We start from the raw sequence: 55062 nt of genomic DNA on the forward strand, positions 1-55062 counted from the left end.
TCGCGTCGATCGCGGAATCCGTTCCCGTGGGGGCCATCGGCACCGCGATCATCGAGGTGCCGTCGCTCGACGACGCCCTCGACTTCCCCCACCCCGAGGGGCTCTCGGTCGAGTGGGTGCTGCGCCCGCACGACGAGCAGCCGGGAGCCCTCGCGCTGCAGCGGGTCGCCGAGATCGACCTGCCGGCCGAGACGTTCCACACCTACGCGGCCGGAGAGCAGTCGCTCGCTTCGGGTGTGCGCAAGCTGCTCGTCGGCGAGCGCGGCGTCGACAAGAACACCGTCAGCTTCTGCGGCTACTGGAAGATCGGTGCCGCCTCCCCGACGTCGAAGGCCGCTCGCGAGGCCGCCGCGGAGCCGCTCGGATGAGCGGGGCGGATGCCGCTTCGTCGACTGCCCGTTCGGGCGCGGATGCGGCGACGGAAGCGGATGCCGTGGCCACGCGGCCCGCGCGCGGACGGGTGCGCTTCCCCACTGCCCTGCTGCTGACCTGTGCGGCGCTCGGCGTCGCCGGGGCGGTTCTGCTCGCGCCGATGAACTGGCTCTCGACCCTGCTCACCGGACCCCTGCCCTTCCTCGGGATGGGCCTCGCCGGGCTGTGGCTGCTGCCCTCGGTGATCGCGCTGCGTTTGCTCAAGCGTCCGCTCGTGGGCTTGCTCGTCGCCCTGATCGCGGGGCTCGTCATGGTGCCGTTCTCGGGGTACGGCTTCGGCAGCGTCGCCACGAACCTCTGGTGGGCGGCGTTCACCGAGCTGCCGTTCCTGTTCGTGCTGTGGCGCTACTGGGGCACCTGGATGCACTACGTCGGAGCGGTCGCCGTCGCGATCGTCTACCCGATCTCGGCATGGGCCTGGTTCGACCTGGGCAGCTTCGGCCTCGGGTACCAGGCGGCGTTCTTCGCCGTCACGATGGCCAGCTGCGTCGCGGCGACGGCCCTCGGCATCCTGATCGCGGATCGCCTACGCCGCGCCGGAGTCGGCGGACGCCGCTGACGCGCGGTGTTAATGCCGGACGACGATCACAGTGCGAGGTGCATGCGAAGGCACTCGTCGACCTCTCCCATCAGTTCAGCAGGCACCCATCCCACCGGCCGAACAATGCGCGAGGTCGCGATCGTGCGGACTTGTTCGATCTGAACCTTCGAATCGACGCTGAGCCCGGTGCCCACCGCAGGCAACAGAACCTGAAAAGGGAGGACTCGCGCGACATTGGACGTGACCGGCGCGACCGTTACCGTCGCACGCGTGCTGCGTACAGCCGCGGTGTTGGCCGTGTTGTTGCTGACGACAACGGCAGGACGGGTCTTCGCGGCCTCGGCCCCGACAACCGGGTCGAAGGCGACCAGCACGATCTGGCCGCGCCGCAGCAGCGTGGTCGACGGCGCACTCACGCTGAGGCGAGTCCGTCGCTGGCAGCCGTGTCCCATTCGTCGTCGTAGCCTTCAGCGAATGCTTCGGCGTAGGCATCTGCCAGGCGGCTCTCGCGCAAGAGCGCCACCGCATCCTGAACCGCCGCCGACCGGGTGGCGTATTTTCCCATCAAGACCTCCGCGTCGAGGAACGCTACGTCACTCGCACTGAGGCTGAGGCTGACCTTGCTGTTCGTCATGCCTCAATGCTACTCGGGTAGCAAGGATATTGCCACCTCCTGACATTCGCGCTTGGGACGTCGCGCGGGGCCCTTCGACAGGCTCAGGGACCCCGCCGAGTAGCGGGGGCGGGAGTCAGCGCTTGCCGGCGATCTGGCGGCCGACGATCTCGCGCATGATCTCGTTCGTGCCTCCGTAGATGCGGTGCACGCGGGCGTCGAGGAACGCGCGGGCGATCGGGTACTCGGTGATGTAGCCGTAGCCACCGTGCAACTGCACGCCCTGATCGAGCACCTCCCACTCGCGCTCGGTGGCCCAGAACTTGACCTTCGCGGCCTCCTCGGCCGACAGCTTGCCCCGCGAGTACGCGAGCAGCGCCCGATCGATGTACGCCCACAGCGCGTCGACGGTCGTGGCCATGTCGGCGATCGCGAAGCGGCTGTTCTGGAAGTCGATGATCCGCTCGCCGAACGCTTCGCGGTCCTTCGTGTAGGCGACGGTCCAGTCGAGGGCGGCCTGCGCGGCCGCGGCACCCGCGACGCCGATCGACAGGCGCTCGAGCGGCAGGTTCATCATGAGCTGCACGAAGCCCTTGCCCTCGACCCCGCCGATGAGGTTCTCGTCGGGAACGAACACGTCGCTGAACGACAGCTCTGCCGTGTCGTGGCCCTGGAAGCCCATCTTGTGCAGCTTCTTGCCGTGGTCGAAGCCCTCCATGCCGTTCTCGATGAGCACGAGGCTGAACGCATCCGGTCGGTTGCCCTCACCGGTCTTCACGAACGTGACGACCAGGTCGGCGGTCGCGCCCGACGAGATGAACGTCTTGGCACCGTTGACGATGTACCCGCCGTCGACCTTCTTGGCAGTGGTCTTGATGCCGCGCAGGTCGCTGCCCGCGCCGGGCTCGGTCATCGCGAGCGCGCCGACGACCTCGCCGGTCGCCATCCGCGGCAGCCATTTCGACTTCTGCTCCTGAGTGCCCATGTGCACGAGGTACGGAACCGCCAGGTCGTCCTGGATGCCGAAGGCCCCGGCGAGCGAGCCCGCGCCGGCGGCGATGACCTCTTCGTTCACGACCGCGCGGAAGCGGTAGTCCTGCAGCATCCCGGCCCCGCCGAACTCCTCGGGAACCGACAGGCCGATGATCCCGGCCTCGCCGGCCGCGCGCATGGTGTCGCGGTCGACCTCGCCCGCGGCATCCCACCGCTCGATGTCCGCACCCGTCACGTGGCGCTTGACGAAGTCCTTGACGAGGTCGCGGAAGGCCTCGTGATCCTCTTCATAGATGTCGCGTTCCATTGCGCGTCCTCCTGAACGTGTCGGCGTCTTTGCTCCCGCGAGTCTAGGGCGATGACGAATGCCGCGACAGGACGTTGTGGGAATGCATCCCGCGTTTCGTGGTACTGGGTACCGCGATTGTGGGATGCCTCCGAGCGTCGTTCAGGGCAGGTAGTCGGGCGCGGCCGGAAGCCCGAAGAACTCCTCGAGCGTGTGGAACCCGCCCGCCTGGTAGGCCGCGGCGAGGTCGCGCCCCACGTAGCGCAGGTGCCACGGCTCGGGAGCGTAGCCGGTGACGCCGGAGCCCCCGTCCTCGTAGCGCACGATGAACCCGTACTCCCACGCGTGGGCGGCGACCCAGTCGCTCTGCGTGGTGCCGCCGAACCCGTCGAGCCCGCCGCACCCCAGACCGCACGCGACGACGTCGACCGCGAGGCCGGTCTGGTGCTCCGAGTGTCCGGGGCGCGCGGATCCGGCATCCGCCCCGGCCTGCCCCTGGTCGCGCACGTGCGACTCGTAGGTCGTGACCTGCAGGCCGTACGAACGGTAGCCGTTGTTCGCACCGAGGCGCCCGACCCCGGCCTCGCTGGCCGCGTTAGCCATGTCGCCGACCGCGGTCGCGACGTCGGTGCGCACCTGCCCGGATGCCGTGGTCATCTGCAGCGGCACGTCGGCGAGGGCGCCGGGCGCGTAGTCGGCGGGGTCGAGCGGTCGCGCCTTGTTGACGACGACCCACACCCGCGCGGGGTCGGAGAGCGAGATGCACGGCGCGTTGCCCGCCACGACGGCGGCGCGGAAAGCCTCGCCCCCGCCGAAGCCGGCGATGGTGGCCGCGTCGTCTCCGGCGGCGAGCGACTCCTGCACGGATGCCTCGGCGCACGGGTCGGCGGCCGGGGTGGAGCCGACGTCGACCGAGGGCACCTGCACGACCGCGACCGGCTCGGGCATCCGCGAGGCTTCGGGCGTCGAGGATGCCGGCGCCGAAGCGAGGGAGAGGAGGATGCCGATGGCGGTCACCGCGACGCCGATCGGCAGGGCAGGACCACGGATCGGGGAGCGCGGAGCCGCATGCTGAGCGTGCGGCGATTCGGGCATGATCTCCATTCTGCCCCGATCGCCGCGCGGTCACCGATATGCATTCACAGGCAGGTGGAGATTCATCATACGTATGAGTAATCTGGAGCTCTGCGAGAAGAGGAGCAATCAGTGCTGACTGTGAATTACGTAGGCGATCGCACGCTGGACGTGCGCACGGCCGATCAGACCGAACCGCGCGACGGAGAGGTGCGGATCCGCGTCGCCTACACCGGTCTCTGCGGCACCGACCTGCACATCCTGCACGGCAACATGGACGCCCGCGTCGAGCGCCCGCTCGTCTTCGGACACGAGATGAGCGGCACGATCGACGCCCTCGGCGCCGGGGTCACCGGTTGGAGCGTCGGCGACAAGGTCACCGTCATGCCCCTCGACTGGGACGGCACCTGCCCCGCCTGCCTCGCCGGCAACGAGCACATCTGCCAGAACCTGAACTTCATCGGCATCGACTCCCCCGGCTCGCTGCAGGGGCTGTGGAACGTGCCGGCCGAGACCCTCCTCGCACTTCCCGCCGACATCCCCCTCGATCACGCCGCGCTCGTCGAGCCGGTCGCCGTCGCGGTGCACGACGTGCGGCGCTCCGACCTCACCGCCGGGCAGAAGGCCGTCGTGATCGGCGGCGGCCCGATCGGCACACTCATCGCCACCGTCGCCCGGCACACCGGTGCCGAGGTCGTCGTGATCGAGATCGACGCGCAGCGACGCACCCACGCCGAAGAGCTCGGATTCACGACGCTCGACCCCTCGGCATCCGACCAGGTCGCCTGGGTCGAGGAATGGACCGCGGGCACCGGCGCCGACGTCGTCTTCGAGGTCTCGGGCGCGGCCTCCGCAGTGCGCGGCATGACGGCGCTCGCGAAGGTGCGCGGCACGATCGTCGTCGTCGCCATCCACCCCACCCCGCGCGAGGTCGACCTGCAGCGCGTGTTCTGGCGCGAGCTGCGGCTGCTCGGCGCACGGGTCTACCAGCGCGCCGACTTCGAGACCGCGATCGAGCTCCTCGCCGACGGCGTGATCCCCACCGACCGAGTCATCACGCGCATCGTGCCGCTCGCCGAGACCGCCGACGCCTTCGCCGAGCTCGAAGCGGGGCGCGCGATGAAGATCCTCGTCGACGTGCAGGCCGGCGCATGAGCGGGCTCTTCGACCTCACCGGTCAGCGCGCCGTCGTCACGGGCGCGAACCGCGGCATCGGCTTCGGAATCGCCGCGGCGCTCGCCGGCGCAGGCGCCGACATCATCGCGGTCAGCACGAGCATCGAGCCCTCCGGCAGCGACATCGAGCAGGCCGTCACCGCACGCGGGCGCGGGTTCCGCGCGATCCGGTGCGATCTGTCGGATGCCGACGCCGTCTCCGAGCTCGGCGCGGAGCTGCGCGCAGCCGAGGTCGACATCCTCGTCAACAACGCCGGCACCATTCTGCGCGCGCCGGCGGCGGAGCATCCGATGGAGTGGTTCGAACGCGTGCTGCGCATCAACCTCACCAGCCAGTTCGCTCTCGCGCAGGCCGTGGGCGGATCGATGCTCGAGCGCGGACGCGGCAAGATCGTGTTCACCGCGTCGCTCCTCAGCTTCCAGGGCGGCATCAACGTCCCCGGATACGCGGCGGCGAAGTCGGGTCTCACGGGCGTCGTCAAGGCGCTGTCGAACGAGTGGGCGGGTCGCGGCGTGAACGTCAACGCGATCGCCCCCGGCTACATCGCCACCGACAACACGCAAGCCCTCCGCGACGACCCCGAGCGCTCGGAGTCGATCCTCGCCCGCATCCCGGCGGGGCGATGGGGCGCGGCATCCGATCTCGGCGGAGCCGCCGTGTTCCTGGCGTCGGCGGCCTCGGACTATGTCGACGGAATCGTGCTGCCGGTCGACGGCGGATGGCTCGGGCGCTGATGCCCCCGGTCACGATGGAGAGCGCGCGCCTGCGCACCGGCACCCCGCTCACCCGCTTCGGACTCGGCGGCGCGCAGCTCGGCAACCTCGGCCGCGTCACCACCGACGAGCAGGCGCGGGGTGCGGTCGAGGAGGCATGGGCGCGCGGATCGCGCCTGTTCGACACGGCCCCGCACTACGGTCTCGGCTACTCCGAGCGGCGACTGGGCGAACTGCTCGCCGAGCATCCGCGCGACGAGTACGTGCTCTCGACCAAGGCGGGGCGCACGCTCGTGCCGCAGGTGTACTCGGCCGGTCAGCTCGACGACGGCGGCTTCGCGGTGCCCGCGGCGTACCGCCGCGAGTTCGACTTCTCGCGCGGCGCGATCCTGCGCGGAGTGGAGCAGAGCCTCGACCGGCTCGGCGTCGACCGGCTCGACATCGTCTACCTGCACGACCCCGACCACCACTGGGAGCAGGCATCGACCGAGGGCATCGGGGCGCTCATCGAGCTGCGCGACCAGGGCGTCGTCACGTCGATCGGTGTGGGCATGAACCAGTCGGCACTGCCGGCGCGGTTCGTGCGCGAGACCGACATCGACGTGGTCATGCTGGCCGGGCGGTTCACCCTGCTCGAACAGGGGCCGCTGGCCGACCTGCTGCCCGCGGCGCTCGAGGCGGGTGTGGGCATCGTGAACGTCGGTGTCTACAACTCCGGCCTGCTGGCACGACCGCGGGTCGCGGCGGACGCGACCTACGACTACGTGCAGGCCCCGGCCACGCTCATCGCCCGGGCGAACGCGATCGCCGAGGTGTGCGAGGAGTTCGGCACCGACCTGCCGACCGCCGCCATGCAGTTCAGCCTGCGGCATCCGGCCGTCACCTCGGTGGTTCTCGGATGCCGCGACGCGCGCCAGGTCGCCGAAGGGGTCGAGCGTATGGATGCCGTGGTCGACGAGGGCCTCTGGGACGCACTGATCTCGCGCGGGTTGCTCCCCGAGGGCGTCTTCGGCTGAGGGCCCTTCGTCTCGTCGCTGCGCTCCTCGCTCAGAGACCGGTTCCTGAGCGAGCGCAGCGAGATGACGGGCACTCGCCCTCACCCAACGGAGGAGAACACACGCTCCGCAGGAGGCATCCGCCGTTTCGATCCTCCCGAACGCGAGAACTCCTCCTCAACGGATGCCGCGGGGCGGGGCCCTTCGTCTCGTCGCTGCGCTCCTCGCTCAGGAACCGGTTCCTGAGCGAGCGCAGCGAGACGGAGGGTCCCGACGAGAAGGTCAGGCGCCGGCCAGCTCCAGCACGCCGTCAACGCGGCGGGGCACATCGACCGCACCGTCGCGCAGCTCGGCGGGGAGGACATCGGCCGGGGCATCCTGCCAGGCGAGCGGGCGCAGGAACCGCCGCAGCGCCGTCACGCCCACCGAGGTGTGCTGCGTGTTGGTCGCGGGCCAGGGGCCGCCGTGGTTCATGGCCCAAGACACCCGCACCCCCGTGGGGTATCCGTCGTAGACGATGCGGCCGACGAGGTCGCGCGCGGCGTCGGTGAGCTCGCCGCGCACCTCGGCCTCCTCGGGCTGCGAGTGGATCGTGGCGGTCAGCGAGTGCGGCACGGCCTGCAGCGCCGCCGTGATCTCGCCCGTCGAGGCGTACCGCACGAGCACCACGAGGGGGCCGAACGCCTCCTCGGCGACCGCCGGAGTCACATCCGTCGCCGCGATCTCGAGCACCGCGGGCGTCAGCGAGAAACCGTCGGCTCCGGCGTGCGGGGCGACGAGGCTGCGCGCCCCGCCCTCGGCGATCAGCCGCTCACGGATCTCGTCGAACGCCCCGTGGATGCGCGAGTTCAGGAGCGTCTGCGCCGCGGCATCCTGAGCCCTCGTCACCACATCGGCGACGAGCGCGTCACCCTCGGCCCCGGCCGGCACGAAGGCGATGCCGGGCTTCGTGCACAGCTGCCCGGCCGATCCCGTGACCGACCCGAACAGACCCTCGCCGAGGGCCGCGGTGCGCGCGGACGCCGCCCCCGGCGTGATGACGAGCGGATTCAGGCTCGACAGCTCGCCGTAGAACGGGATGGGCGCCTCGCGCTCGTCGATGATCGCCTGCAGGATCTTGCCGGTCGACAGCGACCCCGTGAACCCGACGGCCGTGATGACCGGGTCGGCGACGAGAACGGCTCCCGCCTGCTGGCCGTAGACGATCCCGAACGTGCCCTCCGGCGCCCCGTACGCCGCGGCCGCGCGTACGAGCGACTCGAACGATCGCTGCGAGGTGACCGGATGCGAACTGTGCGCCTTGACGACGACCGGGTTGCCCGCGGCGAGCGCCGAGGCGGTGTCGCCGCCGATGACCGAGAACGCGAAGGGGAAGTTGCTGGCGCCGAAGACGGCGACGGGGCCGATCGGCACGAGCATCCGCCGCACATCCGGGCCCGGGCCGAGCGGCGTGTGGCCGGAGTGGTCGATGATCGCCTCGAGGTAGCCGCCCTCGTCGACGGCGTCGGCGAAGAGACGGAACTGGAAGGCGCTGCGCGAGAGCTCGCCGTTCAGGCGCGCCTCGGGCAGCCCGGTCTCGGCGAGAGCGGCGTCGACGAGCGCGGCGCGGTCGGCCTCGAGCCCGTCGGCGAGCGCGCGCAGGAGCCCGGCCCGCCAGGCGCGCGGACGCGAGCGCAGGTCGGCGAAGGCGGATGCCGCAGCGGCGGTGGTCGCAGCGACGCCCGCGGCATCCGTCGCTTCGATGCCGGTGTCGGAGTGCGCGCCGGTGCGGGGATCGGTGGTCGTCAGGGTGGTCATGCGCTGGCCTTTCCGAGCAGTCCCCGCTGAGCGAGGCTGGTGATGAGCGCGCCGATGCCGACGCTCCAGGGGGCGAGATCCTCGCTGTGCTGCACCCGGTTGACGAGCGCGCCGAGGTGCGGCGACGAGATGCGCACGACGTCGCCGAGGTGGTGGGTGAAGCCGTGGCCGGGCTCGTCGCGGTCGTCGGTGGGGGCGAACATCGTTCCCAAGTAGAGCACGAAGCCGTCGGGGTAGGCGTGGTGGTCGCCCGACGCCTGCCGCACGAGATCGGCGGGGTCGCGGCTGATCTGCGCCATGTGCGATTCGGCCCGCATACCGAAGCCGTCGTCGCCCTCGACCGAGAGCGTGACCGATTCGGCGCGCACGTCGTCGAGCGAGAACCCTCCATCGAAGAGGCGGATGAACGGGCCGACGGATGCCGAGGCGTTGTTGTCCTTCGCGCGTCCGAGCAGCAGGGCCGAGCGCCCTTCGATGTCGCGCAGGTTGACGTCGTTGCCGAGCGTCGCCCCGACGATGTCGCCGCGCGAGGAGACGACGAGCACGACCTCGGGCTCGGGGTTGTTCCATCGGGATTCGGCGAGCACGCCGACGTCGGATCCACCGCCGACCGTGGCGAGCACGGGCGCCTTCGTGAAGATCTCGGCGTCGGGGCCGATGCCGACCTCGAGGTACTGGCTCCACAGTCCCGCGGTGATGAGCACCTGCTTGAGGCGGGCGGCCTCGGGCGATCCGGGCACGAGGTCGCGCACGTCACCGCCCAGCGCGTCGAGGATCGTGGCGCGGATGCCGTCGGCGGACTCGGCCTCGCCGCGCGCCTTCTCCTCGATGATGCGCTCGAGCATCGATACGGGGAAGGTCACGCCCGAGGCCTTGACGACCTGCAGGTCGATCGGCGAGAGCAGCCACGGGTGGGCATCGTCGCGGGTGTCCGGGGCGGTGTTCGCCCAGACGTCGGCGAACGCACCGAGTGACGGCCCGTCGGCGGCACGCGCGGCGGCTGCCGGGTCGGCGCTCTCGGTGAGCGCGGTCATCGTCGGGAAGGTGGCCGACAGGTCACGCAGGATGCCGTCGCGCAGCACCACCACGCTCGGGCCTGCCGGCGTCTGCACACGCCCGACGAGCAGGGCGTCGCTCGCATCGGCGGGAAGGATGCCGGCTGCGTCTCCGGTCCAGGTGTCGCTCATGTCTCTCCTCGGGAGGTCGGTCGGGAGCTCGGTCGATATCGGCGGGATCACCGGGCGTCAGCGCCGGTGGAAGACGCCGGGGCGCTTCTCGGCGAAGGCGGCGCGCCCCTCGGCGGCATCCTCGGTGGCGAAGGTGATGCCCTGCATCTCGCGCTCGTAGGCGATGGCCTGGTCCTGGGGCAGGTTGAACGCGGCGCGCAGATTGGCCTTCGCGGTCTCGGCCGCGATCGGAGGACGCGCGGCGATCGTCGCAGCGAGCTCCTGCGCCCGGGCGAGCAGATCATCGGCGGGCACGACCTCGCTGACGAGACCCCAGGCGAGGGCGCGTTGCGCGTCGATCGGGTCGCCGCTGAGCAGCATGAGGGCGGCGTTGCTCGCCCCGATGGAGTTCGCCAGCAGCACCGACATCCCTCCCCCGCCGATCCAGCCGAGCTTGATCTCGGGAGCGGCGAAGCTCGCGGTCTCGGCGGCGATGCGGATGTCGCACGTCAGCGACGCCTCGAGCCCTCCCCCGAACGCGTACCCGTTGATCGCGGCGATCACGGGCTTGCGCAGGTCGCGCAGTGCGTCGCAGTAGTCACGGCGGTTGCGGAACTCCCACGGCGTCTCGTACCGGTCGAGGGTCGAGATGTCACTGCCGGCGCTGAACGCGCGACCCGTGCCGGTGTAGACCACGGCCCGCACCTCAGGGTCGTCGTTGAGGCGGCGCACGATGCCCACGAGCTCGTCGCTCATGGCCTGGGTGACGGCGTTGAGCTTGGCCGGGCGGTTCAGGCGCACGGTCGCGACGTGCCCCTCTCGTGTGACGACGATCAACGGCTCGTCGGTGATGGCCGAGTCGGTCATGCGGTCTCCTTCTGCAGGCGGTCGTCGGCGGTCGCGGCATCGGGAGAAAGAGCGGCGAACCGCGCTTCGATCTCGTCGAGCACGTCGTCGGCATGTCGGGGCCCGGCGACGACATCGCGCACGAGAGCGGATGCCGCGGACTGGAACGGGATGTACCCGGCGATCCGGGGTCGCACCCACGACGCCTCGATGCTCGAGAGGGTGCGCGAGTAGAAGCCGTACGCGGCCTCATCGACCGCGGCATCCGTCCACGCCGCGCGCAGGCCGGGCTGACCGTCGTGCGCGGGGATGAACCCGCGCTGCGCGTCGTCGCTGAGCAGGTGCTCCAGGTGCGCGAGCAGGGCGGGCGAGGGCGCGGAGCGACGGGTGACCGCGATGCCGGTGCCGCCGATCGTCGATCCGAGGCGTCCCGCGTGCGCCGGTGCGCGGTCGAAGGCGACGACCGGCGAGCTGTAGTTCACGTAGCCGTAGACGAGCGGGATGTATCCGATGTCGCCGCGGTCGCGCATCCGGTCGAGCAGACCGATCGGGTTGAGCAGTTCGGTGCCCGCGGGGGCGTGCACCGAGAGGCGGGCGAGCAGATCGAGCGCCCGCCGCGCGACGGCGCGGTCGAACAGTCCCTCTCCGCGTCCCGGGTCGTCGCCGAGCGACACCGCGATCGAGCAGAGCGACAGGAACGCGTGGGGGCCGGCCAGGCTCGTCGCGACGAGCCCGCGCTCGGCGAGAGCGAGAGCGTCGTCCCAGGTCTCGGGCGCCTCGGCGACGAGATCGCGGCGGCGCACCGACACCTGCGTCGCGGCATCCAGCGGCAGAGCCCACAGCCGCCCGTCGAGCGTGTACGAGGCGATGCTCGGCCCCACCGCGGCATCCGCCCATGCCGCGATCCGTGCGGTGTCGAACAGCTCGTCGAGAGGGCGGATGCCGCCGCTCACGAGCGCGTCGCCGAGGTGCGGATGATCGAGCACGAGCAGGTCGTAGCGGCGGGCGAGCTCGTCGATCGGCGCGGACTCGAACCCCTCGAGCGACTGCACCTCCCAGCGCAGGGTGTCGCCGTCGCCGAGGTCGCCGGCCGCTGCCTCCAGAGCGTGACGGCCGCGCGGGTGATCCCAGGTCAGGCCGACGTAGTCGGTCACGACGGCACCGCACTCGAACCCACGGGCACCGGCACGGCGGTCTGCGCCACCGCCCCGGCGTCGAGCAGCTCCTGCGTGCGCTCGGGCGAGACGCCCAGCTCGGCGAGGATCTCGGCCGTGTGCTCACCGGTCAGCGGGGCGCCGCGGTCGATGCGGGCGGGCGTCTTCGCGAACCGGTACGGGAACCCGGGTGTCTTGATGCGCCCCTCAGTGGGGTGGTCGTACTCGACGAACGTGCCGTTGTGGATGATCTGCGGGTCGGCCACGAGGTCTTCGTAACCGTAGACCGGACCCACCCACATGCCGGCGGGCAGCAGCGTGTCGAGCCAGTGCTGCGTGGAGCGCTCACGCAGGTGACGGGCCACCGTCGCATACAGCTCGTCGCGGTGCGTCCAGCCGTGCACCTCGGGGTCGAGACCAGCGAACGAGGGCTCGTCGAGCACCTCGCCGAGCTTCTCGAGGTCGGCGAACCCGAGCGCGAGGTAGCCGTCGCTCGTCGCGAAGACGCCGTAGGGGGCGCGGATGTAGACGTGCGCGTTCGGCTCGCTGCCGCGCTTCTGCGGCACCCCGCCAACCGTGTAGACGCTCAGCTCCTGCATCTGCAGGGTGGTGAGCGCGTCGAGCATGTTCACGGTCACGAGCTGCCCCTCACCGGTGCGCTCGCGGTGCAGCAGCGCCGCGAGCACGGCTTCGAACGCGGTCGATGCGGTGACGGCGTCCGCCAGGTACTGACCCGCCGGAGTCGGCGGCTCGCCCGCGCGCCCGGCCGACAGCATCGCGCCGCTCATGGCCTGCAGGATGAGGTCCTGGCCCGGACGGTCCTTGTAGGGCCCGTCCTCGCCGTAGCCCGACATCGAGACGTACACGAGCGAGGGGTTGATCGCCGCCAGACTCGCGTAGTCGAGGCCGAGACGCGCGGCGACCCCCGGGCGGTAGTTCTGCAGGAACACGTCGGCCCCGGCGATGAGGTCGCGCACGACCTCGCGCCCGGCATCCGACTTCAGGTCCACGGCCAGCGAACGCTTGTTGCGGTTGAGGGAGAGGAACGAGACGTTGATCTCGTTGCCCTGCGCGCCACCGGCCGAGGCGAAGCGCTGCCATTCACCGGCGGTCGGCTCGACCTTGATGACGTCGGCGCCCAGGTCGCCGAGGCGCTGCGCGGCGAAGGGCCCGGCCATGGCGATCGAGCAGTCGATGACGCGGTATCCGTCGAGGATTCCGCGGGTGGGGGTGTCGGACATGTCGTTCCTCTGGTTGTCAGACGGGCGTGATCAGACGGCCGTGTCGGCGCCGCCGGCGGCCGACGAGCGCAGGAGCGCATCGATCAGCTCGACCGAGCGGGCGGCGACGGTCACGTCGGAGTTGTTCTCGCGGCTCGCACCGGTGATCAGCTCGATGAAGCGGGCCGGCGGCACGAGGCATTCGTACTCGCCCTCCCCCTCGGGGATCACGACCTCCTCGCGGCGGCCGTCGTAGCGGCTGAGGGTCACGCGCTCGCGCTCGACGTCGATCATGAGCACGCCCTCGGTGCCGAACAGGCGGATGTCGACCTGGTACTTGTCGCCGTCGGCGAGCGTCGCGGCCCCCGATAGCGACCCCAGCGCCCCGCCCTCGAAGCGGATCACTCCCGCGTCGAACAGGTCGACCGGCGCCCCGGCGGTGATCGCACGACCGGCGACGGATGCCGCGCGCAGCCCCGTGAGCCAGAACAGCAGCGCCGAGGAGTGGGTGATCTGGCCGTGCGCATACCCGCCGCCGTGCTCGGGGCTCGACCACGTGGTCGGGTCGGGAGCGGTGTCGGAGTTCCAGCGCTCGAGCATGTGCGTCGGGTCGGTGCCGAACAGTCCGCGCGTGGGGGACGCCATATGGCACAGGGCGTACTGGATCTCGCCGATCGCCCCGGCGTCGAGCATCCGCTTGGCCGCCACCGTGAACGGCTTGTAGTTCCAGCCGTAGGGCACGAGGAAGACGGTGCCGGCGCGCTCGGCGCGGGCGGCGAGATCCCACGCCTCGTCGGCGTGCAGGGTCATCGGCTTCTCGCACAGCACGTGCAGTCCACGGTCGAGCGCTTGAGCGGCGAGCGGGTGGTGCAGATCGTGCGGGGTGGAGATCACCACGGCGTCGATGTCGGCATCCAGCAGTTCCGTCGCGTCCTCCGTCGCGAACCCGAAGCCGAACTTCTCGCGCACGGCCTCGAGCCCGTCGCCCTTGCCGCAGACGCCCACGAGCTCGACGTCGTCGCGCGCCGCGAACAGCGGGAAGTGGTTGCTCGTCGCCCACCAGCCGGCACCGATCGCGCCGAGGCGCACCGTCGCGGCGGTCATGCGACCCACCGCCAGGTGCGGATGCCGTCGCGATCGCCCTCGACGACGCGGCCCTGCTGCACGAGGCGCTCGAGGTTGCCGGTCATCGGGAAGATCAGGTACTCGGCCGCAGCTGCGGGCCACGGCCCCAGATCGGCTGCCGCGCGCCGGATGAGTTCGAGCGAAGTGAGCTCCTCCCCGCCGGCGAGAACCTGTTCGATCACCCGGTCGACGCGCTCGACGTACGCGAGCGAGTCGTCGAGGAACCCGGCCACCGCCGCGCCCTCGTACACCGGGTAGTGGGCCGTGAGCAGCAGCTCGGCGTCGAGGGCGCGCAACCGACGGATGCTGTCGACGTACCGGGCCGTGTCGCGATAGGTGGGCGGGAACGCGGCCCGACCGTCGGCCGTCGGCACCGTCTCGCCGAGCACGGCATCCGAGATGAGGAGGGTGCCGTTCGCGGCATCCCACAGTGCCAGGTGCCCCGGGGAGTGCCCCGGCACCGCGAGCACCTCGATCGTGCGGTCGCCGAGATCGAACGTCTCGCCGCCGTCGAGGGCTCGCGCCACCGGCACGAGACCGGTCGAACGCCGCACCTCGGCGGTCGTCTCGGGCGGGTCGTCGAAGCCGTCGCGGACGGCGAACTCGCCGTAGCGCCCGGCGATGAGCGCCTCGACGTCCTCGGTCATGGCGACATCGGCGCGCCCGGCCAGGAACTCGGCATGCGGAGCGGCCGCGGCGAGCGCCGCGTTGCCGCCCGTGTGGTCGAAGTCGCAGTGCGAGCTGACCACCCAGCGCAGGTCGGCGAGATCGAACCCGATCTCCTCCAGCGTCGGCAGCAGGGTGCCGGGCACGGAGTCGGCGACACCGGTGTCGAACAGCAGGGCGCCCTCAGGGCCGGTGAGCAGGTACATCGCGATGAAGCGCTCGCCGAGCGGCGCCTGGATGCGGTGGATGCCGTGACGCACCTGCATCATTCGCTCCAGGTGCCGTGGTCGATCAGGCGGAGTCCGGCGCGCTTCGAGCGCACATGGGGCCCGGCCGGCTCCTGCCAGGTGGCCTCGCTGCGGGCCTTGAGGATGAGCGCCTCGTCGACCTCGATGCCCACGCCCGGACGGTCGCCGAGCACGACGCCGCCGTCGGCGAACTCCTGATCGAGCACGAGACCGAACGGCGACCCGAGATCCTGCACCTCGGCCGACAGGTGATTCGGCACGGCCGCCGCGGCCGCCGTCACGGTGTGGTTCGCGGTGAGCCCGACGGGACTGACGGGCAGATCGCGGGCGTGCGCGGCGATCGCCACGCGCAGGAAGTGCGTGACGCCCCACACCGCCCCCGCCTGCACGATGTCGGCACCGCCGGCGTCGAGAAGGGGACGGTACTGCTCGAGTCCGGTGAGGTTCTCGCCGGTGGCGACGGAGGCCTTGATCGCCGCGCTCAGGCGCGCATGCCCCGCGGCATCCCACCGCCGCAGCGGCTCCTCGACCCAGGTGAGGTCGATGCGCTCCTCGAGCGCGCTGACGTGCCGGACGGCCTGCTTGAGGTTCCACGACTCGTTGGCGTCGAGCATGAGCGCAGGCGCCGCGCCGCCGGCCTGGAGCACGTCGGTGAGGATGCCGAAGCGGCGCAGATCCGCCTCGACGTTTCGCCCGCCCTTGAGCTTGGCGGCGGTGTAGCCGCGCTCGCCGAAGCGGCGGTAGAGGGCGGCGAGCTGCTCGTCGTCGAGGGCGGCGTCGAGGCCCGAGGCGTAGCCGGGCACGAAGCGGTCGCCCGCTCCGAGCAGACGCCACAGCGGCTCACCCGCGAGCTTGGCCTTGATGTCCCACAGCGCGGTGTCGAAGGCGCCGATGCCACCGAAGGTCGCGCCCCCGTGCGACGACTTGAACACCCGCGCGAGCATGGCGTCGTAGAGGGTGGTGACGGTGCGGGGGTCCTGCCCCTCGAGGGCGGGGAACAGGCGCTCGAGGTCGGCGTGCGACCCCATGCCGACACCCTCGATGCCCTCGTCGGTCTCGAGGATCACGAGCGGCACGTCGGTGACGCCGGATGCGATGAACCCGTTGACGTCGCCGACGGGGCGCCCCCAGTCGTGGACGGTGCGCAGCGTGCGGTAGCCGGTGATCTTCATGTCGCCCTTGAGTGTGAGAGATCGAATGTGAAAACAACATACATCATATGTCTGTCGTTTCGCGAGTGTCTCCTGCCGCCCCATTCCGGAGGTCAATAGAGTGTCAGGCATGACCCCGCCCGCAGACGCCACCACCGCCGGTCGCGCACGCACCCCCATCGATCGCATCGGCGCGACCGTGCTGAACGAGCTCGTCCAGTCGATCGTCACCGGGGAGTACGCACCGGGCGACCTGCTGCCGCCCGAGAGCGTCATCAGCGTGCAGTTCGGTGTGAGCCGCACCGTCATCCGCGAGACGATGAAGCGCCTGCAGGAGAAGGGCATGGTCACGGTCGCCCAGGGGCGCGGCACCCACGTAAATCCCTCCACGAGCTGGAACGTGCTCGACCCCTCGGTGCTCACCGCCATGATCGAGAACGACTCGACCCTCGGCGTGCTCGACGACCTCAGCGTGGTGCGCGGCGCGCTCGAAGCCGCGATGGCCGCGTCCGCCGCCCGCACCGTCGACGACGACGCCCGCACCCGCCTGCGCGAGAACCTCGAGGCGATGCACGCCCACGTCGACGACTCGGCCGCGTTCCGCGAGGCCGACGTGCAGTTCCACCTCGCCGTGATGGAGCTCGCCGACAACGGCCTCGCCGAGAACATCGCGCGCGTGCTCATCGCTCACGCCGTGGGCAGCGACCGCTTCACCGGCGTCGACCCCGCGCACGCGTTCGAGCTGACCCTCGCCGAGCACACCGCGATCCTCGAGGCGATCTCGGCCGGCGACGCCGAGGCCGCGCGCCTCGCGATGAGCGAGCACATCCTCGGCTCGTGGTCGCGCCGGCGCCTGCCGTCGAAGAAGCGTTCCTGACGGAACCTCGACCGTTCAGCGCGCGAGGTTGGCGATCGCGCGTCGATAGGCGTCGAGATTCGCTCGTCGCCCGACCGCGACGGCCTCGACGGCAACGGCTCTGACCTCATCGGGCGTGTATCGATAGACGAGGCGATATCGAGGCTTCCCGGAACCGTCCGGGTCGAAATACAGCTTGTAGCAGTCACCCAGATCGCCGGTCGCGACGCGAGAGTCGAGCTTCACGCCGGCCACCTTCCCGTCGCGGACGAGCACCAGCATGTCGAGTGCCATCTTCTTCGTCGCCTGGCCCGGAAGCGCGTCGACGTCGTGCTGGAATCCGGGGAGAAGCGCTGTCAGCCGCAGCGGCACCGCCATCAGCGGTAGTCGTCGGGGTCGAGACCCAGATCGGACGCGATGTCGGCCAGCTCGCCGGTCTCGCCGGCCTCCGACCTCTGACGAACCAGGTACGCGATCTCGAGATCCTCGATCGCCGGGATCAGATCGACGTAGAGGTCGAACGGGATGACGACGCCTTCGGCGCGACGGTGACCCCCGAACACCAGCGGGCGCGAGAGGGCGCCCTCCTTGCGGAATCGTCGCAGCGCGTCCGGCAACTGCGCCCGAGCTTCAGACGTCGGCAGTACGGGGATCGGCAGTGCGGACGAGTTCACCATACGTAAATAGTACCTCTTTATCGTCCAGAAAGTCGTACGAGTTTTCGACCGGTTATGCATCGAATGTTGGCTATCGTATTCACCGAGCCCACCTTCGCACCGATGCTGAACGTCAGTCATGTGATGTTTGCTTGATCGTTTTCGTAAGACGTAGTATGTTTCGACGCAAGGCCTGCACCCTCGGGTCCCTGCAGCAACTTCCCTATCAATGTTGAGAGGATCGCAATGAAGCGAAGGATCGCCATCCCCGCCGCCATCGGCGTGGCGGCACTGGCACTCACCGGATGCGGTGGAGCATCGCCGAACGGATCGACCGGCGGAGACTCGGGCACGAGCGACAAGCTCGTCGTCTGGAACTGGGGCGACGCCGACGAGGCCGCGGCCGCGTACACCGAAGACGTCAAGGCGGCATTCGCCGAGAAGCACCCCGACGTCGAGGTCGAGATCGTCAACCAGCCGTTCGACCAGTACTACACGCTGCTCGGCAGCGCGATCGAGGCCGGCACCGGCCCCGACGTCGCCCTGTTCAACGGCGGCACGCAGCTCAAGAGCCGCGCCGACTCCCTCATCCCCGTCACCGACGAGCTCGCCGACCTCGAGGACACCCTCGCCGGCTGGCCCGCTTTCCAGGCCGACGGCGAGACCTATTCCGCCCCGATGTTCCTCCAGGGCTTCCCGATCTACTACAACAAGGCCCTCTTCACCGAGGCCGGCCTCGACGCCGACAACCCGCCCCAGACCTGGGACGAGCTGGCGGCCGCCTGCACCTCGATCACCGAGAAGACGGATGCCTCGTGCTTCGCGCTCGGCAACAAGGAGGGCCTCGGCATCGAGTTCTTCCTCTCGGGCTTCGGCTCGGGCGTCTTCACCCCCGAGGAGTACGACGCCTGGATCGACGGCGACCGCGACTGGACGAGCGAGCACGCGGTGCAGGCCCTGCAGATGTGGGCCGACACCGCTGCCGACGGCTGGTACAACGAGGGCGCGAACTCCACCGCGATGTTCAACGACTCGTTCGACCTGTTCTCGGGCGGTAAGTCGGCCATGGTCATCGGACTCATGAGCGGCACGGCGCACTGGAAGCAGTTCGACGAGTTCCTCGGCGAGGATCTCGGGTTCATGATGCCGGTCACCGTCAACGACGGCACCACCCTGGCCCTCCCGGCCGAGGGCGGCATCGGATACGGCGTGCTCAACGAGGACAAGAAGGAGCTCGGCGTCGACTGGATCAAGGCCACGGTCGACCACGACGCCCTCGCCGCCTACTCGCTCGCGGGCGGTCAGATCACGTCCGACACGACCATCGAGCTCGACACCGACATCGTGTCGGCGAACGACATCGTCGCGGAGTCGGCGGGCAGCAAGCCGCTGCTCCACACCGCCCTCGAGGCCGAGACGCTCGACCTGCTGCACCGCCTCGGCCAGCAGCTGCTCGGCGGCGAGGTCACCGTGCAGGACGCCGCAGCCCAGCTGGCAGCGTCGGAGGGCTGATCCCTTGGCGATCGACACCACCTCGACCCGGACCCTCGTTCTCGCGAACAAGGGTCCGGGCCGCGGCCGCCGGGAACGCGGCGCACGCCGCGATCTCGGCCAGCCGCTGCGCAAGAAGCCGTGGACGTCCGAACGGCTCGCGCCCTACCTCATGGTGCTGCCGGTCATCCTCATCCTCGCGGTCTTCCGCCTCTACCCCCTCCTGCTCGGCGTGAACTTCTCGTTCACGGGAGACAAAGAGCTCAACGGGCAGTTCGTCGGCCTCGACAACTACCTCACGCTCCTCGGCGACGCCCGGTTCCAGGCATCCGCCCGCAATGTGCTGGTCGTGCTGCTGTTCGTGCCGATCCAGGTCTTCGTCGCCGGCATCCTCGCCACCTTCGTCTTCCTGAAGATCCCGGGCCACCGCTTCTACCGCAGCGTGTACTTCCTGCCGGTGGTGCTCTCGCCGATCATCATCGGCGCGATCTTCAACATCCTGCTCGCCGCGAACGGTCCGATCAACGGCGCCCTGAACACCATCAACATCCCGGGCGTCGACTGGCTCGGCCTCCCCACCACGGCGCTGCCCTCGGTGCTCGTCGTGCACATCTGGGCGACGTTCGGCATGGCGTTCACGATCTTCCTCGCCGGTTTCGCGACCCTCGACGCCGAGCTGCTCGACGCCGCGAAGATCGACGGCGCCAACCTCTGGCAACAGATCGTGCACGTCATCATCCCGAGTCTCAGCCAGACCATCCAGTTCGTGTTCGTCACGACCACGATCGGCATGCTCACCGGCCTCTTCGGCCTGCTGTACACGATGACCGCCGGCGGTCCGGGGGCGGCGAGCTACCTGCCCGAGTTCCTCATCTGGAAGCTCAACGGCGAGGCCCGCCCGGCGCTCGCGTCCGCGGCATCCGTCTTCCTGCTGCTGATCGTGCTCGTCATCGGCCTGATCCAGATCCGCGTGCTGCGTCGCGCCACGAAGGAGGCATGATGCGCCGCGAACGCCTGGGCAAGTGGATCATCGCCGTACCGATGATGCTGCTCGCGATCGCCACGATCGCACCGATGCTCTACGGCCTGAACATCTCGCTCAAGACGCGCAAGGACTACGTCCTCGATCGTCTCGGGGTCACGCAGACCTTCAACGTGCAGAACTTCTTCGACGCGTGGAACAACGCCGACATGGGCCGCTACTTCGCGAACACGATCATCGTCACCGTGTTCTCGGTCGCGATTCTGCTCGTGCTCGCGTCGATGTGCGGCTACGCGCTCAGCCACCTCACCTTCCGCGGCAGCAAGGTCGCGTTCCTCATCATCCTCGCGATGATGATGATCCCGTTCCAGGTGATCATGGTGCCGACGATCAAGGTGCTCAGCGACATGGGACTGATCAACACCTTCCCCGGTCTGATCGCCGCGTACGTGGCGCAGTTCCTGCCGTTCACCGTGTTCTTCATGACCTCCTACTACTCGGGCATCCCGAAGGAGCTCACCGAGGCGGCGCGCGTCGACGGCAACGGCCTGTTCGGCGTGTGGGCGCGCATCATGATCCCGGTCGGCAAGCCGGCGCTGATCTCGATGGGCATCCTGAACGCGCTGTTCGTGTGGAACGACATCCTCATCGCGCTGCTGATCATGCAGTCGCCGCAGAACCGCACCGTCATGGTCGGCGTGAGCGCGCTGCGCGGCCAGTACCCCGATAACGTGCCGACGTACATCGCCGGCGTGCTGCTGGCGGTGCTGCCGATCATCATCGTGTACCTGATCTTCCAGCGGCAGATCTCGGCCGGCGTCACGGCCGGAGCCACGAAGGGCTGATCCCATGAGCACCGACCGGATCGAGGTGTACGTCGACCCGGAGGGGTCGCCCTACGCCGACGGCTCGCACGGCTACCCCGCGAACGACCTGGCGCACGGCCTCGCCCTCGTGCGGGCACGGCGCGAGCCGGGTCAGCGGGCCGTGATCTGGATGGCCGGAGGCGAGTACCGGCATCACGAGCCCGTCTCGTTCACGGCATCCGACTCCTTCACCGCGGTGGTGGCGACGGATGCCGCGAACCCGCCGGTGCTGCGCGGATCCGTGCGCCTGACGGGCTGGCGTCCGGTGACGGTGAACGGGGTCGCGGCCTACGCCGCGCCTTCGCCGCGGGCGGCGGCTCGGCGGCTCTACGTCGACGGTGTCGCGGCGGAGCGCCCCCGGCATCCGCGCGAGGGATTCCTGCGCGTCGAGCAGCAGGAGGGCCTCGACCCGGCGGGCAGCTTCGTCGGCACGCTGTTCGACGGGGCGGCGTCGTTCCGCTTCGCCGAGGGCGACATCCCCGAGCTCACGCAGCAGCTCGCGGTCGAGGTCGTCGTGCCGCACTACTGGGTGCAGGAGCGGATGCCGATCACCGCGATCGACCGCGGCACCCGCACCCTCACGAGCTCGCTGCGCAGCATCTTCGCGCTGCGCGATGACGCCGCGAAGCTCTTCGCGCGCTACTGGCTCGACAACGTCGCCGAGCGCTTCGGCGAGGTCGCCGGCGAGTGGTACCTCGACGCGACCGGCGAGCTGGTCGGCGCGTCGGGTCCGCACGTGCTCTACCTGCCGGAGCCCGGCGTCGACATCGACGCGCTCGACGTGCGGATGCCGGTGACCGAGGCCTTCGTGACGCTCGACGGCACCGCCGACGCGCCCGTGCGCGAGGTGCGGTTCGAAGGTGTGCACTTCGCGGAGGCGGACTTCGAGGTCGTGCCGCCCGCGGTGCCGCCGTTCGGGGTACGCGAAGACCCGCAGTTGCCGTCGGCTGGCCGGTACGCGGCCGACGTGCAGGCGGCGAGCACCGTCCCCGCCGCCGTGCGATTCGACTTCGCCCGCTCGTGCGCGCTCATCGGCGGCGGCATCGCACGCGTCGGCGGCTACGGCGTGAGCCTCGGCCCCGGCACGCGCGGGGCGCTCATCAGCGGTGTCTCGTTCAGCGATCTCGGGGCCGGGGCCGTGCGCTCGGGCGGAGGGATCGATGCCCTGGCGGCGGAGTACAACCGCGCGAACGAGATCTCCGACTGCACGATCGCGCGCGGCGGTCAGGTCTATCCCAACGCCGTCGCCGTGCTCTTCCAGCACGGATCGCACAACGTGATCGCGCACAACGAGATCAGCGATCTCCTCTACTCCGGCATCTCGGTCGGCTGGATGTGGGACTACCTGCACAGCCCGTCCGAGGGCAACCTCATCGAGGGCAACCACATCCACCACCTCGGGCAGGGGCTGCTCAACGACATGGGCGGCGTCTACCTGCTCGGCATCGCGCCGGGCACGGTCGTGCGCGGCAATCACATCCACGACATCGAGTGCGCGAACTACGGCGGCTGGGGGATCTACCTCGACGAGGGCTCGTCGCACGTGGTGATCGAGCAGAACGTGGTGCACGACGTGTCGAGCCAGGCCTACCACCAGCACTACGGGCGCGAGGTGATCATCCGCGACAACGTGTGGGCGTTCGGTCGCAACGGGCAGGTGTCGATCACCCGCCCCGAGGAGCACGTGTCGTTCACGTTCCACCGCAACATCGTGGTGGGCGAGGGCATGCCCGCGTTCGTCGGCTACCCCGACCACCGCGACCTGCGGCACTTCGGGGTCGACAGCGACCTGAACCTCTTCTGGGATGCGGCGCCGCTCGACGGCGCGGTGCGGGCGGCGAACGCGGATCGCTCGACGGGAGCGGATGGGCGGGTGGGATTCGAGATCGTCGAGCGCCTCGACGACGAGTGGGCGGCACTCGGTCACGACCGGCACTCGATCACCGCCGATCCGCTGTTCGTGGATGCCGCGGCGCGCGACCTGCGCGTGCGGGAGGGGTCGCCGGCGGAGGGTCTCGGCATCCGGGTGCCGGATGTGCGCGGCGCCGGGCCGCGACCGGTGTCGGAGCGACGGCATCCCCTGGGTGCACTGACCGGCGTCGACCCGTTCCTGCCGACCCGGGGGTAGATGTTCGTCCGTAGGCTGAGGGGATGAACGCGCACGCGCCGAACCCCCTGGTCTGCCCGACCTGCGGTGGAGCACTGACGTTCGAGATCCTCGACGACGAGCGCTTCCTCGTCGTGTGGTCGTGCGTCGAGTGCGGGTTGATCCGGGCGACCGAACCGACGGGATAGCCTCTTCGTCATTTTCTTCGAATCTTGCTTGCGTTAACTTCGGATGCATGTTCGAATGAACATATGCGATGGCAGGGACAAACGGTCGGAGAGACGGATGCCGCGGCGCTCCCCGGTCTCGAAGACCGGTCGAGCGTGCTGCGGTCGGTGACGACCCCCGAGTTCGCCGGGATGACCTTCCACGAGGTGCTCTCGAAGTCGGCGCTCAACCATGTTCCCGGCGCATCGCGCATGCCGTTCGCCTGGACGATCAACCCCTATCGGGGATGCAGTCATGCGTGCGTCTACTGCGTCTCGCCGGACACGTTGATCCTCTGCGCCGACGGGCGCCAGCGCCCCCTGCGCGACCTGGAGATCGGCGACCAGATCATCGGCACCGAGCGCGAGGGCGCGTACCGCCGCTATGTGCCTACCGAAATCCGCGCCAAGTGGTCGAACCGCAAGGCGGCGTATCGGGTGACGCTGGCCGACGGCACCGAGATCATCGCGAGCGGGGATCACCGATTCCTGACCGAGCGCGGATGGAAGCACGTCACCGACGCAGAGTCCGGGCAGAGACCACACCTCACCACGAACAACCGGTTGTTGGGGTTCGGCATCGGGCCGGCGGGGGCAGACATCGATCAGACGAGCACCGATTATCGACGCGGTTACCTGGCCGGGATGATTCGCGGAGACGGAATGATCTTCCACGGCACCTATCCCAGCCCGGAGCGGGTGCGGAAGGTACACATGTTCCGCCTGGCGCTGGTCGATCCGGAGGCTCTCGACCGGACTCGGGAGTTCCTCGAAGCTGAGGATGTGCCGACGAGGACCAGACCATTCGCCGCTCAGACCGAGACCCGGAGCGCGGCGAACGCGATTCACACGGCGGCTCGCGCGGGAGTCGAGCGGATCGAGCAACTCATCCTCTCGCCCGAGGAACCGAACGAGAGCTGGTTCGCTGGATTCCTCGGCGGCATCTTTGATGCGGAAGGGAGTTGTTCGCGCGGAGTGCTCCGCATCTCGAATGGGGATCCCGAACTCATCCGCCTGATCGAGCAGGGCATGCGCGCCTTCGACGTTCCCCACATCGTCGAAGGCGCGCGCGCTAACGGAGTCCGCGACGTGCGCGTGACGGGCGGGCTACCCAGCCGCCAGAGGTTCTTCGCGATCGCCTCACCTGCCATCACGCGAAAACTCGACATCATCGGAACCGCTGTGAAAACGGCATCCGATCTCCGGGTCGTGTCGATCGAACCCCTCGGTGAAGAGCAGGACCTCCTCGACATCACGACCGGGACCGGCGATTTCGTCGCCAACGGAGTCATCAGCCACAACTGCTTCGCCCGCGGGACGCACGAGTACCTCGACCTCGACGGCGGGTCGGACTTCGACTCTCAGATCGTGGTCAAGGTGAATGTCGTCGAGGTGCTCGAGCGCGAACTGCGCAAGGGCAGCTGGCAGCACGAGACCGTGGCTCTCGGCACGAACACCGATCCCTACCAGCGGGCCGAGGGGCGCTACAAGCTCATGCCCGGGATCATCGAGACGCTCGCGGCATCCGGCACCCCGATCTCGATCCTCACGAAGGGCACGCTGATCCGCCGTGACATCCCTCTGCTCGTGAAAGCCGCGCAGCGCGTGCCGATCGACGTGCAGATGTCGATCGCGATGTACGACGACGAGCTGCAGAAGGCGATCGAACCGGGAACCCCGAGCACGCAGGCGAGGCTCGACACGGTGAAGGCCCTGTCGGATGCCGGTTTCCCCGTCACCGTCTTCCTGATGCCGATCCTGCCGCACATGACCGACTCGGTCGACGCGATCGCGCATGCGCTCGAACGCATCAAGATGGCGGGCGCGCGCACGGTGATCTACGGAGCGCTGCACCTGCGGCCGGGTGTGAAGCCGTGGTTCTTCCAGTGGCTCGGAGAGCACCGGCCCGACCTCGTCTCGTCGTACCGCGGCCTCTACCCGGGAGCGTCCGCCGAGGCGCCGAAGCCCTATCGGCAGTGGCTCGCGAAGCGGGTCAAACCGCTGATCCGGCTGCACGGCCTCGACGCGCGCCACGAAGACGACTACCCCCGGCGCGGATTCCGTCCGGGACAGGGGCATGTCGACTCGATCTGGCGCCAGGACGGAGCGCCGACGACGGGGCGGGCACCGGGCCGTCCGAGCCCGGCCGTCACCTTCCGGACCACCGGTTCGGCGACCTCGACCCCCGCGCAGCCCATGCTGTTCTGAGCGTGGGCTGCGGCATCCGCTGGTCGGGGCGGAGGGCCGCAGGCCCGTAGGCTCGGTGACTATGGCTACCGGCTCCACCATCCACACGTTCGACGTGCAACTCGCAGACACCGATCGCGGGGTCTACGAGGACTATTCGCTGCGCGTGGCGAGGCATCCGTCCGAGACCGACGCCTACATGATCACCCGCATCCTCGCCTACGGCCTCGAGTTCGCCGAGGGCATCGGGTTCAGCGAGGGCATCTCGAAGACCGATGAGCCGGCCGTGCTCATCCGCGACCTCACCGGCGCGATCACCGCCTGGATCGAAGTCGGCGCCCCCGATGCCGAGCGCCTGCACTACGGCAGCCGCCTCGCCGAGCGCACCGTGGTCTACACGCACCGCGACCCCGAGAAGGTCATGCTCCCCTGGGCCGGCAAGCGCATCCACCGCTCCGAGGACCTGCGCGTGTTCAGCTTCGACCCCGGCTTCATCGACCAGGTCACGCCGCACATCGAGCGCCGCAACACGCTCACCCTCACGGTGACCGAACAGGTGCTCTACCTCGACCTCAACGGCGCCAACCTCACCACCGCGATCCACGAGCACGAGCTCGGGTAGCCCCCTGAGGGGTCAAGACACGCCGCACCCCCGGCATCCGATACGGCGTGCCTCGACCCCTCGCGGTGCCGCACCGTCCGCGCTCTGGGGAGGAGATCTCTCGTTCCGCAGGAGGCTCTCGCGCATCCGCTCCTGCGCATCGTGCGATCTCCTCCGTCACGTGCGTGCACCCGCCCGGCCGGCCCGCACAACTTCGGAGATCGGGCGAGACACGCCGCGCCGACTGCCCTGCACTCCGGCGTGTCGCCTCAGAACTCCGAAGTTGTGCCGCGGCTCATGCGCGAGGGGTCGAAAAAGGCCGGGTCGGATGCTTCCGACCCGGCCTTTCGTGACCGCTCAGCCCACGCGACCCTCAGCCCGCGCGCGCCTCAGCCCGCGCGCGCCTCAGGCCGCGCGACCCTCTGGCTCAGCGGGTGAGCGCCTCCGCCGTGGGGGTGCGACCGGTGATCTCGTCGATGATGTCGTCGTCGATGCGCGCGTTCTCGAACGGCGCGTCGATCTCGGCCCGGTCGAGCAGCTCGGTCATACGACGCTGACGCTGACGTGTGATGAGCGTGACGACGCGGCCCGAGCGACCGGCGCGGCCGGTACGGCCCGAACGGTGCAGGTACGTCTTGTACTCGTCGGGAGCGTCGGCCTGCACGACGAGATCGATGTCGTCGACGTGGATGCCGCGGGCGGCGACATCGGTGGCGACGAGCACGTTCACACGGCCCGAGGTCAGACGCTCGAGGTTGCGCGTGCGCTTGGCCTGGTTCAGGTCCCCGTGCAGCGAGACCGCGGGGATGCCGGCGTCGTCGAACTGCTCGGCGAGCATGTCGGCGTAAGCGCGGGTGCGGGCGAAGACCAGCGTCTTGCCCTCCCGGTCGACGAGCGAGGTGAGGATCTCGGCCTTGTCGCGGTGCTCGATCACGAGCACGCGGTGCTCGATCGTGCTGGACTCCTGGTCTTCACCGGCGACCTCGTAGACGGCCGGGTCGACGAGGAACTCGTCGACGAGAGCCGCGACCTCGCGGTCGAGCGTCGCCGAGAACAGCAGCTTCTGGCTGCCGTCGGCGGTGTGACGCAGGATGCGCTGCACGGGCTCGACGAATCCGAGCTCGCACATGTGGTCGGCCTCGTCGAGCACCGCGATGCGGCAGTCCGAGAGGTCGAGCTTGCCCTGGTTGATGAGGTCCTCGACGCGGCCGGGGGTGCCGATCACGATGTCGACGCCCTTCTTGAGCGCGCCCACCTGGCGACCCTGCGGCACGCCGCCGTAGATCTGGGTGGTGAAGAGACCCACGCTGCGGGCGATCGGCTGGATCGTGCGGTCGATCTGCAGGGCGAGCTCACGAGTCGGAGCGAGGATGATCGCGCGCGGCGAACGACCGAACTCACGACGCTTGCCGGCCTGCGACTGCAGCACGCGCTCGACGAGCGGGGCGCCGAAGGCGATGGTCTTGCCGGAGCCGGTGCGTCCACGGGCGAGCACGTCGCGCCCGCCGAGCACGGCCGGGATGCTGGCCGCCTGGATCGGGAACGGCGTCGCCGCGCCCATGCCGGCGAGGGTCTCGACGATGTTCGAGCCGAGGCCCAGGTCGCCGAAGCTCACCCCGTCGACCTCGACGGCTGCGACGGACTTCGCCTCGAGGCGCTCGTGCACGACGTCGTCGGTCGGCTCGAAGGCCGCCTTCGGCTTGGCGTTCCAGTCGTTGCGGCCGGGGCGCGCGTCACGGCTCGGACGCTCGTCGCGGCGCGGGCGGTCGGTGCGGTACGCGCCACCGGTCGAGGGACGACTGCGTTCGCCCGGCGCGTCGTAGGAGCGCTGCGTGCGGTCGCGGTCGAAGGCGCGGCGGGCACGGTCGGCATCATACGAACGCTCGGGGCGATCGGATGCCGCACGGTCGTTGTACCGAGGGCGCTCGGCGCCGCCACGGTCGTCACGACGCGGACGCTCGTCACGGTCGAAACGGGGACGGTCGGCACCGCGGTCGTTGAACCGGGGACGCTCGGCGCCACGGTCGTTGTACCGAGGGCGCTCCGCGCCGCCACGATCGTCACGACGCGGACGCTCGTCACGGTCGAAACGAGGACGGTCGGCACCGCGGTCGTTGAACCGGGGACGCTCGGCACCCCCACGGTCGTCACGACGCGGACGCTCGCCACGGTCGAAACGAGGACGGTCAGCACCACGATCGTTGAACCGCGGACGCTCGGCGCCACCACGGTCGTCGCGACGCGGACGGTCGTCGAAGCGGCGGCCGGCCGACGGGCGGTCGTTGTAGCGGGGGCGCTCGGAGCCGCCCTCGAAACGGGGACGCTCGTCGCGACGGTGCGGCGCCTCACGGCGGCCCGACTCGGCGCGGTTGCGGATGCTGCGGGCCTCGTCACGACCGGCGCGCTCCTGCGCACCCCAGCGCTGCTTCGGGGCGCCCGACTCGGCCTCGACCGGACGGTAGCCGCGGTGGCCGGCGCTACGGCTTCCGGGACGACGGTCGTACCCACCTGCGGCGGGAGCGGAGCGGCGGTCGCCGGCATCCGATCGTGCGCCGCGCTCGTCGCGGCTGCCGTCACGCGACGATGCGCCGTGGTGACGGTCGTGGAAGGAGGTCTTGTTCGCGCCGTAGCGCGGCTCGAAGTTGCGAGCGGCTCGGCCGCCCTGGGGCTTCTTGTTCTTCGGCATGTGTGTCTTTCGTTCTCGCACGAGAACAGCACGGCGCACGCGGAGAAGCACCCGTGGATCAGGGGTGCCGGACGCTCAAGGGCCGGGGCCATTCATGTGATGGTTGAATGCGCGTCGATGGACGCTCACCATCGGCCCCTGGACTCACACTTCAAACAGGTAAAACGTCCGCGCGCTGCGCGGGTGTCCGAAGCCGACTTCCCCAGTGTACCCGCCGCACCTGAAAGACTCCCCCGCGGCCATACGATGGCGAGGTGAATCCCACCGGCATCCAGGTCTCCCTCCGTCGCGGCGACGTCACCGCGCAGATCGCCCAGGTCGGCGCCTCGCTGCGCGCGCTGCGCATCGGCGACGTCGACCTGATCTCCCCGTATCCGCTCGATCAGCCGACTCCGGGGTGCTCGGGCGTCGTCCTCGCACCCTGGCCCAACCGCATCCGCGACGGGCGATGGAACGACGAGGGCACCGACCGTCAGCTCGCGATCACCGAACCGAAGTTCGGCAACGCCAGCCACGGACTCCTGCGGTTCACCGCCTACGAGATCGAGCAGACGGATGCCGCTGCCACCCTGCTCGCGACGATCGTGCCGCAGACCGGCTACCCGTACCTCATCGAGACCTCGGTCACCTATGCCCTCACCGACGACGGCGTCGCGGTGACGCACACCCTCACGAACCGATCGGAAACCGCGGCCCCCGTCGCCCTCGGAACGCACCCGTACGTGACCATCGGCGATGTCGACGCGCACGACCTCGTGCTGCGAGTGCCGGCGTCGACCGCTTTCGAGACCGACGAGCGGATGCTGCCCACCGGCACCCGTCCGGTCGAGGCGGCCCTGCGCGACGGCATCCGCCTGGGCGATGCGAAGCTCGACACCGGTTTCACCGATCTCGCGCGCGACCCCGACGGACGCGTGCGGCACTCGCTGACCGCGCCCGATGGCCGCCGCCTCACGCTCTGGCAGGGTGAGGGTTTCGATTTCGTGCAGGTCTACACGGCGACGAACTACCCCGGCCACGATCTGGCCGTCGCGATCGAACCGATGACCGCACCCGCCGACGCGTTCAACAGCGGCCTCGGCGTCCGTCGCCTCGCTCCGGGCGAGACCTGGACCCTCGACTGGGGCATCTCGCTGGGCTGAGTCTCCGGCAGACGCGTGCAATAACTCAGGACGATCGACCAGAAAGGCCCCGGATCCGACGCTTTCGCGTGGATTCGGGGCCTTTCGTCCTGAGTTAGGGACAGCGCATCACTGCGACAGCCACGGGCGCTCGCGCAGTTCCCGGCGGCTGAGCGTCGCTCCGTGCGCAACGACCGACACCTCGGCCTCGGTGAGCTCCAGCTCGTCCACCGCCACCGCGGACCCCGCCGAACCCGCATCCGGACCCTCCGGCGCATCCGGGGCGGAGTCCGTCGGCGCGGCATCCGCTCCCCCGCCCTTGCGGGCCTGGCGCCGCTCCTTCGCACCCTCGACGAGGTTGTAGAGCGTCGGCAGCACGATCAGCGTGAGCACGGTCGACGAGATGAGTCCACCGATCACGACGATCGCCAGCGGCTGCGAGATGAACCCTCCGTGCCCGGTGATGCCGAGCGCCATCGGAGTGAGGGCGAGGATCGTCGCGAGCGCGGTCATGAGGATCGGCCGCAGACGCTTCTCCGATCCGGCCTGCACGGCGGCGACCGTCGACAGACCCTTCTCCCGATACTGGTTGACGAGGTCGACGAGCACGATCGCATTCGTCACCACGATGCCGATGAGCATCAGCACACCGATCAGCGAGGCGACACCGAGCGGCACGCCCGTGACGATCTGCAGCAGGATCGCACCGGTGGCCGCGAACGGCACCGACACGAGCAGCAGCAGCGGCTGGCGCAGCGACTTGAAGGTCGCGACCATCACCACGTAGACGATGAGGATCGCGGCGAGCATCGCCAGACCCAGCTGCGAGAACGAGTCGGCCTGCTGCGAGGCGACGCCGCCGATCTCGGCGGACGCGCCCGCGGGCAGGTCGACCGCGGCGAGCGCAGCGGAGACGGATGCCGTCGCCACCGCGAGATCGTCGGATGCCGGGGGCACGGTGATCGTGGCGGTGCGCTGCCCCTGCTCGGTGGTGATCGAGGTGGGGCCGTTGCGCTGCTCGACCGTGGCGATGTCGCTGAGCGCGACCGGGCCGAGCGGCGTCGGGATCGTCAGTTCGCGCAGCGCCTCGACCGTGGCCGGCGGCTCGGAGGTGACGAGGTACACGGTGAGTGCGGTGTCGTCGATCTCGACCGAGCCGAGCTGCTGCGGGCGCATCGTGTTCGACACGATCGCTCCGACGGCGACCTCCGAGAGCCCGCGCTGGGCGGCGGCCTCACGGTCGACGACCACGGCGATGTAGGGCAGGGCGGCGGCGAGGTTGTCGCTCACCTGATCGATGCCGTCACGCCCGTCGAGCTCGTCCATCACGGCGGTGGTCGCCGTGGAGAGGTCGTCGCCGTTCGAGGCCGAGACCGTGATCTCGATGTCGCTCGAGCCGAACCCGGCCGACGAGGCCACCGACACGTCGCCCACGTCGGAGAGACCGTCGATCGCGTCCTGCACATCGGCGCGCAGCTTCTCCTGGTCGGCGCTCTCATCGGTGAGCACCGAGTAGGTCACGCCCGAGGATCCGCCCGAGAACGCGTCGCGCACCGAGGAGCCGCTCGACCCGATCGAGGCCTGCACATGCTCGATCCCGTCGATGCCGCTGAGTGCGTCCTCGACCTTGATCGCGGCATCGGACTTGGTCTCGAGGCTGGCCGTCGGGCCGAGGTCCTGCGTGATCGTCATGGTGTTCTGACCGGAGTCGCCGAGGAAGTTCTGCTTCATGAAGGGGGCCGCGGCGAGGGTCGCACCGAGCACGACGACGGCCAGCACGACGGTGACGCCCGAGTGCTTGAGCGTCCAGCCGAGGATCGGGCGGTACGCCTTCTGCAGGCGGGTGGGCGGAGCATCCTGGTGCTCGGGGTCGATGGCTGCGCCGTTCTCGTCGAGCAGCGGCTTGCCGGGCTTGAGGAACCAGTACGCGAGCACCGGCACGATCGTCAGCGAGACGAGGAGCGACGCGATCATCGCGATCGACACGGTCATCGCGAACGGCCGGAAGAGCTCGCCGACCATGTCGCCGACGAACACGATCGGCAGGAAGACGGCGACCGTGGTGATGGTGGATGCCGTGATCGCCATAGCGACCTCGCGCACCGCGAGCCGGATCGCATCGCCCTTGTCGGCGTCGCCGACGTAGTGCCTCTTGATGTTCTCGATCACCACGATGGAGTCGTCGACCACGCGGCCGATCGCGATCGTGAGCGCGCCCAGGGTGAGGATGTTCAGCGAGTACCCGAAGGCCTGCAGACCGATGAAGGTGACGAGCACCGAGGTCGGGATCGAGATCGCGGTGACGAGCGTCGAGCGCACCGACATCAGGAACAGCAGGATGACGAGCACGGCCATCACGAGTCCGAGCAGGCCCTCGACCGCGAGCGTCTCGATGGACTGCTCGATGAACGGCGCCTGGTCGAAGATCACGGTGAACGTGGCGTCGGGGAACGCCTCGCCGATCTCGTCGAGCGCGGCGATGACCCCGGCCGACACCTCGACGGTGTTCGCGGCGGGGAGCTTCGTGATCGAGATCGACAGCGCATCCTGGCCGTCGACGCGCGAGATCGAGCTGATCGGGTCGGACTCCTGGACGACGGTCGCGACGTCGCCGACGGTGAGGTCGGTGCCGACGAGCGGCAGGGCGGCGATCTCGTCGACCGAGGCGATCTTCGCGCCGGTCTGCACGGTGAGCGTCTCGCCGTTCTCGGTGATGTCACCGCCGGGGAACAGCGTGCCGTTCTGTTCGAGCGCGTCGCTGATCGCCTGGGTGCTCTGACCTGCGGCGGCGAGCGCCGCGACGTCCGGGGTGATGGTGATGCGCTGGCCGACCCCGCCGACGATCTCGGCGGCGTTCACGCCATCGACGTCTTCGAGCTCGGGGATCGCGACGGTCTCGAGCTCGGCCTGCGCGTTGTCGGCGTCGTCGAAGCCCGACACGGCGACCTGGATCACCGGGAGGTCGTTGATCGAGATCGCGAGCACCTGCGGGTCGATGTCTTCGGGCAGCGTCGACGAGATGCGGTTGATCGCCTGCTGCATCTTCTGCTCGGCGGTCGCGAGGTTCGTGCCGTACGTGAAGCTCGCCTGGATGATCGAGGCGTTGGTGGTGCTCGTGGCGGTGGTCGACTCGAGGTCGGGCACGCCCTGGATCGCCGCCTCGATCGGCGTCGAGACGTCGTTCTCGACGACCTCCGGCGAGGCGCCGGGGTAGGTGGTCATCACGACGAGCGCGGGCAGCTCGAGCGAGGGGATGAGTTCCTGCTTGAGGTTCGTGAGCGCGAGCCCACCGAAGACCGCGGCGACGATCGTGATCAGGGCGATGAGCGCGCGGTTCTTCAGGCTCAGGACGGCGAGTTTCGACAAGGTTGTTCCTCAGGGTGCTGTCTGTGCGGGTGCGAGGGAAGGTGCTGCGGGTGCGGATGCTGCGGGTGCGGTGCTGCCCGGGGTGAGTATCCCGGCGAGGCCGTCTCGGATGAGGCGCTCCTCGAGGGGGTCGTCGCTGATCTGGGCGTGCCAGAGTACGCCGTCGATGAAGACGGCTGCGGCCTTGGCCCTGTCCAGTCCGTGAACGGGGGCGATGAATTCGACGACCTGGTCGGACCAGCGCCGAGCCAGTTCGCGCACGCGCGGATCGTGCACGGCGGCGGTCACGACGGCCCGATCGGTCTCGAGGGCGCGGGCGTCGGCGAGGCTCTCGGTGATGAGTCGGGCCAGCGCCTCGGGCGTCACGCCGGCCGATTCGACGACCTGACGGGTGGCCTCGATGCGCAATTCGATCTCGCGCACGAGGAAGCCGAGCGCGGCATCGCGCAGGTCGTCGAGAGTATCGAAGTACTGGGTCGTCGCTCCGAGCGGAACGCACGCCCGGGCGGCGACCTTGCGGTGGGTGAGGGCGTCGACGCCGATCTCGACGATCAGCTCGGCGGCCGCTTCGACGATCTCGCGGCGGCGCGCTTCAGGGTCGCGTCTGCGCCGCGCTTTCGTCACCATCGGAGTCCTCCCGTACGTCCGTACATGTACATTTGTACATTTTTGGGGTGGGAGGAACCTGGGAGCGGATGCCGTCTACCGCAGCACCGCGCCGAGCGCGAGCCCCGCGCCGGCGGCGAGGAGCCCCAGGACGAGCATCCCGACGGCGTTGAAGACCGCCGCCCGACGTGCACCGCCCCGCTGCAGGGCGACGGTGTCGAGCATCGCCGTACTGAAGGTCGTGTAGCCGCCGATCAACCCGGCCCCGATGAGGAAGAGCTGGTCCGGAAGCGCCGTCGTCACGAGCCCGAGCGCGAACGATCCGGTGAGGTTGATGAGCAGGATGCCCCACGGGTACCGACGGCCCGCGAAGCGGGCGACGCCCTGATCGACGACGTACCGCAGCACGCTGCCCGCACCTCCCGCGAGCGCGGCCGCGACGAACAGCAGCGGGCTCATGACGGGGCTCCCGCATCACGCACTCCCGCATCACGCCGGGGACGGCCGACGCGCAGCCCGGCCGCCGCGGCGACGAGGCCGAACACGAGCGACCCCACGGCGTACGCGGCACCCACGAGCGGAGCATCCGCCCACAGCGCCAGCGTGCCCGTCATGAAGGTGCTGTACGTCGTGAAACCACCCAGGATGCCGGTGGCGAGGAACACGCGCAGATCCCTCGACGCGGGCAACCGCGCCGCGACCACGCCGATGAGGAACGCCCCGACGATGTTGGCGATGAGGATCGCGAAGGGGAATCCGCCGTGATCGGGGACCAGCAGCATCAGAGCCAACCGTGCCGCCGTACCGATCGTGCCGCCGGCCAGCACGAGGAGCAGGCGGCGGAGGGTCACGGCATCACGCTACTCCTCGCGAGGGCGTGCCGAGCACTTGTCAAGGGCGTGGGCGGTGCGGTGCGGGCCGCGTTGACTGGCCCGCATGAAGCCCCTGTGGAAGTCCGACGCCCCCACTCCCCTCGGCACTCCCTTCGAGCCGGGCGCGCGTCACGACGTGGTGATCGTCGGCGCCGGGATCACGGGTCTCTCGACCGCCGTGATGCTCAGCCGCGCCGGCCTCGACGTCGCCGTCATCGAATCGGGCGATGTCGCCGAGCTCGCGACCGGCGGCAACACCGGCAAGCTCTCCCTCCTGCAGGGCAAGCGGCTGGCCGAGATCCGGGAGCACCATCCGGCCGCGCTCGTGCGCGCGTACGTCGAGTCGAACCGGGCGGGGATGGACTGGCTCACCGCCTTCGCCGACGGCGCCGACGTCTCGTACCTCCGTCGCACCGACCACTCGTACGCCCAGGGCCGCAGCGGACTCGAGACCCTCGAGGCGCAGCACGCCGCCGCGCAGGAAGCCGGCCTGCCGACGCGGATGCTCGCGGCCGGCGACCTCGGCGCACTTCCGTTCGCCGTCGCCGGGGCGGTGGCCCTCGACGATCAGGTGACGATCGATCCCGTCGAGGTCGCGGATGCTCTGGCCCGCGTCTTCCTCGCCGCCGGCGGCACGCTGCACACCGGCATCCGCGCCACCGGGGTGCGGGTGATCCCCGAGACGCACGTGAAGACCGCCGCCGGACCCATCTTCGCCAAGGACGTCGTGCTGGCGACCGGCAGCGCCATCCTCGACCGCGGGCTGTATTTCACGAAGACGAGCGGCATGCGGTCGTACTGCGTCTCGTTCCGCGTGCCGGGCGAGGTGCCCGCCGAGACGTTCCTCTCGGTGGACTCGCCCAGCCGATCGATCCGTCCGGTGGCGGATGCCGACGGCCCGGGCGGGATCGCCCAGCTCGTGGTGGGCGGGAACGGGCATCCGGTCGGACGATCCGACAGCGAAGAGGCGGCGGTCGAAGACCTCGTGCGGTGGACGCAGGAGCACTTCCCCGGCGCCGAAGAGACGCACCGCTGGTCGGCGCAGGACTACCAATCGCACAACCGGATCCCCTTCGTCGGCGCGATGCCGCGCGGCCTCGGCCGCATCCGCTTCGCGACCGGCTACGCGAAGTGGGGTCTGTCGAACGGCCCGGCGGCGGCGATCCGCCTGTCGTCCGAGATCCTCGGCACGCCGTGGCGCGAGCGGCCGCACTGGATGACGACGATCGCCACGCGCATGACGGTTCCCGCCGATCTCGCCCAGGGTGCGCAGGAGGGCCTCGAGGTCGGCAAGGAGGCGGTGAAGGGATGGACGGATGCCGAGACCCATCCCGTGCCGGTACCGCGCCCCGCCGAGGGCGAGGGGGTCATCGCGAACCGCGCCGGTCTCCCGGTCGGCGTCTCGACCGTCGACGGCGTCACGCGCGCGGTCGACGCCGTCTGCACGCACCTGGGCGGCGTGCTCGCCTGGAACGACGCCGAGTGCACGTGGGACTGCCCGCTGCACGCCTCGCGCTTCGCCGCCGACGGCACGCGCATCGAGGGCCCGGCACTGAAGGACCTCCGCGAACTCCCCCGCACCGGCCGGCGCTGACGCGCCCCCTGCATCCGCTGAGGGGTCAGTCCACGTGCGGGGGCGCGGCATCCCACCCCTGTTGCGGTGTCTCGCAGTCCTCGCGGAAGACGTACTGCGAGGCGAGCTTTCGCTGACTGCTCGACCAGTCGATCGCCGGGCGGCGTTGCTCGGGCGGCAGGTAGCCGAGCCGGTACACGGCCATGAGCTCGAGCTCGTCGGGTACGCGCAGCAGCCGCACGATCTCGTCCCACCGCCCCGGAACCTCCATCGGGAACGAGATGAACTGGATACCCATCCCCAGCTCGACCGTCGTGAGCCAGATGTTCTCCATCGCGGCGCCCATGCTGAACACCGAGTAGAACGACGAGAGCTGCCCGGGTCGGTACTCGCTGCGGTCGAGCATCACGCCCAGCAGCAGCGGCGACCCGGCGACGAGCTTGCGGTTCTCCTCGCCCAGCGTCTTGGGCACGCCGAACGTGTTCATGAGTTTCTGCCCGCGCTTGGTGAACACCTGGCTCGTGAAGGGGCGCAGCGCCGCGGGCAGCTTGTCGAACAGCATCCCGCTGCGCTTCTCGTCCATCTCGGTCTGGCTGAAACGGAAGTACGGCTTGTAGCGCTCGAAGAACGTGCCGTTCGACATCGCCTCGGTCATGCTCTCGCCCGAGATGCGCGAGATCTGCGCGATCGTGTCGGGGTTCTCGATCACGACGAACCGCCACGGCTGGCTGTTCAGCTGCGAGGGCGCACGCCCGGCGGCCTCGAGCAGGATGCGCTGGTGCTCCTCGCTCACCGGATCGGGCAGGAATCCGCCGTTGGTGGTCTTGCGGCGGCGGATGGCGTCGAGCAGTTCCATGGGGTCACTTCCGGTCGGCGGACGGCACGCGCGAGCACACGACGCCCGCGACGATGAAGGGGGCGGCGGCCAGCGCGACGAGCGGATGCCGCGCGCTGTGCGTGCCGAGGTAGGGGATCGCCGCGAGCGGCGCGGCAGCGGGGAGCAGGGCGAGGGCGGCGCGACGGCTCGCACGGCGCGGGCGCGCCCACAGACCGGCGGCGATGGCTCCGCCGGTGGTGACGCACGTCGCGATGTAGAGGGCGTGGTGCACCCAGCGGAAGTTCCGCGTGTCGATGACCTTCGCGGCCACGGCGGTGCCGAGCGCGGCATTGGCCCCGTAAGCGGATGCTGCGACGACGAACAGCGGTGCGGCCATGCTCCGCCGCCGCCTTCGCCTCCACGTCATGCCCCGACCTTACGCCCGCGCCCCCTCCGCCGAACCACCCCTTGCGCGCGAAACACCCCTGTGGGTACGGCACCCGGAGGGGTGGGTCGTCCGCACAGGGGTGGTTCGGTGCGCGGCATGGCCTACAGATTCGCCTCCGCGTACACGCGGAGCGCGTCGCAGACGAACTCCGCGCCGTGGGCGCCACCCGATGAGGTGGCGTAGTTCGCGCCGAAGCGCGGGTCGGCGACGTACATCTCGCCGAGTCCGAGCACGTACGCCTTCGCGTCACCGTCGGGGGCGGATGCCGGAGTCCCCGGCACTTGCGTCAGCCACTCGACGTGGCGGCGGGCGAGGGCCTGCGCCTCATCGGATGCCGGGTCGATGCCGCTCTCGGCGGCGGCGATCCAGTCGCGACCGAGGTCGGCGACCCTCTGCTTCCAATCGGTGCGCTCGGCATCCGTCATGCTCCGCCACCAGCGGTCGCCGTCGGCGTAGGCCTTCGTGCCCCAGCGCTGCTCGACCTCGTCCCTGTACTGCGTGTGGTCGAAGCCGTCGAACATGTTCTCTGCCATGAGTTCTTCACCTCCTCTCAGAGCGTCGATGGTGGATTCGACCGACGCGATCTGTCGCGCCAGCCGGGTCTGCTCCTCGCGCAGCAGCGCGAGGTGGGTTTCGAGAGCGGATGCCTCGGCGCGCTCGCGAGCGAGCACCTCCGCGATCTGCGGCAGCCCGAGTCCGAGCTCGCGCAGCAGCAGGATGCGCTGGAGGCGCACGAGGGCGGTCTCGTCGTAGTGGCGGTAGCCGTTCGCCGCGATGCGCGTCGGTGCCAGCAGTCCGATGTCGTCGTAGTGACGCAGGGTTCTGCTGGTCGTGCCGGCGAGGCGGGCGATCTCCTGGATCGACCAGTCCCGACTGCTCATGCGCTTCTCCTTCCGTGTGGATGTCTCCACCGTAGAAGTTGACGTTGCGTCAATGTCAAGCGGCGCGAACCCGAGAGTTTCCCGACCTCTTGACAATGTCGAGATATATCGTGTTATGTTTCTCGCACACGATATATCTCGATCCTCGACCCAGGAGAAGCAGACATGACCGAGAAGTGGCTCATCGCCCCCGGCGAAGAACGCGTCATCGACATCGAATCCGTGACGCGCCTCAAGGTCGGCCTCGTCGGCGGACAGGTCGACGTGATCGCGCACGACGAACCCGGCATCCGCATCGAGGTCCACGGCGTCACCACCAAGGACCTCCGCATCGAATCCCACGACGGCGAGGTCGAGATCGACCACCCGCAGCTCGGCTGGGACAACTTCCTCGAGGTGTTCCGCAACTTCGGCAGCGGCGGGCCTCGCGCCGAGGTGAGCGTGGCCGTGCCCCGCTCGATCGCGCTGAACCTCGGCGTCGTCAGCGCCGGCGCCCTCGTCTCCGGCATCCGCAACGATGCTCGCCTCAGCACCGTCTCGGGCGACCTCATCGTCGACACCCTGATCGGCGACCTCACCGTCAACACCGTCTCGGGCGACGTGCAGGTGCGCGGTCTCACCGGCTCGATCAACGCGAACAGCGTGTCGGGCGACGTGGCCGTCACCGGCGTCGTGCGCAAGGCGACCGTCGACATCGTCTCGGGCTCGACGACCGTCGACGCCGCCGGCGACGTGAACACCATCTCGGTGAACTCGGTCTCGGGCGGCACCACGGTGCGCCTCGACGAGTCGCTCGCCGCGAACTACGTCATCCGTTCGCTCAGCGGCCGCCTGCTCATCGACGGCATCGAGCGCAGCTCCTCGGGGCCGAGCAACTACACCGGCACCAAGGGCGAGCTCGCCGGGCGCTTCGTCGATCTGCGGGTGAACTCCGTCTCGGGCGGCGTCACGGTTCTGCGCCGCACCCCCGAGTCGATCACGAACGACGCGGAATGGGAGGAAGAGGCATGACCCCCGCCGTCTTCTCGCACGGCGACCTGCGCCTGTACCTGCTGTCGCTGCTCGCCGAGTCGCCCCAGCACGGCTACGGCATCATCCAGGCGCTCACCGATCGCACCGGCGGCACCTACACCCCGAGCGCCGGCACCATCTACCCGCGCCTCGCGAAGCTCGAGGAAGAGGGGCTCGTCACCAAGACGGTCGACGGGCGCACCACGATCTACGCGATCACCGACGAGGGCCGCGCCGAACTCGCCTCCCGCGAGAACGACCTGGCCGGGATCGAATCCGGGCTCGCCGACTCGGTGCGCCTCATCGCGAACGAGGTGCGTCAGAGCGTGCAGGACGCGATGAAGACCCTCCGGGCCGACCTCGCCTCCGCTGCGCACGACGAACGCCAGTCGGCGAAGAGCCGCCCGCGCTCGGCATCCGATGACACCCGGGTGACGAGCCGCGAGGAGATGCACCGGGCGGATGCCGTGATCAACGCGTTCCGTGCACGCATCCGCACCGATCTGCGCACGCACGTGGCGCAGGGCGGCGCGCTCCCCGCGAACGTGGTGACCGATCTCGAGAACGCCCTCGACGCCGCCGCCCGCGCGGTGACGGTCGGCATCTCGACGACCCGCTAGGCCGCCGCCGACGGAACGGGGTCGCTGAGCCTGTCGAAGCACTCCGCCCCGCATCACCCGCCACGAGAAGGTCCCGGTACCGCCCGCCGATATCGGGACCTTCTGCGCTACTGTCACCCCATGAGCATCGCTCGTCCGCTGCGCCGCAGCATCGCCGTCGCCGCTGCGGTGGCACTCTCGGTCATCGCCCTCACCGCATGCGTTCCCAGCATCACAGACATCCTTCAGCGCTCGACCGCCTCGTCCGTCGAGCAGATTCAGGACGACCTCTGGCCCTACCGTGCGGACATCGTCACTGATCCTGAACAAGCGATCGTCGCGCTCGGATTCATCGCGGACGCCCGTCACGGTGTGCCACTGGAGGACAACCGCGGAGGAACGCTCCTTCTGAACATCAGCGATGGCGAGGACGGCCCGGCTCTCACTCTGCTCGCATCGGGTGGGGCGCAGACGGGAGGCGGGTGGACGTATGACCAGCAATCCGCCGCGGTCTGTGTCACGTTGACCTTCCCGCAGACTCGGGATCGCATCGTCACCACGCCCGCGAGGTGCCCTGACATCCCTCAGCTCGAGCACTTCGACCGCGTCTACTCCCTCGACGATCTCGACGTGCGCCGCGAAGTCACTGACGCTGATTACCCGGCGCCCGTGTGCCAGTGCTACAGCGGCAGCCCGTGCGACTGCCCGGGAGGCTAGGAGTACCGGCCGAAGCCTTCGACTGCAGCGCTGAGTCTCACGATGGAATCGGACCAGTCAGGCCCCTCGCTCACCGCGGGGACCGATGAGAGGATGACGGCGTGAGCACCCTCCGACCGATCGATGTCGATTCGTGGCCGCGCGCCGAGCACTTCCGGCACTACTCGACCGACGTCCCGTGCACGTATGCCGTCACGGTCGAGCTCGATGCGACGCGGCTCGCGGCGGCGATCCGCGACGCCGGGCGCAAGACGTATCCGACCCAGATCTGGGCCCTTGCCGAGGTCGTCAACCGCCACGAGCCGTTCCGGATGGGATTGACGGGCGACGGCGCACCCGGCGTGTGGGATGTGGCGCATCCCTCGTTCACCGTCTTCAACCCCGAACGCGAGACGTTCGCGAGCGTGTGGACGCCGTACGATCCCGACTTCGCGACCTTCCACGAGCACGCCATCGACCTCCTGAGCACGCACCGCTCGGCGACGGAGATGTTCCCGCAGTCCGATACGCCGCCCAACACCTTCGACGTCTCGAGCCTGCCGTGGACGACGTTCACCGCGTTCTCACTGCAGATCAAGGATGCCTGGACACATCTGCCGCCGATCTTCACTCTCGGCCGCCACGTCGAGCGCGACGGCCGGGTGATCCAGCCCCTCGCGATCCAGATCCACCACGCGGCGGCGGACGGCTTCCACACCGGCCGCCTCGTCGATGATCTCCAGCGACTGTTCGACGACCCGAGCTGGGCCTGCTGAGACGACCCCGGAGACCTACTCCGCCGCCTCCGGCCAGATCTCCTTCTGGGAGTCGGGCACGAGGTCGCCGAGCGGCACGACGAGGATCGACCGGTGCTGGCGATGCGCCAGGCGAGCGGCGACCGATCCGGTGAAGAATTCTCGGATGCTCTCGCCGATGCCCCGCTTGCGGGTGCCGATCACGATCAACTGAGCGTCGAGCTTGTGCGCCAGCTGCTTGATCGCGAGCGCCGGGTCGCCGACGAGCTGACGGGCGGTCCAGGTGATGCCCGAGGCGTCGAGGGCCGGGGCGACCGCCGCCTGCACGGCCTCGAATTCGGCCGCACCGGCGTCGAAGTTGATGTCGATGGGAGCCGAGTGCACGTAGCCGTCGGGGTCCTCGTACGTGACGAAACGCGTCACGTCGACGTGGGCGACCACGAGGGGCACACCGAGCAGTCGGGCGTAGCGCACGGCCTCGTCGACCACGCGGCCATCCTGGTGCGGCTGCACTCCGACGATCACGGCCTTCTGCAGAGCCTGGTTCTGCGCCGCTTCGTCGGAAGGCGTCGAGGTGTGGTCGGCCATGAGATCGCTCCGTTCACCAGCCCGGCTGAGGCCAGGGGGTCTGACCCGCGTGCTATTCTGAATGCTACTCTTACCGGCTTCGAACCGGTGTCGTGAATGCCGCGGGACCTGACCACCCGCCGCTTAACTCGTGAGGGGGTCTCGCGCATGGGCCGTGGCCGTCAGAAGGCGAAACACACAAAGATCGCCCGCGAACTCAAGGCGTACAGTCCGTCGGTGAACTACTCCGCGCTCGAGCGCGAGTTGGCTCACCCGACCGACGAAGATGCCTACGTCGACAAGTGGGCAGATGACTACGCCGACGAAGACGAGGACGAACTAGAGAAGGCCTGACCGCCCCTCTGTTCGACTTCTCCCCCGTATGACCTACGGGGTTTTCGTCGTACCCGGGCGACACGATCTGCGAGGATCGACGCATGCCCCATGTCGTCGCTCTCTACCGTCACCCGATCAAGGGCTTCACTCCGGAGTCGGTCGACTCCCTGACCGTGCAGGCCGACGGACGGGCCGCGGGAGACCGCGTGCTCGCGTTCCGTTTCGCGGATGCCGCGACACCGGAAGAGCGCGACGGCCTCGAGCACTGGCCGAAGGCGAAGGGTCTCGCCCTGCAGGACTTCCCGGCGCTGGCCGCCCTGCGCACGCACTACGACGACGCCCGTGCACGAGTGCGGATCGAGCACGACGGCGCGGTGCTCGCGGAGGCGGGTCTCGACGACGACGGACGCGCAGAGCTGACGGATGCCGTCACCGCGTTCGTGCGCGCGACGCGGGAGGGTCGTCGCCTCGAGCGTCCCGGGCGACTCCCCCTCGTGCTGGTCGGTGACGGCGAGACCTCGCGCTTCCAGGACCGAGCCCGAGGCTACGTTTCTCTGCACAGCCGCGGCAGCGCGGAGGCATTGGGCGAGGCCGTGGGAACGGGGATCGACGATCGACGCTTCCGCTCGAACATCGTCATCGACGGGGTCGATGCGTGGGCCGAGCTGGACTGGGACGGCGAGGTGCGGATCGGCGACGTCACGCTGACCACGGAGGGACCGATCGTGCGCTGCCTCGCGACCCACGCGAACCCCGACACCGGCGAACGCGACGTCAAGGTGCTCACGACCCTCACCGGTGCGCTCGGACAGGACGAGCCGACGCTCGGACGCCTGTTCCTCCCGGTCACCCCTCAGAGCGATGAGAACGCGCCGACGGGAGTCATCCGCGTCGGCGACGAGGTGCACGTGCCCTGAGCGTCGAGCTCACCAGCGGCCGTGCCGCGCCTCCCACTCGTCTTCGATCGTGCGGCGGCGCCCGGCGACGAGACCCGCGGGGATCGACACGACGAGCACGCCGATGACGACCATCAACGGCACCTGCCAGCTTCCGGTGGTCTCGTGCAGCAGGCCGATCAGCAGCGGGAAGACCGCGGCGATGCCGTAGCCGATGCTCTGCACGAAGCCGCTCAGCGCGACGGCGCTCTCGGGCGTGCGCGCACGGATGCTCAGCAGCACGAGGCTGAGCGGGAACAGGATCGCCGTGAGCCCGTAGATGATCGCCCACAGCGCCGGGGCGACCGTCGGCACGAGCAGCAGACCGCCGAGACCCACGACGCCGCAGGCGACCGCGAACAGGAAAAGCGGCCGCGTCGCCTGGAAGCGCACGATGAGGATCGGCACCAGCAGCCCGCACGGGAGACCGGCGAGTGCGAAGAGCGAGAGCAGGAATCCGGCCGTCGCGGGGGTGACGCCGGCGATGTCGACGAGCATGGTCGGCAGCCAGGCGAAGGCGACGTAGGCCATGGTCGACGACGTGCCGAACACCAGCGCCAGTGCCCACGGCAACGGCATCCGCCACAGCCGGCCGAACACGCGCGGGCTGGCCGGCACCGTGGCGATGGGTCCGGTGGCGACGGCCGCGGCATCCGTCAGGTCGTCGACCCCGTCGGTCGGGTCGAGCACGACGTCGGCGGCACGAGCGGATGTCGTCGACGCGCGCCCGCGTTCACCGATCAGCAGCGCGATCCACGGCAGCAGCGCGAGCACCGCGAACCCGCCCCAGAGCCCGAGCGACACCCGCCAGCCGAGCGAGTCGGCGACCGGCACGGCGACGAGCGGCGGCACGAAGGTCGAGACCGCCATCATGGTGGAGTACAGCGTCATCATGACGCCGAGACGGTCGGGGAAGTACTTCTTCACCAGCGGCGGCAGCAGCACGTTGCCCGCGCCGACACCGGCGAACACGACCACGGTCGCGGCGAGCAGGCTCGTCGAGTCGCCCGCGAAGCCGCGCAGCAGGAGTCCGAGAGACATCAGGGCGAGGGCGCCGACCGCGACACGCTCGAGCCCGAAGCGTCGTTCGACGAGCGGGGTGACCAGCCCGAACACGGCGAAGCACACCGGCGGCGCGGCGCCGATGAGGCCGACGATCACCGGCGACACCGGGAAGTCACGGGAGATGTGGTCGATCACCGGTGACAGCGAGGCGACCGCCGAACGCAGCGAGAACGCCACGAGCACGATCCCGATCAGCGCGAGAGCCCGCCCCTGCCAGAGCGGGCGGCCCTCCGCGATCATGAGGTCTGCGAGCTCTCCACCCAGGCCAGGTACTCGTCGCTCACGGTTCCGGTGACGTACCGGCCGTCGAAGCAGCTCATGTCGAGGTCGTCGACGACCGAGCCCTCGGTGATCGCGGCCTTCAGGTCGTCGACCTCCTGGTAGACGAGGTGGTCGCAGCCCAGTACCTCGGCGATCTCGGGGATCGTGCGACCGTGCGCGATGAGCTCGTGACGCGACGGCATGTTGATGCCGTAGACGTGCGGGTGCCGCACGGGCGGCGCCGCCGAGGCGAAGGTCACCGAGACCGCGCCGGCATCCCGCGCCATCTGGATGATCTCCTTCGACGTCGTGCCGCGCACGATCGAGTCGTCGATGAGCAGCACGTTCTTGCCCTGGAACTCGGTCGACATCGCGTTGAGCTTCTGGCGCACGCTCTTCTTGCGCACCGCCTGCCCCGGCATGATGAAGGTGCGGCCGACGTAGCGGTTCTTGTAGAAGCCCTCGCGGTACTCGATGCCGAGCTTGCGGGCGACCTCCATCGCGGCGGGGCGCGACGAGTCGGGGATGGGCATGACGACGTCGATCTTGTTCATCGGCACGTGCTTCGCGATGGTGTCGGCGAGACGGTCGCCCATGCGCAGACGCGACTCGTAGACCGAGATGCCGTTCATGACCGAGTCGGGACGCGCGAGGTAGACGTACTCGAACGCGCACGGCGAGAGCTGCGTCTCGGCGGCGCACTGCTTGGTGTGCAGCTCGCCCTCGGTCGTGATGAAGACGGCCTCACCGGGCTCGACCTCGCGCACGACCTCGTAGTCGCCGTTCTCGAGCACCAGCGACTCGCTCGCGACGACCCACTCGTCCTTGCCCTCGTTGCCGGGCACGGTCGACGGGCGACGCCCCAGGATCAGCGGGCGGATGCCGAAGGGGTCGCGGAAGGCGAGCAGACCGTAGCCGGCGATCACGGCGATGACGGCGTACGCGCCCTCGATGCGCTCGTGCGTGCGCTCGACGGCCTCGAAGACCCGCTCGGGGTCGAGGTCGACCGTCGAGGTGGTGTTCTGCAGCTCGCCTGCGAGCACGTTGAGCAGCAGCTCGGTGTCGCTCGACGAGTTGAGGTGGCGGCGATCGCGCTTCGCCATCTCGGCGGTGAGCTCACGCGTGTTGGTGAGGTTGCCGTTGTGGATGAGGATGATGCCGTACGGCGCGTTCACGTAGAACGGCTGCATCTCCTCTTCGTTCGATGCCGTGCCCTTGGTCGCGTAGCGCACGTGACCGAGACCGACGTTGCCGAGCAGCGCACGCATGTCGCGGGTGCGGAACGCCTCGCGCACCATCCCCTGCGCCTTGGCGTTGTGCATGACGCCGTTCGCCTCTGCCGTGGCGATGCCCGTCGCATCCTGGCCGCGATGCTGCAGCAGGAGGAGAGCGTCGTAGATGTCCTGGTTGACCGGGGCCGTCCCCACCATTCCGACGATGCCGCACATGGGGTTTTACTTCGCTCCGTCCGCGTAGGCGCCCACGAGGCGCACCGCTCCACCGTCGACGCCCTTGGCGCCCTGTTCGAACTCTCCTGCCGGACGCCCGTCGAAACGCACCGTGCCGACCTGCCACGCGGGCATGCCCTCGGCCTGGAGCGCCGCGATCGCGGCATCCTTCGCGCTGTCGGAGACCACCGCGAGGAACCCGATACCCAGGTTCCAGGTGCCCTCCGCCGACTCGAGCGACGAACCGGCGATGTCGCTGAGCACGCGGAAGACCGGGCTCGGCGACCACGTGCTGCGGTCGACCTCGGCCCAGCTCCCCTGCGGGAGCACGCGGGCGAGGTTCGCCGCGATGCCGCCGCCGGTGACGTGGCTGAGCGCGTGCACCGCGCCCGGGATGGCGTCGATGAGACGCAGCAGGGGAAGCGTGTAGAGGCGGGTCGGCTCGAGCAGGGCCTCGCCCCACGTGCCGCCGAGGTCGGCCGAGTTGTCGCCGTACGAGATGCCGGCGCCCGTGATGATGTGACGCACGAGCGAGTAGCCGTTGGAGTGCAGACCGCTCGAGGCGATCGCGAGCACCGCGTCGCCGTCGGTCACGCGGTCGGCGCCGAGGATCGCATCGGCCTCGACGACTCCGGTCGCGGCACCCGCGACGTCGTAGTCGCGCGGACCCAGCAGACCCGGGTGCTCGGCCGTCTCGCCACCCACCAGCGCGGTGCCCGTCGCGGCGCACGCCTCGGCGATGCCGCGCACGATGTCGGCGATGCGCTGGGGGAAGACCTTGCCGCAGGCGATGTAGTCGGTCATGAAGAGCGGCTTGGCTCCCACCACGACGATGTCGTCGACGACCATGCCGACCAGGTCCTGGCCGATCGTGTCGTGCTTGTCGATCGCCTGGGCGATCGCGACCTTCGTGCCGACGCCGTCGGTGCTGGTCGCGAGCAGCGGGCGGCGGAAGTCGCGCAGCGCGCTCGCGTCGAAGAGACCGGCGAATCCGCCGACGCCTCCGAGCACTTCGGGGCCGTGCGTCGCCCGCACGGACGACTTCATCAGCTCGACGGCGAGGTCGCCGGCAGCGGTATCGACGCCGGCTTCGGAATAGGGATTGGTGGGGGAGGCAGCCACGCGTCCAGCCTACCGCCCGCCGGGCGTGCCGAGATGCGATCGGCTCCTGCGGAGGGAGGCGATCGCATCGGCGTCACCGTCAGCGCTGAGCGTCGTCAGCCCCGTCGACATCGTCGGCCGTGTCGCGTTCTCCTCCGGCATCCGCGGCGTCACCGTGCCGCGCGTCGCCTTCGCCGGTCACGCCCCAGGGCGCGGTCCCCGTCTCCATCCCGCTCATCGCTCCGGACTCTCCGTCGGCGCCGTCGGCTGCCGGGCCCTCGCCCGTGCGTTCGTTCTCCTGATTGCGCATCATCTCTTCCTCTCGTCCGCGGGCAGCGGATGGCCCACTTCCCCCGGTCTACGCCTCGACGGTCGAAAGGGCGCGCGGGTTGACGCGGCGCGCGGCAGCGGTTAGCACTGCTTCCCGGATTCTCACCCCGAGCGCGGCCACAGCCCTACGATGGGGCCATGGCCGACAAGCCGCAGTGGCTCATCCGCGAAGACGCGAGCGTTCCGGTGCTCGTCGCGCTCGCGCTGCGCCAGGCCCTCGGCATCCGCGTTCCCGACGATCTGCCGACTCTGCGCGACCTGCCGGTGCGCGCGCCGGATGCCGCCGACGCCACGTCGGCCATCGAGAAGCAGTGGCGCGACTACTGGGACATGACGGTCGAGCCGCGCGCACACCCCTCCGGTGTTCCCCTCGAACTGATCGACGGTTTCGACACGCTCGTGGCGCTGCCCGCATCCGGCGCGGAAGAACTCGGGGCGGGGATCGCCGCGCACGCGGCATCCGCTCTGCGCTACGCGCGCGCCGCGCACGACCGCTACGTGAAGTCGATGAAGAGCCACACCGGCGGCGACGCCTACCGGGCGTACGCCAGCGCGATCGCCGAGTTCGAGCGCGACATCGGCCGGCGGGCCCATTCGTTCGAGCTGAACGTGCAGGTGCTGCCGTTCTCGCAGCGTGGGATCTGGTGGATCGGTGATCTGACCGTCGCGGTGACCGACGGCCTGCGCCGAGACATCGTGGCGTTCGACTCGGCCATCCGGCCGGTCATCGCCGAGCTGGCCTGAGGGTCAGTCGCGCTCGGGGGCCGGTGCGTCGGATGCCGCGGCCTCGGGTGCCGCCTGCGCCTCGGGTGCCGTCTGTGCTTCGGGCGCCTCGTCGTGGATCTCGATGATCGTCTCGCGGTCGACGCGCACGACCCGGTCGTGCCGGCGGCCGGTGCGCTCCAGGATCAACGCGACGACACCGCCGAGGGCGATCCCGATCGGCACCGTCCACAGCAGCAGGAATCCGAAGACCTGGCCGGGCGGGTAGACGACGTCGAGGGCCTGCGACTCCTCGAAGCTGCCGGTGAAGGTGAGGATGCCGGCGGCGATCACACCCAGCACCACACCGATACCCATGAACACGCCGTACCGCGGCACGTGGCGCACGGTCGCTTCGACGGTCTGCGGGGTCTCGGAGGAGGACATGCCCCCATTCTCCCACCGTTCCCTGCGGGCCGCGGCACGTCCTTCATCTCGTCGCTCCGCTCCTCGCTCAGGAGCCGGGTGTCTGCGGCCCCTGAGACCCGGCTCCTGAGCGAGCGGAGCGCGACGAAGGGCCGCATGCAACGGAGGAGAACTCGCGCTCCGCAGGAAGCATCCGCCGTTCTGATCCTGCGGAAGGCGAGTTCTCCTCCGTCGGGAAGACGAGATCTCCTCCGTCACGGGAGGAGAACTCCGCGTCGGGCGGATGCTTCGCCCAAAAACCTCCGCCCATCACCGAGAACTCCGCCCATCACTGCGTCGCTCCCCGGAACACGGAGACCTCCGCCCGACCCACCCACGACGAACCGCCCTCCCGCGCGATGCGGAAGGGCGGTTCGATCGGGTGTCAGACCTCGGTGGTCGTGACGGACGACTCGGCCGTCGAGCGGCTGCGGCGTCCGATGAGCACACCGCCCGTGCCGACGAGGGCCACGACGACGAGTCCGCCGACGATCCAGACCCAGACCGGCACGCCGCTCTGCTCGTCGGCGACCTCGGTGACGGCGGTGACCGCGGTGGTCGCCTCCGACTCGGTCTCCTCGTCGTCGGCCGGGGCCGCGACTCCGCAGTCCGCACCGACGGGGATGACGGCGCTGACCGGGTCGAGCTCCTCGCCCGCGGCATAGGTGCCGAAGGCGGCGGCACCGGCCTCGGTGAGCGTCGACGGGATGCCGTCGAGCGTGATCACTCCGTCGACCGCGGTGACGTCGGCCAGCGAGAACTCGGCGAACCGCACGTCCTTCAGGTCGATGGCCTCGCCGGACTGCGTGGTGCCGGTGACGTCGACCACGATGTAGCCGGTGTCGCCCGCGAGCTCGAGGCGGAAGTTCGCCAGCGTCGTGTTCAGCGCGCCGTCGTGGCCCGTGAAGTTGATGCTGCCGCCGTAGGTCACGAGGCCCGCGCCGCTCTCGTCGTCGTACGAGCCGGAGCCGTTCGACCACACGAAGTCGGGGTACTGGTAAACCACGTCGGTGAGCGTCCAGCCGCCCTTCGCGATGCCCTCGATGTAGGTGCGGAACGACTCCTTGTATCCCCAGTTCAGGCTCGCGCCCTCGACGGTGCAGGCGCCGATCACGACGGTCTCACGAGCCAGCGTGAAGACGAGTCCGCGGGTCACCGAGCCCTGGAGGGTGAGCGTGTGCTCACCGTTCTCGAGCGTGGCGGGCAGCGTGCCGGTCCACGTGGCGACACCGTTGGTGTCGGCATCCACCGTGCCGAGCAGGACGGGCGTCGAATACACGACGACCTGGATGCCCTTCTCGTTCGGCTCGAAACCGGATGCCGTGATCGTCGCCGTCTTGCCCGACTGCAGGGCGGTGAGGTTCTCGTCGTCGATCTCGATACCGGTGGTCGCCGGAGGCGTGGCCGGGAGGGCCGCCTTCTTGACGACCGCCGCGGCCGCGGCGACGGTGCCGGTCGATCCGCTCGGAGCCGCGGCTGCGGAACCGATCGTGAACGTGACCGGGCTCAGAGTCGTCGAGTACCCCTGGAACACCTGGTTGACGCCGGCGGAGGTGATGGATGCCGGGGCCGAGGTGTAGGTGACCGCGCCGTTCGCCGTGGTCTTGCCCGCACGCGACAGGTCGAGCGTCGCGAACGGCACCTGGCTTCCGCCGTTGGTCACGTAGAGCGTCGCCGCATTCGCCGAGGTGAAGCGGATCTGCGGGTTGGCGACCGTGACATCGAGGATGCCGCCGTGACCGGTGAACCGGACCGCGCCCACGTACGAGACCGCGCCGAGGCCGGTCGCGGGGTCGTAGGTGCTGCCGGTCGCCTGTCCGAACTGGAACAGTCCGTCGGCGCGCGTGGCACCACCGGTGACCTCGATCGCGCCCTTGGCGATGTTGCCCGTGATGTAGCTCAGGAACGAGCTCGACACGTCCCAGCGCAGCGATCCACCGGGGACGGTCGCGACCGGAGCGGTCGGGGTGACCGGGGGCTTCGGGGGCTTCGGGGGCTGCGGCGGCTTCGGGCCGAAGATCTTGTCCCACTGCGCCTCGGTGACCGTCACCGTGCTGCGGGCGTAGATCGTCGATGCGGTCGGCATCGTGTGCTGCTGCCAGCTGATGACCTCGTACGTCTTGGTGCGGTCGAGCGCGCTCGCCGCCGCCGTGAGGTCGACCGAGTAGCCGCCGCCCGAGACGCTGCGCACGAACTGCATCGCGATGAAGCCGCCCTCGGCGGTGACGTCCGCCTCGGTGCCCTTCTCGATGAGCGCGACGTACGCACCCGTGATCGAGCCGTGCTTCGAACCGGTCGCCGTGACGGTCAGGCCGTTCTGGGCGGTCGCGGACGTCACCGCGGTCGTCACCTTCGGGCCGTCCAGGGGACCGAACACCGCATCCCACTGCGCATCCGTCACGTTCACGGCCTGACGCGCGTAGATCGTCGACGCGGTCGGGAGGGTGTGCTGCTGCCAGACGATGACCTCGTACGACTTCGACCGGTCAAGACCCGCCTTCGCCGCCACCAGATCAACGCTGAACGCACCACCGGACACGTTGCGCACGAACTGCATCGCCGCGAACCCACCACCGGCGGTCACATCCGCCTCGGTGCCCGCCTCGATCAGCGCCACATACGCACCCGTGATCGACCCCAGGTTCGACCCAGACGCAGCGACCGTCAGACCCTCGGTCGACGCCACCGTCACCGAACCCGACACCGTCGGGCTGCTCGGCGGGAACACCGTGTTCCACTGCGCATCCGACACCGTCACGGCCTGACGCGCGTAGATCGTCGACGCGGTCGGGAGGGTGTGCTGCTGCCAGACGATCACCTCATACGACTTCGACCGGTCAAGACCCGCCTTCGCCGCCACCAGATCGACACTGAACGCACCACCGGACACGTTGCGCACGAACTGCATCGCCACGAACCCACCACCGGCGGTCACATCCGCCTCGGTACCCGCCTCGATCAGCGCCACATACGCACCCGTGATCGACCCGAGCTTGGAGCCTCCGGCCGTGACGGTCAGACCGTCCTCGGTCGCCGTCTTCACGGTCGCGGTCGCGACGGGTGCCTCGGCGTAGTTCAGGGCGACGCTACGCTCCTGCTCGGCGTTCACGACGCCGCCGGCGGCATAGGTGTAGACACCGTACGCACCGGGCTTGGCCGCGGAGTCCTTCAGCGTGAGCGTCGCGGTGAACGTGCCGTCCGCCGCGATGTCGACCCACTGGCTGCGGATGGTCGGCTGGAATGCGTCCGGAACCTGGTTCAGCACGGTCTCGGAGAGCGCCCAGAGCTGAGAGCCGATCGAGCGGTTCGCAGACGGAGCGGATGCCGACGGCTTCCAGTTCTCGGCGAAGTTGCCGAACACGACGTACGTGCCCTGGGGCAGGTTCGCGGGGATCGGCACGCCTCGTCCGCCGACGTTCGCGGTCGGGCTGTATCCCGAGCCCTTCACGACGACCTTGTCACCGGTCTTGAGAGCGGTACCCTCAGCCGGGGTCACGCCGTCGGCCAGGAAGACCGAGATCGACGGGGCAGCCGGAACCGGCTTGACGATGTCCCACTGCGCCGTCGAGATCGTGACGGGCGTGCGCGCGAGCATGGTCTGCGCGTTCGGCATCGTGTGCTGCGTCCAGACGATGACCTCGTAGGTCTTCGTGCGGTCGAGAGCGGAGGCCGGAGCCGCGAGCGCGACCGAGAAGACTCCGCCCGAGACGTTGCGCACGAACTGCATCGCCGCGAATCCGCCGCCGGCGGTGACGTTCGCCTCGGTGCCGGTCTCGATGATCGCGGCGTAGACGCCGGTCGCGGCGCCGAACAGCGTGCCGGTGACATTCGCCGTGATGCCCGCATCGCTGACGGCGAGGTCGGAGACGGCGACCTTCGGGGCCGGCGCGTAGTTGAGGGCGACGCTGCGTTCCTGGTCGGCGTTGCTCACGCCACCGGCACCGTAGGTGTAGACGCCGTACGAGCCGGGGGTCGCCGTGGTGTCCTTGAGCGTCAGGGTCGCCGTGAACGAACCGTCGGCCGCGAGGGGCACCCACTGGCCGCGCACGGCGGCCTGGTACTGCGAGGGAACCTGGTCGAGCACGCTCTCGGCGAGCGCCCACGCCTGCACCGAACCCGAGCGGGCCGCGGCTGCGGCACCGGCGGACGGCTTCCAGTTCTCGGCGAAGTTGCCGAACACGACGTAGGTGCCCTGGGGCAGGTTCGCGGGGATCGGAGCGCCACGGCCGCCGACGTTGGCGGTCGGGTCGTAGCCCGTGCCCTTCACGACGACCTTGTCGCCGGCCTTGAGCGCGGTGCCGGCCGCGGGCGTGGTGCCGTCGGCGAGGAAGACGGAGATCGCGGCGGAAGCCGGAACCTCGGGCTCGGTCGGCGTCTCGGGCTCAGCGGGGGTCTCCGGCTCAGCGGGCGTCTCCGGCTCGGCGGGGGTCTCCGGCTCGGCGGGCGTCTCCGGCTCAGCGGGAGTCTCCGGCTCAGCGGGGGTCTCCGGCTCAGCGGGGGTCTCCGGCTCGGTCGCGGGCGGGAAGACGGCATCCCACTGCTCCGCGCTGATGGCGACATCGGCGCGGGCATAGATGTTGATGGCGTCCGGGATCGTGTGCTGCTGCCAGACGATGACCTCGTACACCTTGGTGCGGTCGAAGGCGGATGCCGCCCCCGCGAGGTCGACCGTGAAGCCGCCGTCGGTGACGGTGCGCACGAACTGCATGGCCGCGAATCCGCCACCCGCGGTCACGCCGCTCTCGCTGCCCTTCTCGATGACGGCGGCATAGGCGCCGGCCGTTCCCTCGGGAAGAGCGGATGCCGTGGCCCGCACCGTCACACCGGACGTATCGGCCACGGTGACGCTGGTGGTGACGACGGTATCGGCCGCGAGCGCGGGCTGAGCGACCGTGAGGCCGGTCACGACGAGGAAGAGCGATATCAGGGCAGCTATCGCCGCGCGGACGCGGCCTGTCGCTGTGGTGCTGGGTGCTGTGGAGTTCACGGTTTCTCTCCGGGCCCCGGGGTGCGCGGGCACGCACGCCGGCGGTGCCGCTATGCAGTCGGGCGAAGGGATTAGGTTAGGCTGCACTAAGCAGCTACCGTTTCTGAGCGTAGGCTGTGCGCGAGGCTCGCGTCAAGTTTTAGGATAGCCTTGCCTTATGCGCCGCGTCTTTGCCGTCTTCCTCGCTGCCTCGCTCGCGATCGGACTCGCCGGTTGCGCACAGCCCGGCGCGGATGCCGCAACCCCCGACGCCTCGGCAACGCCCGCGGACGATTGCCCCCAGGCATCCATCGCTCTCGCCGATCTCGACCTCGTCGATGACGTCCGCGCCGTCAAGGGCGGATCGACCGCCTGCCTGTCGAGCCATGCCATCACCCCCATCGACGACGACACCGTGCCCGAGCTGCCGGTCACGGTGACCGACAGCGAAGACCGTGAGGTCACGATCACCTCGGCCGACCGCATCCTGCCGATCGACATCTCGGGCACCATCGCCTCGACCGTCTTCGCCCTGGGCCTCGGCGACCAGGTCGTCGGGCGGGATGCCTCGACCCAGTTCGCCGGCACGGAAGACCTCCCCGTCGTCACGCAGAGCGGGCACAGCCTGAACGCCGAGGCGATCCTCGAGCTCGCCCCCACCGTCGTGCTCACCGACACGACCATCGGTCCCAAGGAGGTGCGCCAGCAGTTGCGCGACGCGGGCATCGCGGTCGTCGTCATCTCGAGCGACCGCCGCATCGACACCACCGACGAACTCGTCACCGAGATCGCCGGCGCCCTGGGAGTGCCCACCCGCGGAGCTGCCCTCATCGAACGCCTCGCGGGCGAGCTCGACGACGCCGAGGCCGAGATCGCCGAGATCGTGCCCGCCGACGAGGCCGATCGCGCCCGCATGCTCTTCCTCTACGTGCGCGGCAGCGCGAACGTCTATTACATCTTCGGCGAGGACTCCGGCGCCGATTCCCTCATCGACGCGGTCGGCGGCGTCGACGTCGCCGAGGAGATCGGCTGGGAGGGCATGAAGCCCATGACCGCCGAAGCCCTCGTCGCCGCGAAGCCCGACGTGCTCGTGATGATGACCGACGGACTCGAATCGGTCGGGGGCATCGACGGTCTGATCGAACGCGTACCCGCCGTCGCCCAGACGCCCGCCGGAACCAACCGCCGCGTGATCGACATGGCCGACAGCGAGATCCTGAGCTTCGGGCCGCGCTCGGCCGAGATCATCAGCGCCCTCGCCCGCGCCCTCTACGCGCCCGAGCCCGCGAAATGACCTCGGAGGTCGT

The 55062-nt window shown here is 69.7% G+C and carries 53 protein-coding genes (2 of these 53 only partly in view); 24 read left to right on the plus strand and 29 right to left on the minus strand.

Annotation, left to right across the window (positions count from 1 at the left end):
• Both ACI2JZ_RS12780 and ACI2JZ_RS12785 read left to right on the plus strand, forming a co-directional pair.
• Nucleotides 1-368 carry the final stretch of a siderophore-interacting protein gene (locus ACI2JZ_RS12780; protein ID WP_404597863.1) on the plus strand. Its footprint begins 508 nt before the window's first position, so 368 of the gene's 876 nt are visible here — the last part of the coding sequence; the start codon falls outside the window, past its left edge; the stop codon is at nucleotides 366-368.
• Nucleotides 365-991, plus strand: coding sequence for an ECF transporter S component (locus ACI2JZ_RS12785; RefSeq protein ID WP_404597864.1), 627 nt, complete (start codon nucleotides 365-367; stop codon nucleotides 989-991). The genes ACI2JZ_RS12780 and ACI2JZ_RS12785 overlap by 4 nt, the downstream gene beginning before the upstream one ends.
• Before the next feature lie 26 nt (nucleotides 992-1017).
• Here ACI2JZ_RS12785 and ACI2JZ_RS12790 read toward each other — a convergent pair whose 3' ends face one another.
• The 4 genes from ACI2JZ_RS12790 to ACI2JZ_RS12805 all read right to left on the minus strand — a co-directional run bounded on the left by ACI2JZ_RS12790 (nucleotide 1018) and on the right by ACI2JZ_RS12805 (nucleotide 3960).
• Nucleotides 1018-1389, minus strand: coding sequence for a type II toxin-antitoxin system PemK/MazF family toxin (locus ACI2JZ_RS12790; protein ID WP_404597865.1), 372 nt, complete (start codon nucleotides 1387-1389; stop codon nucleotides 1018-1020).
• Nucleotides 1386-1607 (minus strand): antitoxin, encoded by a 222-nt coding sequence (locus tag ACI2JZ_RS12795; protein WP_336641076.1) that lies wholly within the window; start codon nucleotides 1605-1607, stop codon nucleotides 1386-1388. Before ACI2JZ_RS12795 ends, ACI2JZ_RS12790 begins: the two co-directional genes overlap by 4 nt.
• Nucleotides 1608-1722: 115 nt before the next feature.
• Nucleotides 1723-2886, minus strand: coding sequence for an acyl-CoA dehydrogenase family protein (locus ACI2JZ_RS12800; RefSeq protein WP_404597867.1), 1164 nt, complete (start codon nucleotides 2884-2886; stop codon nucleotides 1723-1725).
• Between the two features lie 141 nt (nucleotides 2887-3027).
• On the minus strand, nucleotides 3028-3960 hold the full coding sequence (locus tag ACI2JZ_RS12805) for a M15 family metallopeptidase (protein WP_404597868.1): 933 nt from the start codon (nucleotides 3958-3960) through the stop codon (nucleotides 3028-3030).
• A gap of 111 nt (nucleotides 3961-4071) precedes the next feature.
• Here ACI2JZ_RS12805 and ACI2JZ_RS12810 point away from each other — a divergent pair, with 111 nt between their 5' ends.
• From ACI2JZ_RS12810 to ACI2JZ_RS12820, 3 genes are read left to right on the plus strand one after another with little or no spacing between them, the layout of a single operon-like run.
• On the plus strand, nucleotides 4072-5094 hold the full coding sequence (locus tag ACI2JZ_RS12810; RefSeq protein ID WP_404597870.1) for a zinc-binding dehydrogenase: 1023 nt from the start codon (nucleotides 4072-4074) through the stop codon (nucleotides 5092-5094).
• A complete protein-coding gene (locus ACI2JZ_RS12815) occupies nucleotides 5091-5849 on the plus strand; it encodes an SDR family oxidoreductase (protein ID WP_404597872.1) in 759 nt (252 codons plus the stop codon). Before ACI2JZ_RS12810 ends, ACI2JZ_RS12815 begins: the two co-directional genes overlap by 4 nt.
• Nucleotides 5849-6844 (plus strand): aldo/keto reductase, encoded by a 996-nt coding sequence (locus ACI2JZ_RS12820; RefSeq protein WP_404597874.1) that lies wholly within the window; start codon nucleotides 5849-5851, stop codon nucleotides 6842-6844. Before ACI2JZ_RS12815 ends, ACI2JZ_RS12820 begins: the two co-directional genes overlap by 1 nt.
• A 261-nt stretch (nucleotides 6845-7105) precedes the next feature.
• Here ACI2JZ_RS12820 and ACI2JZ_RS12825 read toward each other — a convergent pair whose 3' ends face one another.
• Genes ACI2JZ_RS12825 through ACI2JZ_RS12860 form a run of 8 tightly spaced genes read right to left on the minus strand, consistent with a single transcriptional unit; the run spans nucleotide 7106 to nucleotide 16217 of the window.
• Complete coding sequence (locus ACI2JZ_RS12825; RefSeq protein WP_404597875.1) at nucleotides 7106-8620, minus strand: aldehyde dehydrogenase (NADP(+)); 1515 nt, start codon at nucleotides 8618-8620, stop codon at nucleotides 7106-7108.
• Nucleotides 8617-9807 carry a fumarylacetoacetate hydrolase family protein gene (locus ACI2JZ_RS12830; RefSeq protein ID WP_404597877.1) on the minus strand — a complete coding sequence of 397 codons (1191 nt, stop codon included), beginning with the start codon at nucleotides 9805-9807 and terminating at the stop codon, nucleotides 8617-8619. Before ACI2JZ_RS12830 ends, ACI2JZ_RS12825 begins: the two co-directional genes overlap by 4 nt.
• Nucleotides 9808-9864: 57 nt before the next feature.
• Nucleotides 9865-10653: an enoyl-CoA hydratase/isomerase family protein gene (locus ACI2JZ_RS12835; protein ID WP_247623583.1), complete on the minus strand. Its 789-nt coding sequence runs from the start codon at nucleotides 10651-10653 to the stop codon at nucleotides 9865-9867.
• Nucleotides 10650-11786: a hypothetical protein gene (locus tag ACI2JZ_RS12840; RefSeq protein WP_404597878.1), complete on the minus strand. Its 1137-nt coding sequence runs from the start codon at nucleotides 11784-11786 to the stop codon at nucleotides 10650-10652. Before ACI2JZ_RS12840 ends, ACI2JZ_RS12835 begins: the two co-directional genes overlap by 4 nt.
• Nucleotides 11783-13027 (minus strand): CaiB/BaiF CoA transferase family protein, encoded by a 1245-nt coding sequence (locus tag ACI2JZ_RS12845; protein WP_404597879.1) that lies wholly within the window; start codon nucleotides 13025-13027, stop codon nucleotides 11783-11785. Before ACI2JZ_RS12845 ends, ACI2JZ_RS12840 begins: the two co-directional genes overlap by 4 nt.
• A 30-nt stretch (nucleotides 13028-13057) precedes the next feature.
• Nucleotides 13058-14110, minus strand: coding sequence for a Gfo/Idh/MocA family protein (locus ACI2JZ_RS12850; RefSeq protein ID WP_404597881.1), 1053 nt, complete (start codon nucleotides 14108-14110; stop codon nucleotides 13058-13060).
• Nucleotides 14107-15066, minus strand: a complete 960-nt coding sequence (locus tag ACI2JZ_RS12855) for an MBL fold metallo-hydrolase (RefSeq protein WP_404597882.1) — start codon at nucleotides 15064-15066, stop codon at nucleotides 14107-14109. Before ACI2JZ_RS12855 ends, ACI2JZ_RS12850 begins: the two co-directional genes overlap by 4 nt.
• Entirely contained in the window at nucleotides 15063-16217 is a 1155-nt protein-coding gene (locus ACI2JZ_RS12860; RefSeq protein ID WP_404597884.1) for a mandelate racemase/muconate lactonizing enzyme family protein, read from the minus strand. Before ACI2JZ_RS12860 ends, ACI2JZ_RS12855 begins: the two co-directional genes overlap by 4 nt.
• 109 nt (nucleotides 16218-16326) lie before the next feature.
• Here ACI2JZ_RS12860 and ACI2JZ_RS12865 point away from each other — a divergent pair, with 109 nt between their 5' ends.
• On the plus strand, nucleotides 16327-17073 hold the full coding sequence (locus ACI2JZ_RS12865) for a FadR/GntR family transcriptional regulator (protein WP_404597886.1): 747 nt from the start codon (nucleotides 16327-16329) through the stop codon (nucleotides 17071-17073).
• A gap of 15 nt (nucleotides 17074-17088) precedes the next feature.
• On the opposite strand, the gene ACI2JZ_RS12870 is transcribed toward ACI2JZ_RS12865, so the two are convergent.
• Complete coding sequence (locus ACI2JZ_RS12870) at nucleotides 17089-17430, minus strand: hypothetical protein (protein ID WP_404597888.1); 342 nt, start codon at nucleotides 17428-17430, stop codon at nucleotides 17089-17091.
• Nucleotides 17430-17729: a hypothetical protein gene (locus tag ACI2JZ_RS12875; RefSeq protein WP_247633037.1), complete on the minus strand. Its 300-nt coding sequence runs from the start codon at nucleotides 17727-17729 to the stop codon at nucleotides 17430-17432. Before ACI2JZ_RS12875 ends, ACI2JZ_RS12870 begins: the two co-directional genes overlap by 1 nt.
• Before the next feature lie 225 nt (nucleotides 17730-17954).
• Between ACI2JZ_RS12875 and ACI2JZ_RS12880 the strand changes: the two genes are divergently transcribed.
• From ACI2JZ_RS12880 to ACI2JZ_RS12910, 7 genes are all read left to right on the plus strand, one after another.
• The gene (locus tag ACI2JZ_RS12880) at nucleotides 17955-19220 is read left to right on the plus strand and encodes an ABC transporter substrate-binding protein (RefSeq protein WP_404597890.1); all 1266 of its coding nucleotides are present in this window, start codon (nucleotides 17955-17957) and stop codon (nucleotides 19218-19220) included.
• Between the two features lie 4 nt (nucleotides 19221-19224).
• Entirely contained in the window at nucleotides 19225-20199 is a 975-nt protein-coding gene (locus ACI2JZ_RS12885; protein WP_247623591.1) for a carbohydrate ABC transporter permease, read from the plus strand.
• Nucleotides 20199-21026: a carbohydrate ABC transporter permease gene (locus ACI2JZ_RS12890; protein WP_247955468.1), complete on the plus strand. Its 828-nt coding sequence runs from the start codon at nucleotides 20199-20201 to the stop codon at nucleotides 21024-21026. The genes ACI2JZ_RS12885 and ACI2JZ_RS12890 overlap by 1 nt, the downstream gene beginning before the upstream one ends.
• Before the next feature lie 4 nt (nucleotides 21027-21030).
• A complete protein-coding gene (locus tag ACI2JZ_RS12895) occupies nucleotides 21031-23175 on the plus strand; it encodes a right-handed parallel beta-helix repeat-containing protein (protein WP_404597892.1) in 2145 nt (714 codons plus the stop codon).
• A 23-nt stretch (nucleotides 23176-23198) separates the two neighbouring features.
• Complete coding sequence (locus ACI2JZ_RS12900; protein WP_404597894.1) at nucleotides 23199-23342, plus strand: hypothetical protein; 144 nt, start codon at nucleotides 23199-23201, stop codon at nucleotides 23340-23342.
• Between the two features lie 63 nt (nucleotides 23343-23405).
• Entirely contained in the window at nucleotides 23406-25568 is a 2163-nt protein-coding gene (locus ACI2JZ_RS12905) for an intein-containing Rv2578c family radical SAM protein (protein ID WP_404597896.1), read from the plus strand.
• Nucleotides 25569-25629: 61 nt separating this feature from the next.
• Nucleotides 25630-26169, plus strand: a complete 540-nt coding sequence (locus ACI2JZ_RS12910) for a YaeQ family protein (protein WP_404597897.1) — start codon at nucleotides 25630-25632, stop codon at nucleotides 26167-26169.
• A 406-nt stretch (nucleotides 26170-26575) separates the two neighbouring features.
• On the opposite strand, the gene ACI2JZ_RS12915 is transcribed toward ACI2JZ_RS12910, so the two are convergent.
• On the minus strand, nucleotides 26576-28834 hold the full coding sequence (locus ACI2JZ_RS12915; RefSeq protein WP_404597898.1) for a DEAD/DEAH box helicase: 2259 nt from the start codon (nucleotides 28832-28834) through the stop codon (nucleotides 26576-26578).
• Between the two features lie 254 nt (nucleotides 28835-29088).
• On the opposite strand from ACI2JZ_RS12915, the gene ACI2JZ_RS12920 reads away from it, so the two are divergent.
• Nucleotides 29089-29976 carry an aldose 1-epimerase family protein gene (locus ACI2JZ_RS12920; RefSeq protein WP_404597899.1) on the plus strand — a complete coding sequence of 296 codons (888 nt, stop codon included), beginning with the start codon at nucleotides 29089-29091 and terminating at the stop codon, nucleotides 29974-29976.
• Between the two features lie 108 nt (nucleotides 29977-30084).
• Here ACI2JZ_RS12920 and ACI2JZ_RS12925 read toward each other — a convergent pair whose 3' ends face one another.
• The 4 genes from ACI2JZ_RS12925 to ACI2JZ_RS12940 all read right to left on the minus strand — a co-directional run bounded on the left by ACI2JZ_RS12925 (nucleotide 30085) and on the right by ACI2JZ_RS12940 (nucleotide 34778).
• Nucleotides 30085-33321 carry an efflux RND transporter permease subunit gene (locus ACI2JZ_RS12925; RefSeq protein WP_404597900.1) on the minus strand — a complete coding sequence of 1079 codons (3237 nt, stop codon included), beginning with the start codon at nucleotides 33319-33321 and terminating at the stop codon, nucleotides 30085-30087.
• A gap of 9 nt (nucleotides 33322-33330) precedes the next feature.
• The gene (locus ACI2JZ_RS12930) at nucleotides 33331-33948 is read right to left on the minus strand and encodes a TetR/AcrR family transcriptional regulator (protein WP_404597901.1); all 618 of its coding nucleotides are present in this window, start codon (nucleotides 33946-33948) and stop codon (nucleotides 33331-33333) included.
• A 75-nt stretch (nucleotides 33949-34023) separates the two neighbouring features.
• A complete protein-coding gene (locus ACI2JZ_RS12935; RefSeq protein ID WP_404597902.1) occupies nucleotides 34024-34386 on the minus strand; it encodes a fluoride efflux transporter FluC in 363 nt (120 codons plus the stop codon).
• Nucleotides 34383-34778, minus strand: coding sequence for a fluoride efflux transporter FluC (locus ACI2JZ_RS12940; RefSeq protein ID WP_404597903.1), 396 nt, complete (start codon nucleotides 34776-34778; stop codon nucleotides 34383-34385). Before ACI2JZ_RS12940 ends, ACI2JZ_RS12935 begins: the two co-directional genes overlap by 4 nt.
• A gap of 85 nt (nucleotides 34779-34863) precedes the next feature.
• Between ACI2JZ_RS12940 and ACI2JZ_RS12945 the strand changes: the two genes are divergently transcribed.
• Nucleotides 34864-36393, plus strand: coding sequence for an FAD-dependent oxidoreductase (locus ACI2JZ_RS12945; protein ID WP_404597904.1), 1530 nt, complete (start codon nucleotides 34864-34866; stop codon nucleotides 36391-36393).
• 25 nt (nucleotides 36394-36418) lie between these two features.
• Here the strand turns inward: ACI2JZ_RS12945 and ACI2JZ_RS12950 are convergent, their stop codons facing one another.
• From ACI2JZ_RS12950 to ACI2JZ_RS12960, 3 genes are all read right to left on the minus strand, one after another.
• Nucleotides 36419-37228, minus strand: a complete 810-nt coding sequence (locus ACI2JZ_RS12950) for a nitroreductase family protein (protein WP_404597906.1) — start codon at nucleotides 37226-37228, stop codon at nucleotides 36419-36421.
• Between the two features lie 4 nt (nucleotides 37229-37232).
• Nucleotides 37233-37586 (minus strand): hypothetical protein, encoded by a 354-nt coding sequence (locus ACI2JZ_RS12955; RefSeq protein ID WP_404597908.1) that lies wholly within the window; start codon nucleotides 37584-37586, stop codon nucleotides 37233-37235.
• Nucleotides 37587-37738: 152 nt separating this feature from the next.
• A complete protein-coding gene (locus ACI2JZ_RS12960; RefSeq protein WP_404597910.1) occupies nucleotides 37739-38518 on the minus strand; it encodes a MerR family transcriptional regulator in 780 nt (259 codons plus the stop codon).
• Between the two features lie 165 nt (nucleotides 38519-38683).
• Between ACI2JZ_RS12960 and ACI2JZ_RS12965 the strand changes: the two genes are divergently transcribed.
• From ACI2JZ_RS12965 to ACI2JZ_RS12980, 4 genes are all read left to right on the plus strand, one after another.
• Nucleotides 38684-39529: a DUF4097 family beta strand repeat-containing protein gene (locus tag ACI2JZ_RS12965; protein WP_247623607.1), complete on the plus strand. Its 846-nt coding sequence runs from the start codon at nucleotides 38684-38686 to the stop codon at nucleotides 39527-39529.
• Nucleotides 39526-40149 (plus strand): PadR family transcriptional regulator, encoded by a 624-nt coding sequence (locus tag ACI2JZ_RS12970; protein WP_247623608.1) that lies wholly within the window; start codon nucleotides 39526-39528, stop codon nucleotides 40147-40149. Before ACI2JZ_RS12965 ends, ACI2JZ_RS12970 begins: the two co-directional genes overlap by 4 nt.
• Nucleotides 40150-40269: 120 nt before the next feature.
• Nucleotides 40270-40845 (plus strand): hypothetical protein, encoded by a 576-nt coding sequence (locus ACI2JZ_RS12975; protein ID WP_404597911.1) that lies wholly within the window; start codon nucleotides 40270-40272, stop codon nucleotides 40843-40845.
• A 101-nt stretch (nucleotides 40846-40946) separates the two neighbouring features.
• Nucleotides 40947-41600, plus strand: a complete 654-nt coding sequence (locus ACI2JZ_RS12980) for a CatA-like O-acetyltransferase (protein ID WP_404597912.1) — start codon at nucleotides 40947-40949, stop codon at nucleotides 41598-41600.
• A 15-nt stretch (nucleotides 41601-41615) separates the two neighbouring features.
• Here ACI2JZ_RS12980 and ACI2JZ_RS12985 read toward each other — a convergent pair whose 3' ends face one another.
• The gene (locus ACI2JZ_RS12985) at nucleotides 41616-42167 is read right to left on the minus strand and encodes a universal stress protein (protein ID WP_336641090.1); all 552 of its coding nucleotides are present in this window, start codon (nucleotides 42165-42167) and stop codon (nucleotides 41616-41618) included.
• Nucleotides 42168-42314: 147 nt separating this feature from the next.
• On the opposite strand from ACI2JZ_RS12985, the gene ACI2JZ_RS12990 reads away from it, so the two are divergent.
• Both ACI2JZ_RS12990 and ACI2JZ_RS12995 read left to right on the plus strand, forming a co-directional pair.
• Nucleotides 42315-42500, plus strand: a complete 186-nt coding sequence (locus tag ACI2JZ_RS12990; protein WP_017204296.1) for a DUF3073 domain-containing protein — start codon at nucleotides 42315-42317, stop codon at nucleotides 42498-42500.
• A gap of 83 nt (nucleotides 42501-42583) precedes the next feature.
• On the plus strand, nucleotides 42584-43399 hold the full coding sequence (locus tag ACI2JZ_RS12995) for an MOSC domain-containing protein (protein WP_404597914.1): 816 nt from the start codon (nucleotides 42584-42586) through the stop codon (nucleotides 43397-43399).
• Between the two features lie 9 nt (nucleotides 43400-43408).
• Here ACI2JZ_RS12995 and ACI2JZ_RS13000 read toward each other — a convergent pair whose 3' ends face one another.
• The 4 genes from ACI2JZ_RS13000 to ACI2JZ_RS13015 all read right to left on the minus strand — a co-directional run bounded on the left by ACI2JZ_RS13000 (nucleotide 43409) and on the right by ACI2JZ_RS13015 (nucleotide 47602).
• Nucleotides 43409-44722 carry a CynX/NimT family MFS transporter gene (locus ACI2JZ_RS13000; RefSeq protein ID WP_247623613.1) on the minus strand — a complete coding sequence of 438 codons (1314 nt, stop codon included), beginning with the start codon at nucleotides 44720-44722 and terminating at the stop codon, nucleotides 43409-43411.
• Nucleotides 44719-46191, minus strand: a complete 1473-nt coding sequence (purF, locus tag ACI2JZ_RS13005; RefSeq protein WP_336641093.1) for an amidophosphoribosyltransferase — start codon at nucleotides 46189-46191, stop codon at nucleotides 44719-44721. The genes ACI2JZ_RS13000 and purF overlap by 4 nt, the downstream gene beginning before the upstream one ends.
• A gap of 6 nt (nucleotides 46192-46197) precedes the next feature.
• A complete protein-coding gene (gene purM, locus ACI2JZ_RS13010) occupies nucleotides 46198-47313 on the minus strand; it encodes a phosphoribosylformylglycinamidine cyclo-ligase (RefSeq protein WP_247623615.1) in 1116 nt (371 codons plus the stop codon).
• Between the two features lie 79 nt (nucleotides 47314-47392).
• Nucleotides 47393-47602: a hypothetical protein gene (locus ACI2JZ_RS13015; protein ID WP_247623616.1), complete on the minus strand. Its 210-nt coding sequence runs from the start codon at nucleotides 47600-47602 to the stop codon at nucleotides 47393-47395.
• Between the two features lie 158 nt (nucleotides 47603-47760).
• Between ACI2JZ_RS13015 and ACI2JZ_RS13020 the strand changes: the two genes are divergently transcribed.
• Complete coding sequence (locus ACI2JZ_RS13020; protein WP_247623617.1) at nucleotides 47761-48366, plus strand: zinc-binding alcohol dehydrogenase; 606 nt, start codon at nucleotides 47761-47763, stop codon at nucleotides 48364-48366.
• Nucleotides 48367-48369: 3 nt separating this feature from the next.
• On the opposite strand, the gene ACI2JZ_RS13025 is transcribed toward ACI2JZ_RS13020, so the two are convergent.
• Nucleotides 48370-48771, minus strand: coding sequence for a potassium transporter Trk (locus tag ACI2JZ_RS13025; protein WP_404597915.1), 402 nt, complete (start codon nucleotides 48769-48771; stop codon nucleotides 48370-48372).
• Nucleotides 48772-49174: 403 nt separating this feature from the next.
• Entirely contained in the window at nucleotides 49175-53776 is a 4602-nt protein-coding gene (locus tag ACI2JZ_RS13030) for an HtaA domain-containing protein (protein WP_404597917.1), read from the minus strand.
• Between the two features lie 157 nt (nucleotides 53777-53933).
• On the opposite strand from ACI2JZ_RS13030, the gene ACI2JZ_RS13035 reads away from it, so the two are divergent.
• Complete coding sequence (locus tag ACI2JZ_RS13035) at nucleotides 53934-55049, plus strand: hemin ABC transporter substrate-binding protein (RefSeq protein WP_404597918.1); 1116 nt, start codon at nucleotides 53934-53936, stop codon at nucleotides 55047-55049.
• Nucleotides 55046-55062, plus strand: the 5' portion of a protein-coding gene (locus tag ACI2JZ_RS13040; protein ID WP_404597920.1) for a FecCD family ABC transporter permease. The gene runs 1057 nt beyond the window's last position; only the first 17 of its 1074 coding nucleotides appear in the window; its start codon is at nucleotides 55046-55048; the stop codon falls past the right edge of the window. The genes ACI2JZ_RS13035 and ACI2JZ_RS13040 overlap by 4 nt, the downstream gene beginning before the upstream one ends.

This window comes from Microbacterium sp. NPDC087868 (genome assembly GCF_044900755.1).
In the GTDB taxonomy this organism is placed as follows: domain Bacteria; phylum Actinomycetota; class Actinomycetes; order Actinomycetales; family Microbacteriaceae; genus Microbacterium; species Microbacterium galbinum.

What these genes read in the sequence shown, in the direction of transcription:
- ACI2JZ_RS12860 (WP_404597884.1), bottom strand. Translation starts at nt 16,217, where the DNA reads ATGAAGATCACCGGCTACCGCACGCTGCGCACCGTCCACGACTGGGGG.
- purF (WP_336641093.1), bottom strand. Translation starts at nt 46,191, where the DNA reads ATGTGCGGCATCGTCGGAATGGTGGGGACGGCCCCGGTCAACCAGGAC.
- ACI2JZ_RS12930 (WP_404597901.1), bottom strand. Translation starts at nt 33,948, where the DNA reads ATGGTGACGAAAGCGCGGCGCAGACGCGACCCTGAAGCGCGCCGCCGC.
- ACI2JZ_RS12855 (WP_404597882.1), bottom strand. Translation starts at nt 15,066, where the DNA reads ATGATGCAGGTGCGTCACGGCATCCACCGCATCCAGGCGCCGCTCGGC.
- ACI2JZ_RS12915 (WP_404597898.1), bottom strand. Translation starts at nt 28,834, where the DNA reads ATGCCGAAGAACAAGAAGCCCCAGGGCGGCCGAGCCGCTCGCAACTTC.
- ACI2JZ_RS12785 (WP_404597864.1), top strand. Translation starts at nt 365, where the DNA reads ATGAGCGGGGCGGATGCCGCTTCGTCGACTGCCCGTTCGGGCGCGGAT.
- ACI2JZ_RS13015 (WP_247623616.1), bottom strand. Translation starts at nt 47,602, where the DNA reads ATGCGCAATCAGGAGAACGAACGCACGGGCGAGGGCCCGGCAGCCGAC.
- ACI2JZ_RS12870 (WP_404597888.1), bottom strand. Translation starts at nt 17,430, where the DNA reads ATGGCGGTGCCGCTGCGGCTGACAGCGCTTCTCCCCGGATTCCAGCAC.
- ACI2JZ_RS12815 (WP_404597872.1), top strand. Translation starts at nt 5,091, where the DNA reads ATGAGCGGGCTCTTCGACCTCACCGGTCAGCGCGCCGTCGTCACGGGC.
- ACI2JZ_RS12990 (WP_017204296.1), top strand. Translation starts at nt 42,315, where the DNA reads ATGGGCCGTGGCCGTCAGAAGGCGAAACACACAAAGATCGCCCGCGAA.
- ACI2JZ_RS12830 (WP_404597877.1), bottom strand. Translation starts at nt 9,807, where the DNA reads ATGAGCGACACCTGGACCGGAGACGCAGCCGGCATCCTTCCCGCCGAT.
- ACI2JZ_RS12995 (WP_404597914.1), top strand. Translation starts at nt 42,584, where the DNA reads ATGCCCCATGTCGTCGCTCTCTACCGTCACCCGATCAAGGGCTTCACT.
- ACI2JZ_RS12820 (WP_404597874.1), top strand. Translation starts at nt 5,849, where the DNA reads ATGCCCCCGGTCACGATGGAGAGCGCGCGCCTGCGCACCGGCACCCCG.
- ACI2JZ_RS12865 (WP_404597886.1), top strand. Translation starts at nt 16,327, where the DNA reads ATGACCCCGCCCGCAGACGCCACCACCGCCGGTCGCGCACGCACCCCC.
- ACI2JZ_RS13025 (WP_404597915.1), bottom strand. Translation starts at nt 48,771, where the DNA reads ATGTCCTCCTCCGAGACCCCGCAGACCGTCGAAGCGACCGTGCGCCAC.
- ACI2JZ_RS12880 (WP_404597890.1), top strand. Translation starts at nt 17,955, where the DNA reads ATGAAGCGAAGGATCGCCATCCCCGCCGCCATCGGCGTGGCGGCACTG.
- ACI2JZ_RS12935 (WP_404597902.1), bottom strand. Translation starts at nt 34,386, where the DNA reads ATGAGCCCGCTGCTGTTCGTCGCGGCCGCGCTCGCGGGAGGTGCGGGC.
- ACI2JZ_RS12900 (WP_404597894.1), top strand. Translation starts at nt 23,199, where the DNA reads ATGAACGCGCACGCGCCGAACCCCCTGGTCTGCCCGACCTGCGGTGGA.
- ACI2JZ_RS12955 (WP_404597908.1), bottom strand. Translation starts at nt 37,586, where the DNA reads ATGGCCGCACCGCTGTTCGTCGTCGCAGCATCCGCTTACGGGGCCAAT.
- ACI2JZ_RS12850 (WP_404597881.1), bottom strand. Translation starts at nt 14,110, where the DNA reads ATGACCGCCGCGACGGTGCGCCTCGGCGCGATCGGTGCCGGCTGGTGG.
- ACI2JZ_RS12945 (WP_404597904.1), top strand. Translation starts at nt 34,864, where the DNA reads ATGAAGCCCCTGTGGAAGTCCGACGCCCCCACTCCCCTCGGCACTCCC.
- ACI2JZ_RS12825 (WP_404597875.1), bottom strand. Translation starts at nt 8,620, where the DNA reads ATGACCACCCTGACGACCACCGATCCCCGCACCGGCGCGCACTCCGAC.
- ACI2JZ_RS12845 (WP_404597879.1), bottom strand. Translation starts at nt 13,027, where the DNA reads ATGTCCGACACCCCCACCCGCGGAATCCTCGACGGATACCGCGTCATC.
- ACI2JZ_RS12835 (WP_247623583.1), bottom strand. Translation starts at nt 10,653, where the DNA reads ATGACCGACTCGGCCATCACCGACGAGCCGTTGATCGTCGTCACACGA.
- ACI2JZ_RS13020 (WP_247623617.1), top strand. Translation starts at nt 47,761, where the DNA reads ATGGCCGACAAGCCGCAGTGGCTCATCCGCGAAGACGCGAGCGTTCCG.
- ACI2JZ_RS12905 (WP_404597896.1), top strand. Translation starts at nt 23,406, where the DNA reads ATGCGATGGCAGGGACAAACGGTCGGAGAGACGGATGCCGCGGCGCTC.
- ACI2JZ_RS12910 (WP_404597897.1), top strand. Translation starts at nt 25,630, where the DNA reads ATGGCTACCGGCTCCACCATCCACACGTTCGACGTGCAACTCGCAGAC.
- ACI2JZ_RS12975 (WP_404597911.1), top strand. Translation starts at nt 40,270, where the DNA reads ATGAGCATCGCTCGTCCGCTGCGCCGCAGCATCGCCGTCGCCGCTGCG.
- ACI2JZ_RS13035 (WP_404597918.1), top strand. Translation starts at nt 53,934, where the DNA reads ATGCGCCGCGTCTTTGCCGTCTTCCTCGCTGCCTCGCTCGCGATCGGA.
- ACI2JZ_RS12805 (WP_404597868.1), bottom strand. Translation starts at nt 3,960, where the DNA reads ATGCCCGAATCGCCGCACGCTCAGCATGCGGCTCCGCGCTCCCCGATC.
- ACI2JZ_RS12890 (WP_247955468.1), top strand. Translation starts at nt 20,199, where the DNA reads ATGCGCCGCGAACGCCTGGGCAAGTGGATCATCGCCGTACCGATGATG.
- ACI2JZ_RS12965 (WP_247623607.1), top strand. Translation starts at nt 38,684, where the DNA reads ATGACCGAGAAGTGGCTCATCGCCCCCGGCGAAGAACGCGTCATCGAC.
- ACI2JZ_RS12985 (WP_336641090.1), bottom strand. Translation starts at nt 42,167, where the DNA reads ATGGCCGACCACACCTCGACGCCTTCCGACGAAGCGGCGCAGAACCAG.
- ACI2JZ_RS12895 (WP_404597892.1), top strand. Translation starts at nt 21,031, where the DNA reads ATGAGCACCGACCGGATCGAGGTGTACGTCGACCCGGAGGGGTCGCCC.
- ACI2JZ_RS13000 (WP_247623613.1), bottom strand. Translation starts at nt 44,722, where the DNA reads ATGATCGCGGAGGGCCGCCCGCTCTGGCAGGGGCGGGCTCTCGCGCTG.
- ACI2JZ_RS12960 (WP_404597910.1), bottom strand. Translation starts at nt 38,518, where the DNA reads ATGAGCAGTCGGGACTGGTCGATCCAGGAGATCGCCCGCCTCGCCGGC.
- ACI2JZ_RS12950 (WP_404597906.1), bottom strand. Translation starts at nt 37,228, where the DNA reads ATGGAACTGCTCGACGCCATCCGCCGCCGCAAGACCACCAACGGCGGA.
- ACI2JZ_RS12875 (WP_247633037.1), bottom strand. Translation starts at nt 17,729, where the DNA reads ATGGTGAACTCGTCCGCACTGCCGATCCCCGTACTGCCGACGTCTGAA.
- ACI2JZ_RS12800 (WP_404597867.1), bottom strand. Translation starts at nt 2,886, where the DNA reads ATGGAACGCGACATCTATGAAGAGGATCACGAGGCCTTCCGCGACCTC.
- ACI2JZ_RS12795 (WP_336641076.1), bottom strand. Translation starts at nt 1,607, where the DNA reads ATGACGAACAGCAAGGTCAGCCTCAGCCTCAGTGCGAGTGACGTAGCG.
- ACI2JZ_RS12970 (WP_247623608.1), top strand. Translation starts at nt 39,526, where the DNA reads ATGACCCCCGCCGTCTTCTCGCACGGCGACCTGCGCCTGTACCTGCTG.